General features: G+C 62.8%; 42 protein-coding genes (1 of these 42 cut by a window edge). 13 read left to right on the plus strand and 29 right to left on the minus strand.

Translation table 11 applies throughout. The features are described 5' to 3' along the window. The 3 genes in view from QQL85_RS09780 to QQL85_RS09790 are tightly spaced (at most 1 nt apart) and all read right to left on the minus strand, a layout consistent with a single transcriptional unit that may run on beyond the window. Window positions 1–1,265, minus strand: the 5' portion of a protein-coding gene (locus tag QQL85_RS09780) for an efflux transporter outer membrane subunit (protein WP_284355586.1). It extends 115 nt beyond the left edge of the window; the window shows 1,265 of its 1,380 coding nt (coding positions 1–1,265); its start codon is at window positions 1,263–1,265; the stop codon falls past the left edge of the window. After that, window positions 1,265–4,399, minus strand: a complete 3,135-nt coding sequence (locus tag QQL85_RS09785; RefSeq protein WP_284355585.1) for an efflux RND transporter permease subunit — start codon at window positions 4,397–4,399, stop codon at window positions 1,265–1,267. Before QQL85_RS09785 ends, QQL85_RS09780 begins: the two co-directional genes overlap by 1 nt. A 1-nt stretch (window position 4,400) precedes the next feature. Next, window positions 4,401–5,600: an efflux RND transporter periplasmic adaptor subunit gene (locus tag QQL85_RS09790; protein WP_284355584.1), complete on the minus strand. Its 1,200-nt coding sequence runs from the start codon at window positions 5,598–5,600 to the stop codon at window positions 4,401–4,403. A 151-nt stretch (window positions 5,601–5,751) separates the two neighbouring features. Between QQL85_RS09790 and QQL85_RS09795 the strand changes: the two genes are divergently transcribed. Then, window positions 5,752–7,146 carry an ATP-binding protein gene (locus tag QQL85_RS09795; RefSeq protein ID WP_284355583.1) on the plus strand — a complete coding sequence of 465 codons (1,395 nt, stop codon included), beginning with the start codon at window positions 5,752–5,754 and terminating at the stop codon, window positions 7,144–7,146. Then, window positions 7,143–7,805: a response regulator gene (locus QQL85_RS09800; RefSeq protein WP_284355582.1), complete on the plus strand. Its 663-nt coding sequence runs from the start codon at window positions 7,143–7,145 to the stop codon at window positions 7,803–7,805. The genes QQL85_RS09795 and QQL85_RS09800 overlap by 4 nt, the downstream gene beginning before the upstream one ends. 46 nt (window positions 7,806–7,851) lie before the next feature. On the opposite strand, the gene QQL85_RS09805 is transcribed toward QQL85_RS09800, so the two are convergent. Beyond that, a complete protein-coding gene (locus QQL85_RS09805; RefSeq protein ID WP_284355581.1) occupies window positions 7,852–9,597 on the minus strand; it encodes a BCCT family transporter in 1,746 nt (581 codons plus the stop codon). A gap of 316 nt (window positions 9,598–9,913) precedes the next feature. Between QQL85_RS09805 and QQL85_RS09810 the strand changes: the two genes are divergently transcribed. From QQL85_RS09810 to QQL85_RS09825, 4 genes are all read left to right on the plus strand, one after another. After that, on the plus strand, window positions 9,914–10,231 hold the full coding sequence (locus QQL85_RS09810) for a hypothetical protein (RefSeq protein WP_284355580.1): 318 nt from the start codon (window positions 9,914–9,916) through the stop codon (window positions 10,229–10,231). A gap of 8 nt (window positions 10,232–10,239) precedes the next feature. Next, a complete protein-coding gene (locus QQL85_RS09815) occupies window positions 10,240–10,440 on the plus strand; it encodes a DUF1289 domain-containing protein (protein ID WP_012271937.1) in 201 nt (66 codons plus the stop codon). Window positions 10,441–10,491: 51 nt separating this feature from the next. Next, window positions 10,492–11,133 (plus strand): LysE family translocator, encoded by a 642-nt coding sequence (locus tag QQL85_RS09820; protein ID WP_284355579.1) that lies wholly within the window; start codon window positions 10,492–10,494, stop codon window positions 11,131–11,133. A 180-nt stretch (window positions 11,134–11,313) separates the two neighbouring features. After that, complete coding sequence (locus QQL85_RS09825) at window positions 11,314–12,102, plus strand: substrate-binding periplasmic protein (protein WP_284355578.1); 789 nt, start codon at window positions 11,314–11,316, stop codon at window positions 12,100–12,102. A 2-nt stretch (window positions 12,103–12,104) separates the two neighbouring features. On the opposite strand, the gene QQL85_RS09830 is transcribed toward QQL85_RS09825, so the two are convergent. From QQL85_RS09830 to QQL85_RS09845, 4 genes are read right to left on the minus strand one after another with little or no spacing between them, the layout of a single operon-like run. Further along, window positions 12,105–13,133, minus strand: a complete 1,029-nt coding sequence (locus QQL85_RS09830) for an XdhC family protein (RefSeq protein ID WP_284355577.1) — start codon at window positions 13,131–13,133, stop codon at window positions 12,105–12,107. Between the two features lie 12 nt (window positions 13,134–13,145). Continuing rightward, complete coding sequence (locus tag QQL85_RS09835; protein ID WP_284355576.1) at window positions 13,146–14,489, minus strand: c-type cytochrome; 1,344 nt, start codon at window positions 14,487–14,489, stop codon at window positions 13,146–13,148. Between the two features lie 18 nt (window positions 14,490–14,507). After that, on the minus strand, window positions 14,508–16,757 hold the full coding sequence (locus QQL85_RS09840) for a xanthine dehydrogenase family protein molybdopterin-binding subunit (RefSeq protein WP_284355575.1): 2,250 nt from the start codon (window positions 16,755–16,757) through the stop codon (window positions 14,508–14,510). Further along, window positions 16,757–17,212 (minus strand): (2Fe-2S)-binding protein, encoded by a 456-nt coding sequence (locus QQL85_RS09845; RefSeq protein ID WP_284355574.1) that lies wholly within the window; start codon window positions 17,210–17,212, stop codon window positions 16,757–16,759. Before QQL85_RS09845 ends, QQL85_RS09840 begins: the two co-directional genes overlap by 1 nt. 245 nt (window positions 17,213–17,457) lie before the next feature. Here QQL85_RS09845 and QQL85_RS09850 point away from each other — a divergent pair, with 245 nt between their 5' ends. Then, complete coding sequence (locus QQL85_RS09850; protein WP_284355573.1) at window positions 17,458–19,644, plus strand: OsmC domain/YcaO domain-containing protein; 2,187 nt, start codon at window positions 17,458–17,460, stop codon at window positions 19,642–19,644. 291 nt (window positions 19,645–19,935) lie between these two features. Further along, a complete protein-coding gene (locus tag QQL85_RS09855; RefSeq protein WP_284355572.1) occupies window positions 19,936–20,751 on the plus strand; it encodes a class I SAM-dependent methyltransferase in 816 nt (271 codons plus the stop codon). On the opposite strand, the gene QQL85_RS09860 is transcribed toward QQL85_RS09855, so the two are convergent. The 4 genes from QQL85_RS09860 to QQL85_RS09875 all read right to left on the minus strand — a co-directional run bounded on the left by QQL85_RS09860 (window position 20,735) and on the right by QQL85_RS09875 (window position 27,541). Next, complete coding sequence (locus QQL85_RS09860; RefSeq protein ID WP_284355571.1) at window positions 20,735–21,616, minus strand: DUF6708 domain-containing protein; 882 nt, start codon at window positions 21,614–21,616, stop codon at window positions 20,735–20,737. The genes QQL85_RS09855 and QQL85_RS09860 overlap by 17 nt on opposite strands. Window positions 21,617–21,620: 4 nt before the next feature. Further along, window positions 21,621–24,611 carry a T6SS effector BTH_I2691 family protein gene (locus QQL85_RS09865; protein WP_284368766.1) on the minus strand — a complete coding sequence of 997 codons (2,991 nt, stop codon included), beginning with the start codon at window positions 24,609–24,611 and terminating at the stop codon, window positions 21,621–21,623. 295 nt (window positions 24,612–24,906) lie between these two features. Continuing rightward, window positions 24,907–25,206: a hypothetical protein gene (locus QQL85_RS09870; RefSeq protein WP_284355569.1), complete on the minus strand. Its 300-nt coding sequence runs from the start codon at window positions 25,204–25,206 to the stop codon at window positions 24,907–24,909. 202 nt (window positions 25,207–25,408) lie between these two features. Beyond that, the gene (locus QQL85_RS09875; protein ID WP_284355568.1) at window positions 25,409–27,541 is read right to left on the minus strand and encodes a TonB-dependent receptor; all 2,133 of its coding nucleotides are present in this window, start codon (window positions 27,539–27,541) and stop codon (window positions 25,409–25,411) included. Between the two features lie 225 nt (window positions 27,542–27,766). Between QQL85_RS09875 and QQL85_RS09880 the strand changes: the two genes are divergently transcribed. After that, complete coding sequence (locus QQL85_RS09880; RefSeq protein WP_284355567.1) at window positions 27,767–28,348, plus strand: hypothetical protein; 582 nt, start codon at window positions 27,767–27,769, stop codon at window positions 28,346–28,348. 2 nt (window positions 28,349–28,350) lie between these two features. Here QQL85_RS09880 and QQL85_RS09885 read toward each other — a convergent pair whose 3' ends face one another. From QQL85_RS09885 to QQL85_RS09925, 9 genes are read right to left on the minus strand one after another with little or no spacing between them, the layout of a single operon-like run. Next, window positions 28,351–29,700, minus strand: coding sequence for a cation:proton antiporter (locus QQL85_RS09885; protein WP_284355566.1), 1,350 nt, complete (start codon window positions 29,698–29,700; stop codon window positions 28,351–28,353). A gap of 23 nt (window positions 29,701–29,723) precedes the next feature. Continuing rightward, entirely contained in the window at window positions 29,724–31,211 is a 1,488-nt protein-coding gene (locus QQL85_RS09890) for an amidase (protein ID WP_284355565.1), read from the minus strand. Next, window positions 31,211–32,875 (minus strand): NAD(P)/FAD-dependent oxidoreductase, encoded by a 1,665-nt coding sequence (locus QQL85_RS09895; protein ID WP_284355564.1) that lies wholly within the window; start codon window positions 32,873–32,875, stop codon window positions 31,211–31,213. The genes QQL85_RS09890 and QQL85_RS09895 overlap by 1 nt, the downstream gene beginning before the upstream one ends. A gap of 56 nt (window positions 32,876–32,931) precedes the next feature. Continuing rightward, entirely contained in the window at window positions 32,932–33,570 is a 639-nt protein-coding gene (locus QQL85_RS09900; protein ID WP_284355563.1) for a peroxiredoxin-like family protein, read from the minus strand. A gap of 20 nt (window positions 33,571–33,590) precedes the next feature. Then, complete coding sequence (locus tag QQL85_RS09905) at window positions 33,591–34,355, minus strand: hypothetical protein (RefSeq protein WP_284355562.1); 765 nt, start codon at window positions 34,353–34,355, stop codon at window positions 33,591–33,593. Further along, window positions 34,352–35,989, minus strand: a complete 1,638-nt coding sequence (locus tag QQL85_RS09910; RefSeq protein ID WP_284355561.1) for an FAD-binding oxidoreductase — start codon at window positions 35,987–35,989, stop codon at window positions 34,352–34,354. The genes QQL85_RS09905 and QQL85_RS09910 overlap by 4 nt, the downstream gene beginning before the upstream one ends. Next, complete coding sequence (locus QQL85_RS09915) at window positions 35,979–36,845, minus strand: class I SAM-dependent methyltransferase (protein WP_284355560.1); 867 nt, start codon at window positions 36,843–36,845, stop codon at window positions 35,979–35,981. The genes QQL85_RS09910 and QQL85_RS09915 overlap by 11 nt, the downstream gene beginning before the upstream one ends. Before the next feature lie 50 nt (window positions 36,846–36,895). Then, window positions 36,896–37,825 carry a GNAT family N-acetyltransferase gene (locus QQL85_RS09920; protein ID WP_284355559.1) on the minus strand — a complete coding sequence of 310 codons (930 nt, stop codon included), beginning with the start codon at window positions 37,823–37,825 and terminating at the stop codon, window positions 36,896–36,898. A gap of 36 nt (window positions 37,826–37,861) precedes the next feature. Further along, window positions 37,862–38,371 carry a MarR family winged helix-turn-helix transcriptional regulator gene (locus QQL85_RS09925; protein WP_284355558.1) on the minus strand — a complete coding sequence of 170 codons (510 nt, stop codon included), beginning with the start codon at window positions 38,369–38,371 and terminating at the stop codon, window positions 37,862–37,864. 196 nt (window positions 38,372–38,567) lie between these two features. Between QQL85_RS09925 and QQL85_RS09930 the strand changes: the two genes are divergently transcribed. Continuing rightward, entirely contained in the window at window positions 38,568–39,086 is a 519-nt protein-coding gene (locus tag QQL85_RS09930) for a DMT family transporter (protein WP_284355557.1), read from the plus strand. Here the strand turns inward: QQL85_RS09930 and QQL85_RS09935 are convergent, their stop codons facing one another. After that, window positions 39,087–39,995, minus strand: coding sequence for a LysR family transcriptional regulator (locus tag QQL85_RS09935; RefSeq protein WP_284355816.1), 909 nt, complete (start codon window positions 39,993–39,995; stop codon window positions 39,087–39,089). A 198-nt stretch (window positions 39,996–40,193) separates the two neighbouring features. Here QQL85_RS09935 and QQL85_RS09940 point away from each other — a divergent pair, with 198 nt between their 5' ends. Both QQL85_RS09940 and QQL85_RS09945 read left to right on the plus strand, forming a co-directional pair. Continuing rightward, complete coding sequence (locus QQL85_RS09940) at window positions 40,194–41,168, plus strand: quinone oxidoreductase family protein (protein ID WP_284355556.1); 975 nt, start codon at window positions 40,194–40,196, stop codon at window positions 41,166–41,168. Between the two features lie 27 nt (window positions 41,169–41,195). Beyond that, window positions 41,196–42,116 (plus strand): LysR family transcriptional regulator, encoded by a 921-nt coding sequence (locus tag QQL85_RS09945; protein ID WP_284355555.1) that lies wholly within the window; start codon window positions 41,196–41,198, stop codon window positions 42,114–42,116. 65 nt (window positions 42,117–42,181) lie between these two features. On the opposite strand, the gene QQL85_RS09950 is transcribed toward QQL85_RS09945, so the two are convergent. Both QQL85_RS09950 and QQL85_RS09955 read right to left on the minus strand, forming a co-directional pair. Beyond that, complete coding sequence (locus QQL85_RS09950) at window positions 42,182–42,511, minus strand: hypothetical protein (RefSeq protein ID WP_016713830.1); 330 nt, start codon at window positions 42,509–42,511, stop codon at window positions 42,182–42,184. A 74-nt stretch (window positions 42,512–42,585) separates the two neighbouring features. Next, entirely contained in the window at window positions 42,586–43,236 is a 651-nt protein-coding gene (locus QQL85_RS09955; RefSeq protein ID WP_284355554.1) for a DUF998 domain-containing protein, read from the minus strand. Between the two features lie 185 nt (window positions 43,237–43,421). Between QQL85_RS09955 and QQL85_RS09960 the strand changes: the two genes are divergently transcribed. Continuing rightward, window positions 43,422–44,171, plus strand: a complete 750-nt coding sequence (locus QQL85_RS09960; protein WP_284355553.1) for a FadR/GntR family transcriptional regulator — start codon at window positions 43,422–43,424, stop codon at window positions 44,169–44,171. 75 nt (window positions 44,172–44,246) lie between these two features. On the opposite strand, the gene QQL85_RS09965 is transcribed toward QQL85_RS09960, so the two are convergent. The 5 genes from QQL85_RS09965 to QQL85_RS09985 all read right to left on the minus strand — a co-directional run bounded on the left by QQL85_RS09965 (window position 44,247) and on the right by QQL85_RS09985 (window position 51,152). Continuing rightward, window positions 44,247–45,827, minus strand: coding sequence for an aldehyde dehydrogenase (NADP(+)) (locus QQL85_RS09965; RefSeq protein ID WP_284355552.1), 1,581 nt, complete (start codon window positions 45,825–45,827; stop codon window positions 44,247–44,249). A gap of 51 nt (window positions 45,828–45,878) precedes the next feature. Continuing rightward, the gene (gene garD / locus QQL85_RS09970) at window positions 45,879–47,432 is read right to left on the minus strand and encodes a galactarate dehydratase (protein WP_284355551.1); all 1,554 of its coding nucleotides are present in this window, start codon (window positions 47,430–47,432) and stop codon (window positions 45,879–45,881) included. A gap of 77 nt (window positions 47,433–47,509) precedes the next feature. Beyond that, complete coding sequence (locus QQL85_RS09975) at window positions 47,510–48,874, minus strand: MFS transporter (protein WP_284355550.1); 1,365 nt, start codon at window positions 48,872–48,874, stop codon at window positions 47,510–47,512. 104 nt (window positions 48,875–48,978) lie between these two features. Beyond that, window positions 48,979–49,890, minus strand: a complete 912-nt coding sequence (kdgD, locus tag QQL85_RS09980; protein ID WP_264362989.1) for a 5-dehydro-4-deoxyglucarate dehydratase — start codon at window positions 49,888–49,890, stop codon at window positions 48,979–48,981. A gap of 452 nt (window positions 49,891–50,342) precedes the next feature. Then, entirely contained in the window at window positions 50,343–51,152 is an 810-nt protein-coding gene (locus tag QQL85_RS09985) for a gamma-glutamyl-gamma-aminobutyrate hydrolase family protein (protein WP_284355549.1), read from the minus strand. Window positions 51,153–51,604 lie beyond the last annotated feature (452 nt).

Here is a 51,604-nt window from a genome sequence, read left to right on the forward strand (position 1 = left end):
AGTACCTCCAAGAAGCTCTCCGACCCTTGCTTGTATAACGCCAACGACAGGTCGTAGCTTTTCTCGGTGGCGTTGGTAAGGCCACGCTGGGCATCCAGCCGCTCATTGATGTGCCCCCGCACCGCCAACGCATCGGCCACTTCACTGAAAGCGGTCTGCAAGGTCTTTTCGTATGTGGCAACCTCGATCTCGCGGTTGACCTTGGCCGCATCCAGTGCCGCCCGGTTGCTGCCGGCATTGAAGATCGGCAGGTTGATCGACGGCGCAAAGCTCCAGGCGCGGCTGCCGCCACCCAACAAACCGGACAGCTCGCTGCTGGCGCTGCCACCGCTGGCGGTCAGGGTGACGCTGGGGAAGAATGCCGCTCGCGCCGCGCCAATGTCGGCATTGGCGGCTTTGAGCGTGTGCTCGGCAGCCAGCACATCCGGGCGCCGCTGCAACAGGCTCGAAGGCAGGCCAGCCGGCACGCCGACCAACAGCGCCGCATCCAGGCGGGTATCGCCCGGCAACAGTGTGTCGCCCAGTCGGCGACCCACCAGCAATTCCAGGGCATTGCGGTCCTGCTCCACCTGGCTTTGGTAATTGGCCACATCGGCCCGTGCCGACTCCACGGTACTTAGCGCCTGCGCCAGGCTCAGGCCAGACTCGCCGCCCAGCGCGTGGCTCTGCTGCACCAGGTCGTGGGTTTTCTGTTGGCTGGCGTAGGTTTGCCGGGCCAGTGCCAGCAGTTGCTGGTCGGCTGCCAGGGTCATCCAGGCGCTGGCCACTTCGGCCACCAGGCTGATCTGGGTGCTGCGTCGGGTCTGCTCCAGTGCCAGGTAGTCTTCCAGCGCAGCGTCCTTGAGGTTGCCGAGGCGGCCAAACAGGTCTAGCTCGTAACTGCTCACGCCCAGGCCAACGCTGTACTGGCTGCTGACGGCGTTGCTGCCATCGCTCACGCTGCGTTGGCGGGTGCCGTCGGCAGTGGCGGAAACGGACGGGAACAACGCTGCCCGCTGGATGCGGTATTGAGCACGTTGGTACTCGACGTTCAATGCCGCCACCCGCAGGTCGCGGTTGTTGGCCAAGGCCAGGGCCACCGTTTCGCGCAGGCGGGTATCGACAAACAAGGCCTGCCAGGCAATGTCAGCGCTGTTGTTACTGTTGGCCCTGGTGCCCGGCCATTGCTCGGAAACGGGGGCGGTCGGGCGTTGGTAGTCCGGTGCCAGGTTGACGCAACCGGTCAGGGCCATGACCAGCACCAAGGGAAGGGGGGACAGGCGCATCAGGCTTCTCCTGCAACAACGTCAGTGCGTGGGGCGCTGCGGCGTGCGGCCAGGCGCTGCACCAGCACATAGAACAAGGGGATGAAGAACAGGCCGAGCACGGTGGCGGCGAGCATGCCGCCCAGCACACCGGTACCGATGGCCTGGCGCCCGCCGGCACCGGCGCCGCTGCTCAGAGCCAGCGGCAGCACGCCGAGGATGAACGCCAGCGAGGTCATCAGCACCGGGCGCAGGCGAATGCGCACGGCCTCTAGCGTCGCAGCCAGCAGGTCCTGGCTGCGTTCGTAGCCTTCCTTGGCAAACTCGATGATCAGGATCGCATTCTTCGCCGCCAGGCCAACGGTGGTCAGCAGGCCGACCTGGAAGTACACGTCGTTGTCCAGGCTGCGCAGCCCGGTCAGCACCAGCGCGCCGAGGATGGCCACCGGCACCACCAGCATCACCGCGAACGGCACCGACCAGCTTTCATAAAGCGCCGCCAGGCATAGGAACACGAACAGGATGGAAATGGCATACAGCAACGGCGCCTGGTTGCCGGCCAGGCGTTCCTGGTACGACTGGCCCGCCCAGGCATAGCCAATGCCTTCCGGCAATTGCGCCATGATTTGCTCGACCGCCGCCATGGCGTCGCCAGAGCTAACGCCACTGGCCGGTTCGCCAACCAGTTCGTACGAACCGAACCCGTTGAAGCGCTCCAGCAGCAGTGAGGCAGTGCTCCACGAGGTGCTGGTGAACGCCGACAGCGGCACCATCGCATCGCTGTCGTTACGCACATACCAGTCGCCGATGTCTTCGGCCAGCATGCGTTTGTCGGCTTCGCCCTGCAGATAGACCTTCTTCACCCGCCCGGCATCGACGAAGTCGTTAACGTAGCTGCCGCCCATCACCGTGCTGAGGGTGTCGTTGATGTCACTGGCGGCAACGCCCATGGCACCGGCCTTGCGGTCGTCGATGGCGATATTCAGCTGGGGCGTGTCTTCCAGGCCCTGGGCTCGCACATTGGCCAGGCGCGGATCCTTGGCGGCGAGGGTGATGAACTGGTCGCGCGCCTTGAGCAGCTCGGCGTGGCCCAGGCCTGCGAGGTCCTGCAGCTGCACATCGAAGCCCGAACTTTGGCCCAGGCCCTGAATGGCCGGCGGCGCGATGACGAACACGTTGGCGTCGAGAATCTTCGACAATGCCATGTTGGCCCGCCGTGCCACGGCAGCGGCGCTGTGTTCCTCGCCCTGGCGCTCGCTCCAGTCCTTCAGCTTGATAAAGCCGCGCCCCGAGTTCTGTGCGTTGCCGCCATTGCCCAGGCCTCGCACGGTCAGGATCGAGGCTACCTCGGGTTGCTGCAGCATGTAGTCCTGCACCTGGCTGCTCACCGCCTGCAGGCGTTCGTCGGTGCCACCCACCGGCACGGTCATCTGCATCATCAGCATCCCCTGGTCTTCTTCGGGCAGAAACGCTGACGGCAGTTTCTGGAACATCAGCGCCACGCCGCCCAGCACCAGGGCATACACCAGCAAGCCGCGCAGTGGCCGTGCCAGCACCTTGCCGACAGCCTGCTGGTAACGCCGGGACGTGCGCTCGAAATGGCGGTTGAACCAGCCGAAGAAGCCGCGACGGGGTTCGCCGTGGGCTGATACGGGCTTGAGCAGTGTCGCGCACAGGGCCGGGGTGAGGGTCATGGCCACCAGTACCGACAGCGTCATGGCCGCCACCAGAGTGACCGAGAACTGCTTGTAGATCACCCCGGTGGAGCCGCCAAAGAACGCCATGGGCACGAATACCGCCGACAGCACCACGGCAATGCCAACCAGCGCGCCACTGATTTCGCCCATCGACTGGCGCGTCGCCTCGCGAGGCGCCAGGCCCTTTTCCGCCATGATGCGCTCAACGTTCTCGACCACCACGATGGCGTCGTCCACCAGCAGGCCGATGGCCAGCACCATGCCGAACATCGTCAGGGTGTTGATCGAGTAGCCGAGCAGGGCCAGCACGCCAAACGTCCCCAGCAGCACCACGGGCACGGCGATGGCCGGGATCAGCGTGGCGCGCAGGTTCTGCATGAACAGGTACATGATCAGCACCACCAGGGCGATGGCCTCGAACAGCGTCTTGACCACTTCCTCGATGGAGATTTTCACGAACGGCGCGGTGTTGTAGGCCACTTCACTGCGCAACTGCAGTTTGCTGGGGAAGAACTGTTCCAGCTCGGCGAGCTTGGCCTGCACCGCTTCGGACACGTCCAGCGCGTTGGCGCCCGTGGCCAGGCTCACCGCCAGGCCGCCGGAGGGCCGGCCATTGTGTTCGGCGACCACGTCATAGCTTTCGCTGCCCAGTTCCACGCGGGCCACGTCCGCCAGGGTCACCACCGCACCGGCGCTGTTGTGCTTGAGCACCAGCTCGCGGAACTGCGCGGCGGTCTGCAGCTTGCTGCGGGCGTTGAGGGTGGCGTTGAGCTGTTGGCCGGCGCGGGCGGGCAGGGCGCCCAGCTGGCCGGCCGAGGTGTCAACGTTCTGCGCCTCCAGGGCGCTGCTGACGTCCGACGGCATCAGCGCGTACTGCTTGAGCTTGTCCGGGTCGAGCCAGATGCGCATGGCATAGCTAGACCCCAGGGTGGTGACTTGGCCGACACCGCTGACCCGGCTGATCTGGTCGTACAGGGTGCTGGAGATGAAGTCGCTGATGTCGGTGGCGCTGACGTCAGGGTTGTCCGACACCAGCGAGAGGATGATCAGGAAGTCGCTGGCCGAGTTGTGAATCTCGATGCCTTGTTGCTGCACGGCTTCGGGCAGCCGCGCCTTGGCCTGTTCCAGCTTGGTCTGCACCAGCATTTGCGCGGTGTTGATGTCGGTACCGGCCTCGAAGGTGAGGGTGATCGAGGCACTGCCCGCCGAGCTGCTGCTGGACGACATGTAGGTGAGCCCGTCCAGGCCGGTCATCTGCTGCTCGATCACTTGGGTGACCGAGTCCTCCATGGTCTTTGCCGAGGCGCCGGTGTAAGTGGCGCTGAGGCTAATCTGCGGCGGGGCGATGTTGGGGTATTGCGCCAGCGGCAGCTGGAAGATGGCCAGGCCGCCAGCGAGCATCACCAGGATGGCGATGACCCAGGCGAAGATTGGCCGGTCGATGAAGAAGCGTGCCATGTCATTCGCCTCGCTTGCTGTCGTTGCGGGTGGCCAGGGTGTTGTCCTGCGCCTGAACCTGGACGTTCTGCCCGACGCGGACCTTCTGCAGGCCCTGGACGATCAACTGGTCGCCCGCAGACAGGCCTTGGCTGACCCACCAGCGGTTGCCCACTGCGCGAGCCAGGGTCAGTTCGCGTTGCTGTACCTTGCCGTCGACCACCACCAGGGCGGTGGCGTCTCCACGTTCGTCGCGGCTCACGCCTTGTTGCGGTACCAGGATGGCGTTCTCTTGAACGCCTTCCTGCACGGTGGCCTTGAGGTACATGCCCGGCATCAGCAGGCCATCGGGGTTCGGTACCACGGCGCGGAAGGTCACGCTGCCGGTGCTTTCATCCACGCTGACGCCATTGAAGGTGAGCGTGCCGGCATGGGCGTAGGTGCTGCCGTCTTCCAGCTCCAGGCTGATACGGGTGGCGTCTTGCTGCGTGCTGGTCGCCAATTTACCTTCGGCCAGCTCACGTTTCAGGCGCAGCAGGGTGCTGCTGGGCTGGGTGAAGTCGACGTAGATCGGGTCCAGTTGCTGCACGGTGGTCAGCGCGGTGGTCTGCTCGGCGGTGACCAGTGCGCCGGGGGTGACTGACGAGGTGGCTGTGCGCCCATCGATCGGGGCATTGATGCGGGTGTAGTCCAGGTTGATACGCGCAGTGCGCTGCGCAGCCTGGGCCGATTGCAGGCTGGCGCGGGCTTCGAGCAGGGCGGCCTGGGCGCTTTCGTTGTCTTCGGCGCTGATGGCGTCGATCTTCACTAACTGTGCATCGCGCTTGGCCTTCAGCTCGGCGGCCTTGAGGGTGGCGCGGGCCGAGCTGACAGTGGCGTCGGCCTGGGCCAGCGTGGCCTGGTACGGCTGCGGATCGATCTGGTACAGCGCCTGGCCGGCCTTGACCGTGTCGCCCTCGCTGAACAGGCGCTTCTGGATAATGCCACCGACCTGTGGGCGGATCTCGGCGATCAGGTGGGCGCTGGCGCGACCGGGCAGGGTGGTGGTCAAGGTTTGGGCGTCGGTGGTCACCTCGTATACGGCAACCTCCTGTACGGGGGGCGCTGCAGCAGCCGTTTCGGCTTCGCGGCAACCGCCGATGACCAGCAGGCCGGCCCCCAGCAACAGGGCACGCGCCAGGGGCGAACGGGCGAACATCAGGGAGTGGAATAAAGTAGGCATCGCAGGCTCCGAGCCAAGGGATTTCGATGCCGCCAGCGTGCGCGGCAATTGTGCAGGCAATGTGCAGAAAGCGTGGAGATTGCCCGCCGAGCCTTGCGGCACATAGGCCTGCGCGCTTCAATACAGGCAATTCCAATGTGCCGGCGGTGTCATGAAAGTCAGCCTTTCGCGCAAGTTTTTCTTCGCCATGCTCGCGGTGTGTGCGTTTGCCGTGCTGGGCATGGTGTTTGCCGCCTACCTGAGCTTGAAGTACGGCTTTCTGGGTTACCTCAACCAGCAGGCCGAGGAACGCATGGAGCGCATCGTGCCGAGGGTCGAGCAAGCCTATGCGCGCAACGGCAACTGGGACTTCATCCGTCGCGACAAGGACCAGTGGTTCGAGTTGCTGCGCCCGGACGATGTACGGCCAGACAAAACCTTCGACCCTAGCCTGCTGACTGTCTCGGACCTGACCGGGGCATTCGTGCGCTTTGCCTTGCTCGATGCTCAGCGCCAGCCGATCATCGGCTACCAGGCCGCGCCGGCGGACATGCTGCTGCGCCCCATTCACCACCAAGGCCAGGTGGTTGGCTGGATGGCCTTGGCACCCTTGCAGGCGGTGACCAGCATCGGCGACCAGCGCTTCCAGCTGAACCAGCTGCGCTCCAGCCTGCTGATCGGCCTGGCCTGCCTGTTGGCCACGGCAGTCATCGCCTGGTGGTTGAGCCGCGCCTTGCTGCGGCCCATTCGCGAAGTGGCCAGTGCAACTCATCGCTTGGCTGCGGGTGATTACGCGATTCAGTTGCCGGTGCGCTCGACTGACGAGGCCGGGCAACTGGCCGGTGACTTCAACCGCATGGCTGCCACGTTGGCGAATAACGAACGCCTGCGGCGCGACTTCATGGCGGACATCTCCCACGAATTACGTACGCCGCTTGCGGTGATGCGGGCCGAGCTGGAAGCCATGGAGGACGGCATTCGACCGCTCGATGGCAATGCCCTGCGCTCACTGCAGGGTGAGGTGGGCGCATTGAGCAAGCTGGTCGACGACCTGTTCGACCTGTCGTTGGCGGAAGTCGGCGGCCCCACTTACCGTCGCGAACGCATCGACCTGTGCGTGTTGCTGCCCGTGGTGACAGACGCCTTCCAGGCCGGCTTTGCCGAGCGCGGCTTGCAACTGCGCCTGGAGCTGCCCGGGCAACCGTTGTGGGTGTTGGGCGACGAGGCGCGCCTGGGCCAGTTGCTGCACAACCTGCTGGAGAACAGCCGCCGCTACACCGATGCGGGTGGCCACACCGTTTTACGTGCATTCCAGGAGGGTGACCAGGTGCTGGTGCAATGTGAAGATACCGCCCCCGGCGTGGACAGTGCCTCGCTGGCACGCTTGTTCGAGCGTTTCTACCGCGTCGAACGTTCGCGCAACCGGGCCAGTGGCGGCACCGGGCTGGGTCTGGCGATCTGCCGCGGTATTGCCGAAGTACATGGCGGACGGCTGACCGCCAAGACCTCGACCAAGGGCGGGCTATTGCTGGCACTGGCCCTGCCCGTTGCAGGGGCACAAGCATGAGCCGGATCCTGCTGGTGGAAGACGAACCGAAGCTCGCCGCCCTGGTGGGCGATTACCTGCGTGCGGGGGGGTACAGCGTCGAGCATCTGGCCGATGGCCTCGCAGTGATCCCCGCCATTCGCCAGGGCCCGTACGACCTGGTGTTGCTGGACCTGATGCTGCCGGGCCGTGACGGCCTGGACATCTGCCGGGAGCTGCGTGGTTTCAGTCGCTTGCCGCTGATCATGATGACCGCCCGCGTGGACGAGATCGACCGCCTGCTGGGCCTGGAGCTGGGTGCGGACGACTATATCTGCAAGCCGTTTTCGCCGCGTGAACTGGTGGCACGGGTGAAGGCTGTGCTGCGCCGCAGTGGCGAGCAGCCAGGCAACCTGGGGCTGGAACTGGATGCCTGCGCTTTTCAGGCGCGCTACCTGGGTGTGGCGCTGGAGCTCACACCCGTGGAGTTTCGCATGCTGGCAGCGCTGGCGGTGCGCCCGGGGCAGGTGCTGTCACGCGACCAGTTGATGAACCACATCTACCAGGACCACCGGGTAGTGGCCGATCGTACTGTGGACAGCCATGTGAAGAACCTGCGGCGCAAGCTGACAGCGGTGACCCCCGGGCATGACCCGATCCGCTCGGTGTATGGGGTGGGGTACAGCCTGGAATTTGAATGAAGGTGAACGGGGCCGCGCAGCAGCCCCGCTTTACAGGCCGGCCCGGTCAGCTACCGGTCACTTCGGCTTCTGTCGCGGCCTTCACCGAAGCCTTCTTCTCCTGCACCACGATGTAGAACTCCTCGCCATGCTTTACCGCCCCATACAGCACGGCCTTCTCGATCAGTTCGTTACCGCGCAGGTGGCGCAGCATCATCGGGTCCTTGCGCAGGTCGCGGTACAAGGCCAGGCACAGCAGCACCATCACCACCACAAAGGGCAGGGCCACGACGATGGTCAGGTTCTGCAACCCCGTCAGCGCCTCGCCCGGGTCGCGTGGATCGCCAATCGCCAGCATGATTGCCGCCACTGTACCGGTCAGCGCGCCCCAGAAAATCACCGTACGCCGCGATGGCGCTGTGGTGCCGTGTTCCGACAGTGTGCCCATCACCAGCGAGGCGGCGTCGGCACCGGAAACGAAGAAGATGCCCACCAGGATCATCACCAGCACCGAGGTCGCTGAAGCCAGCGGATAGCTGTCCAGCAACTGGTACAGCGCGTGGTTGCTGTTGACTGCGCCATTAGTCAGCTGGAAGGCGCCTTCCCGCACGGCATCGATGGCCGCACCGCCGAAAATGGTGAACCACACCAGGCTGACCAGGCTGGGCACCAGCAGTACACCCGTCACGAACTGGCGGATCGTGCGACCACGGCTGATGCGGGCGATGAACATCCCCACGAACGGTGTCCAGGAAATCCACCAGGCCCAGTAGAACACGGTCCAGCCGGCCAGCCAGCTGTTCATCTGCTCGCCGCCGCTGGCGTTGGTGCGGGCCATCATTTCCGGCAGCATCTTGATGTAGATGCCGAGCGAGGTCGGCAGCAGGTTGAGCATCAGCAGGGTCGGTCCGACCATGAACACGAACACCGCCAGCACCAGTGCCAGTACCATGTTGGTGTTGGACAGCCATTGGATGCCTTTGCCGATGCCTGACACCGCCGAAGTGACGAAGGCAATGGTCAGCAGGGTGATGATCGAGATGTAGAACAGCTTGCCGGGGCTTTCGATCCAGCCGTTGTACTCCAGTCCTCCGGCAATTTGCAGCGCACCCAGGCCCAGCGAGGCCGCCGAGCCGAACAGTGTGGCGAAGATTGCCATCATGTCGATCAGGCGGCCGAGCGGGCCGTTGGCGTGCTTGCCGATCAACGGCCGGAAGGCGGCGGAAATCAACTGCGAACGGCCGCGTCGGAAGGTGCCATAGGCAATCACCAGGCCGACGATGGCGTACATGGCCCAGGGGTGCAGTGTCCAGTGGAACAGGGTGGTAGCCATGGCCACCTGCATCGCTTCACTTGTCTGTCCGGTGGCCGAGCCCGGTGGGGGCGATACATAGTGCGACAAGGGTTCTGCAACGCCGAAGAACATCAGGCCGATACCCATGCCGGCGCTGAACATCATGGCCACCCAGGACACCGTGCGAAATTCTGGCTGTTCGCCATCACGGCCCAGCGGCACGCGCCCGTAACGGCTGGCAGCCAGCCACAGCACAAACACCACGAACAGGGTGGAAGTGAGTACAAAGAACCAGCCAAAGTTGAGGATGACCCAGGATTGCGCGCTGGAGGCGCTGCTGGCGAGGCTGGCCTGGTTGAGGAAACCCCAGAGCACGAAGGCGATTGCCAGGAGGCTGGTGAAACCAAAGACGATCCAGTCGAGCTTGCCCTCGAAATGCCGGTCCTGGCGGGCTTCTGCGGTTTTCGAGGGGTCCGTCACGCCAAGGTCGAGCGTTTCGGTGATGTGTTCCTTTGCCATGAATGATGATGCCCCTTTGTGGCTTACCTGCACGCGCAGGCTTGTTGTTGTGTGGGCTACCGAGTGCGATGACTGCCCCGGTGGGGTGACTTGCTGGCGCGATTATCCTGCGCAGCAAATGCTGGCTCCTGTCCCGATTACGCCCTGGGGCATCCATTGCGCGACTTGGCAAATACTTTTAGTTCTGGGAGCAATGGCCCTTTCTGGCTCGGCTTCTGGTAACCTGACGGGCATTACCCGGGCCCGCTCATCCGAGCACCGTAGAAGCGCTGCTGCTTGCGGTCCTGGCCGTACCAGGAAACGGAGATTCGTCAAAATGGCCACTGACCGTGTGAGCCTGATTCATTTCGATAAATTGAGCATGAGCCCTGCCGCTGCCGATCGGTTCCAGAAAGCCCTCGACGCGCTGGCAGCGCTCAAGCTGCAGGACCGTTACGTGTACCTCATCGCTCCTTATCTGGGTGATATCGCTGACGCCTCCGATCCTGAGCAGCTGGACACTGCCTTGGGCCAGTGCATCCGAGTGGTGGAAGAGCTGCTGGCTGCCAGGTCAATCAGCAAGGTCAAGGCCGAGGAAGTGCGCCAGGTGTTCAACAGTGCCGCCGAACGTGCGCGGGCAGAACTGCCTGGCTGAGTGCTGGCATGGCCAAAGACATCGACAACCCCTGCGTTTCGCTATGCCAGCTCAACAGCGAGCTGTGCGTGAGCTGTGGCCGCACCCGTGACGAAATCCGCAAATGGCGGGGCATGAAGCGCCCTGAAAAAATGGCCACTGTGCAACGGGCGGCGACGCGGATGAAGGCTATCGCCAAGAAGGCAGCCAAGCGGCAGAATGCTGACTGAACCTGCGTGCCCTGGACAGGGCCTTTCCTGATTTGCCTGAAGAGCCTGAAAATGGATGCTCACTCGCTGCTTGCGTTTACCCTGGTTGCCGCCATCGCGATCGCCAGCCCCGGTCCTGCCACCTTGATGGCCATCAATAACAGCCTGGCCCACGGCCAGCGCAGTACGATCTGGTCGTCGCTGGGCAATGGCTCGGGCCTGTTCTGCCTGTCGGCCGCCGCCATGCTGGGCTTGGGCGCGCTGCTGGCCAGTTCTGAAATGCTGTTCAATGCGGTGAAGATCCTGGGGGCGGGTTACCTGTTCTACCTGGGGGTTCGGCAGTTGCTGAAGAAAAGCCCGATGCTGGAGCACGCGACGGCAGAGGGGGCGGCCAAGGTACGCCCATCGCCGCTGAAACTCTACAAGTCGGCCTTTCTTACTGCGGTGACCAACCCCAAGGCGACCATGTTCTTCACTGCACTGTTTCCGCAGTTCATCGACCAAGGGGCAGCGTTGCTGCCGCAGTTCCTGGCCCTGACCGGAATTTTCGTGGCGCTGTCGCTGGTTTCGCTGAGCGTGTATGCGGCGCTGGCAGCGCGGGCCAAAGGCGTACTGACCCGGCCGTCGCTTTCGCGTTGGGTGAGCCGGGTGGTGGGTACCACCTTCATTGGCTTCGGCGCGGCGATCCTGGCGATGCGTCGGCAGGGCGCTTGAGGCCGAGCAGGTATTTGGCGACTTGTTTCATCGCTGGCCGATGAAAGGCCAGCCTACTGGCTGCACATGGTCCAGACTGTCTACAGCTCGCACAGATGAATGCTGCAGTTGATCACAGGATGTGGCAGCCTTTGGCCGCCACGCCGGGTCACCGAATGTTACATGTGTCGAGGGTTGTAGATGATCCAGCGTTGCTTTCGCCACGCCGTGCTCCTGTTGTCGTGCTTGCTGCTGCCGTTGGCTGCGGTAGCGCAAGAGCCTTGCCGACGGTTGACCGCCACCGGCAACCCGGAATACCCCCCGTACCTGTGGCGCGACCCGCAAAACCCCCAGCAACTGATCGGTGCCAACGCTGACCTGCTCAAGTACCTGGGCAAGCAGTTGGGGCTGGAGATCGAGGTGGTCTACGGCGGGCCATGGTCGCGTGCCCAGGAAGAGGTACGCACCGGCCGGATCGACTTGATGGCCGGGTACTTCATGACCCAGGCCCGCCAGCAACAGATGGACTTCGTCGCCCCGCCATTCCTGCATACCCCCAGCGTGGTCTGGGTGCGCCAGGACAGTGCCTTTACCTACAACCGATGGGCCGACCTGAAGGGGCGCAAGGGCGGGACTTTGGTCAACAACAGCCACGGCCAGCAGTTCGACGACTATGCCAGGGCCAACCTCACCCTCGAAGCCGTGCCCAGCGCCCGGCAGGCATTCGAAAAACTGATGCACAAGCGCAGCGACTATGTGGTGTACGAGCAATACCCGGGCATGGCACTGGCACGCACCTTGGGTATTGCCAGCACGGTACAGGTGTTGGAGCCGCCGGTCTCCAGCGAAGGGCTGTACCTGGCACTCTCGCATGATTCGCCCTGCAATCGGCCACATTTGCGTGAGGCGCTAGCGCGGGAAATGGAAAAGATCGTGGCTGGGGCGCTGCCACAGCAGTTGTTGCAACAGAACCTGGAGCGTTGGCAGTAAACCTACACAGACCGTGATAGCTGCATGGCCTCCCGGGCGCGCTTGGCCCGAGTCACGTTGACCGTGCCGGGCAGGGTGACGTCGTTCTTCGCTGCGAGGATCTCGGCCATGACGCTGACGGCGATCTCGGCTGGTGTCTTGCTGCCGATGTAGATGCCAATCGGGCCGTGCAAGCGTTGCAGCGAAGCTTCGCTTTCGCCAAAGTGCTCGATCAGGCGCTCGCGGCGTAGCTGGCTGTTGCGCCGCGAGCCGATGGCGCCAATGTAGAACGCTGGGCTGCGCAAGGCCTCGAGCAGGGCCAGGTCGTCGAGTTTAGGGTCGTGGCTGACCGCGACGATGGCGCTGCGCAGGTCCGGGATGAAGGCGCGAACGACATCGTCGGGCATGCCGCCCAGCATGTTGACGCCGGGTACGCTCCAGCCTGCCGTGTATTCCGGACGCGGGTCGCATAACGAAACGCTGAACCCATTGAACAGGGCCATGGTGGCCAGGTACTCGGCCAGTGCGCCACCACCGATCAGCAGCAAGCGGTAGCCGGGGCCGAGGGTGCTGAGCATGCGCTGACCATCGAAGCTGAACAGGTCAGGCGTGCTGGTGGGGGTGAGGTTGACTTCACCGCTGCGCAGTTCCAGCTCGCGGCGGACCAGGCTGCCACTGTCAAGGCACGGCAGCAGTTGTTCGAGGTGCCGCAGCGGTGGGGCGAATTCCAGGACCAGTTCCAGGGTGCCGCCACAGGGCAGGCCGAAACGGTGTGCTTCATCGGCGCTGACACCATAACGCGCTACCTGAGGCAGGCTGTCGGGCATGCCGGGGCCGCCGTATGCGGTGGTATAACGGTGAATGAGGTCGTCCTCGATGCAGCCACCAGAGACACTGCCGACCACCCGACCATCATTGCGCAAGGCCATCATCGAGCCGACCGGGCGAGGAGAGGAGCCCCAGGTGCGGGCGACCGTGGCCAGCAGGACGCGGTGGCCGGCGGCGAGCCAGTCTCGGGTGGTGCGCAGCACCAGCAGGTCGATGCTTTCCATAGAGGCTCCAGTTCAGCGCATATGCAAAATGATCGGGCTACTGCTGGCCGGGTCGGTGTGCCCACGCAACTTGCCCACCGCCTGCGCATTCACGGCCCCGCCCCGGTTACCCCAGGCCGTGCGCACGAAGCTCAGCACATCGGCCATTTCCTGGTCACTCAACTGCTCGCGAAAGGCCGGCATGCGGTAGGCATCCGGCAGCCCCGCTGTCACTACCCGCTGCGACCCGTTCAAGGTGATGTTTATTGCCGAAGCGTCTTCTTTCGCCAACGCTGAGGTTGCCCCCGCCAAAGGCGGCATCCATTGGTCCTGGCCCTTGCCCTCCAGCCCGTGGCACGAGGCGCAGCGGGTCACATAGATATGTGCGCCCGGGCTGTCGAGCTGTGTTGCTGCCGACTCGGCCTGGTACTGCCACGGTGCCCCGTCGCGCTGGGGGTCGCCGGGAAGCGACTTCAGGTAGCGGGCGATGGCCGCCAGGTCATCGTCGCTCATGAACTGCGTGGAGTTGTTGAACGCCTCGGTCATCGATCCGAACACCACGGCATGCCGGTTGCGCCCGGTCTTGAGAAACTGCGCGATCTCGGCCTCGCTCCAGCGCCCCAGCCCGGTATTGTGGTCGGCTCGCAGGCTGGGCGCGTACCAGCCATCGAGCAAGGCGCCGGCCAGGAATGACTTGCCGTTGTCATCCAGCGCCTTCTCGTTGAAGGCCAGCCCACGCGGCGTGTGGCAACTGCCACAGTGACCGGGGCCCTGAACGATATAGGCGCCCCGGTTCCACAGCGCATCCTGCCCGGTCCTGTCGGCGTAAGGCGTGGTGGCGGCGAACAGGCCATTCCACACGGCAATGGGCCAGCGCAGGTTCAGCGGCCACGGAATGTCGCTGGCCAGGTTGGCCTGCCGAGCCGGTTGCACGCCGTGCATGAAGAATGCGTACAGCGCCTTTACATCGTCGTCGCTGAGCTTGGCGTAGGACGGGTAGGGCATGGCCGGGTACAGCCGTCGGCCACCCGGCGCGACGCCCTGGCGTACGGCACGGTCTAAGTCGGCCAGGCTGTAACTGCCGATGCCGTTGTCGCGATCAGGGGTGATGTTGGTCGCGTGGATGGCCCCCAGCGGGGTGGCCATTTCCAGCCCGCCGGCGAATGGTTTGCCGTCCGACAGGCTGTGGCATGCCACGCAGTCGCTGAGCCGGGCCACATACTCGCCACGGCTGACCAGCGCCGGGTCGGCGGCACTGGCCTGTGCATCGATGAACGGCGAGGCAGGCTCGCGGGTGACATACCAGGCCAGCAGGCCTGCCGCGACCAGGCACGGCAGCGCCAGCCAGCCAGCGGTTCTCGCGAAACGATGGGTCATGGGGCGTTCCTTGTGCGGTCAGCTGAAGGTATGGCGGCTCAACGGCAGGCTGCGCACGCGCTGGCCGGTCAGTTGCGCGACGGCGTTGGCCACCGCCGGGGCTACGGCCGGTAACGGAGGCTCGCCAATGCCGCCCATCTTCGCCCCGCTTTCGACAATGCGCACATGCACCCGGGCCATGCGTGAAGGTGGCAGGATCGGGTACAGGTCGTAGTTGCGCGCACGCGGTTTGCCATCCACATATACCGCCTCCTCCACCAGCGTCTGCGACAGGCCCAGTGCGACGGCGCCGTTCACCTGATGCTCGATGATCGCCGGGTTGACGATGCTGCCTGGGTCGATGGCCTGCCAGATGTCGTGCACTTTGACCTGCCCGTTCTCGATCGACACCTCGGCGATGACCGCTGCCTCCGAGCCGAACGGTGAGGCCATGGCCACGCCGCGTGCCCGTTTGCTGCCATCCTCGGCGGTGAACGGGCCGCGCTTCCAGCCACCCGACAGGTCGGCGACTGCGTTCAGCAGGTTGGTCAGGCGCGGGTTGTCGCGCAGCAGGTGCAGGCGCAACTCGAACGGGTCCTTGCCGCCTTTGTCGGCCAGTTCGTCGAGGAACGACTCGTAGAAGAAGTCGTTCAGCGAGTTGCCCACCGAACGCCAGTAGCCGAGCATGGCCGGGCCTTTTACATAGATCTGCGCAATGCGCTTGTTGGCGATGGCGTAGGCCTTGCCCGACAACCCTTCAAGCGCGGTCGGGTCGATCTTTTCACCTTGCTTGCCGGCCAGGGCCTCGGTTGGGCCTTCGGTGGCACTTACCGCTTCGAGGGCGACTGGCATGCCGTCGGCATCCAGCCCGGCGCGGAACTTGACCACGGCGACCGGCCGTAGCACATCGCGCAGGAATTCTTCTTCGCGGCTCCAGATAAGCTTCACCGGCCGGCCAACCGCTTTGGCCAGTGCAATGGCCTGCGGGTAGGGATTGGCCGAGTCATACAGGAAGTGGCGGCCAAAGAAGCCGCCCAGCAACGGCGAGTGCAGGTGTATTTGCGCAGTTTCCAGGCCTGTACGCTTGGCAATGTCGTCCCGGAACATGTCCGGTGCCTGGTTGGGGAGCCACACATCCAGGGTGCCGTCCGGGTTGAAGCGGGCGAGGGCGGACGGCGGCTCAAGCTGGGCATGGTTCAGGTATTGGTTGTGGTAGCTGGCTTCGACCTTGGTCTTGGCATTGCTCAAGGCGCCAGCGGTATCACCTTCATGCTCCTCATCATGTGCCGGGCCTTCGACCGTGGCCAGGTGTTCGCGCCAGCCGTCGCTGGAGAAGTCTGCTGGCATCGCTCGCACCTTGGAGTCGGCAGTCGCCTCTTGCCAGTCCACCTGAATCGCCTCCACCGCACGCTTGGCATGCCACCAGCGCTCGGCCACCACGGCCACGGCGCCCGGCAACTGATGCACCGAATGCACACCCTTCATGGCCTTGACCTGCTCTTCGTTGCGCAGGCTGCTCACGGTCATGCCCAGGCGTGGCGCGTGCTGTACCGCAGCGTGGAGCATGCCGTCGATCTTGATGTCGATGCAGTACTGGGCCTTGCCAGTGGACTTGTCGTAAGCATCCAGCCGGCGCACGGGTTTGCCGATCCAGCGAAACTGGCTGGGGTCGCGCAGCTTGACGCTGGCCGGGTCGGGCACCGGCAGGTCCATGGCGCGCCTCGCCAGTTCACCATAGGGGATGGAACGGTCGGTCGTGGTATGTACTACGTTACCCGGGGTTGTGGAGAGCTCATCGACCGGCACACCCAGCTGCTGGGCGCCGGCCTGCAGCAGCATGGCCCGGGCGAGGGCGCCCAGGCGGCGCATGGTCGGGTAGCTCATGCGCACCGACATGCTGCCGCCAGTGATGCGCATGCCGTTTTCCATCACCACATAGGCTTCACCCGGCGGTGCACTGTCGACTATGAAATGTACGGGGTCGACATCCAGCTCTTCACCTACGATCTGCGCCATCGCGGTGAAAGGGCCTTGCCCGCCCTCCATGAAGGGGCTGAGCAGGCGCACCGTGCCATCCGGGCGAATCTCCAGAAACGCGGGCACCTGGGTGCCGCGTTCCGAGGTTGCCGCAGATGCGGCCTGCACCCGGGCCGAGCCCATGGGCAGGCCGAAACCCAACACCAGGGCACCGACGGCCGTGCCGGCAAGAAAGCGCCGACGCGACAAGTTGACTGTCTCGCCCATTTGCAACTTGAGCAGTTCGGCAGGGGTATCGACTGGCGTGTTCATCAGGCTTTCTCCCCTTGGGCCAGCTCATGCACGGCAGCATGGATGGCGTTGTAGGTGCCGCAGCGGCACAGGTTGACCATGGCCGCGTCGATCTGCGCGTCACTGGGATTGGGGGTGTGCTTGAGCAGCGCCGTGGCCGCCATCACCTGGCCGGACTGGCAGTAGCCGCACTGGGCCACCTGGTGCTCGACCCAAGCCGTGACCACCCGTTTGCCGACAGCATCGGCCTCGATCGCTTCGATGGTCGTCACTTCGCGCCCGACCACACCGGCCACCGGGGTGACACAGGCGCGCACCACGTTGCCGTCCACCAGCACCGAACAGGCGCCGCACTGGGCCAGGCCGCAGCCATACTTGGTGCCGGTCAGTCCCAGGTCATCGCGGATCACCCACAGCAGGGGCGTATCGGCGTCCACCTCGACCTGGTAGGTCTTCTGGTTGATGCGTAGTTCCATGGTTCACCTGCCAATCATCGGTTGCTGTCGCTGTGTTTTTTCTGCGCGGGGAATACGTTGTTCCCCAGAGAAGAAACGCTAGCACAGGGGGATGACCGCCGGTCCGGTGGCGGGGGCAGGTCCAGAGGATCAGGCAAGCAATCCGGTGGAATGCGCAAGCGACGAGGTAAACAGGACTTCCAGGCTGAAAACCCGGATAATGCCGGCCAATTTCGTTTTGCACGCTTAAATCACGGTAAACCCGCATGGAAATCAAGGTCAATTTTCTCGACAATCTCCGTCTTGAAGCCAAGTTCGACGACTTCACGGTGATCGCCGACCAACCGATCCGCTACAAGGGTGATGGTTCGGCCCCAGGCCCGTTCGATTACTTCCTGGCGTCTTCGGCCTTGTGCGCGGCTTACTTCGTCAAGCTGTACTGCCAGACCCGCGACATCCCGACCGAAAACATTCGCTTGTCGCAAAACAACATCGTCGACCCGGAAAACCGCTACAACCAGATCTTCAAGATCCAGGTCGAGCTGCCCGAAGACATTTCCGAGAAGGACCGCCAGGGTATCCTGCGTTCCATCGACCGCTGCACCGTCAAGAAGGTGGTACAGACCGGCCCCGAGTTCGTGATCGAAGTGGTCGACAACCTCGACGCCGACGCCCAGGGCCTGTTGATGCCGGTGTCGGACAGCACCACCTACATCCCCGGCAAGGACCTGCCGCTGGAACAGACCATCGCCAACATGTCGGGCATCCTCGCCGGCTTGGGGATGAAGATCGAGATCGCTTCGTGGCGCAACATCGTGCCCAACGTGTGGTCGCTGCATGTGCGCGATGCGCAATCGCCGATGTGCTTCACCAACGGCAAGGGCTCGACCAAGGAAGCGGCGCTAGCCTCGGCACTGGGCGAGTTCATCGAGCGGCTGAACTGCAACTTCTTCTACAACGACCAGTTCTGGGGCGAAGACCTGGCCAACGCGCCGTTCGTGCACTACCCGAACGAGCAGTGGTTCAAGCCAGGCCCGCGCGACGCACTGCCGGCCGAGATCCTCGACGAGCACTGCCTGGACATCTACAACCCTGACGGTGAGTTGCGTGGTTCGCACCTGTACGACACCAACTCGGGCAACACGGCGCGCGGTATCTGCTCGCTGCCGTTCGTGCGCCAATCGGACGAGCAGGTGGTGTATTTTCCGTCCAACCTGATCGAAAACCTTTTCCTCAGCAACGGCATGAGCGCCGGCAACACCCTGGCCGAGGCGCAGGTGCAGTGCCTGTCGGAGATCTTCGAGCGTGCGGTCAAGCGCGAAATTCTCGAGGGCGAATTGTGCTTGCCGGATGTGCCTCAGGAAGTGCTGGCCAAGTACCCGGCCATCGTTGCCGGCATTCAGGGCCTGGAAGAACAGGGCTTCCCGGTGCTGGTCAAGGATGCTTCGCTGGGTGGCGAATTCCCGGTCATGTGCGTGACCCTGATGAACCCGCGTACCGGCGGCGTGTTCGCCTCGTTCGGCGCCCACCCCAGTCTGGAAGTGGCGTTGGAGCGCAGCCTCACCGAACTGCTGCAGGGCCGCAGCTTCGAAGGCCTGAACGACCTGCCGCAACCGACCTTCGAAAGCCACGCGCTGACCGAGCCGAACAACTTCGTTGAGCACTTCATCGACTCCAGCGGCGTGGTGTCGTGGCGCTTCTTCAGCGCCAAGGCCGACTTCGAGTTCGTCGAGTGGGACTTCTCCGGCCACGGCGAGGACTCCAATAGTCAAGAGGCCGCAACCCTGTTCGGCATCCTTGAAGACCTGGGCAAGGAAGTGTACATGGCGGTGTACGACAACCTGGGCGCCACCGCCTGCCGAATCCTGGTACCGGGCTACTCGGAAATCTACCCGGTCGAGGACCTGATCTGGGACAACACCAACCGCGCCTTGTCGTTCCGCGCCGACATCCTCAACCTGCACAATCTGGAAAGCCGCCCCTTGAAGCTGCTGCTCAAGCGCCTGGACAACTGTGACGTGGATGACTACACCACCATCACTACCCTGATTGGGGTGGAGTTCGACGAGAACACGGTGTGGGGCCAGTTGACCATTCTTGAACTGAAGCTATTGATCTACCTGGCGGTGCAGCGCTTCGAGGAAGCCAAGGAGCTGGTGGAAGCGTTCCTGCAGTTCAACGACAACACCGTCGAGCGGGGCCTGTTCTACCAGGCGCTGAACGTGGTGCTGGAGGTGCAACTGGATGACGAGCTGGAGATGGACGACTACGAAGCCAACTTCCGCCGCATGTTCGGCAGCGCGCGCATGGACGCGGTGTTGGGATCGGTGGACGGCAGCGTGCGCTTCTATGGCCTGACCCCGACCAGCATGAAGCTCGAAGGCCTCGATCGTCACCTGCGCTTGATCGAAAGCTACAAGAAACTGCACGCAGCCCGGGCCAAGTTCGCCTGAGGATGCGTTTGCGGGCTATCAGAAAACTGACTCAATGATTTACTGAGTCTCTGTGGGAGCGGGCTTGCCCCGCGAACACCGGCGAAGCCGGTGCCATGCGCCGCGTGGCGCCATTTGCGGGACAAGCCGGCTCCCACGGTGGCTCGCTTCATATAGCAGTTTGATCCTGGCCCTATCCCCTATTCGCCTTTCCGCTTGGCCTGAGAGGCGCGTAACATTTTTGCTCCCCAAATCCATGGCGCGTTAACCGCCAGAAGGACCTCGGCCGCGCACAACAAGAAGGCGCAGACCATGAGCACCCCTTTGGATACCAATGCCCTCAAAGCCCGTCAGCAGGCTGCATGGGCCAGTGGTGACTACGCGGTAATCGGCACCACCCTGCAGTTGGTTGGCGAGCGCCTCGCCGAAGCCTGTGACCTGCGGTGGGACGAGCAGGTGCTGGATGTTGCCGCCGGCAACGGCAATGCCACATTGGCCGCCGCCCGGCGCGGTTGCCGCGTCACTTCCACCGACTATGTACCCGAACTGCTCAAGCGTGGCGAAGAGCGGGCGCGGGCGGAGCACCTGAATGTGCTGTTCCAGGCTGCCGATGCCGAAGCGTTGCCGTTTGCCGATGGCACCTTCGATGCGGTGCTCTCCACGTTCGGTGTGATGTTTGCCCCTGATCAGGTCCAGGCCGCGCGTGAACTGGGGCGGGTATGCCGACCAGGTGGCCGTATAGGCTTGGCCAACTGGACCCCGCAAGGTTTCGTCGGGCAGATGTTCAAGGCCCTCGGACGGCATGTGCCCCCACCCGCCGGGGCCTTGCCGCCATCGCGGTGGGGTGACGAGGAGCAGTTGCGCGTGATGTTCGATGGGGTGCTGGGCGAACTGAATGTCAGCCGCCAGCAATTCAATTTCCGCTACCGCTCGGCGGCGCATTTCATCGAGGTGTTTCGTACCTGGTACGGGCCGGTGCACAAGGCGTTTGCTTCGTTGGAGGCCGAGGGGGCCAGTGCTTTGGAGCGAGACCTTACCCAGTTGCTGGACGAGAACAACGTAGGTGGTCCTTCATCGTTGGTGGTGCCCAGCGAATACCTTGAGGTGGTGATCATTCGCGGGCGTTAGCGGGCACACCTTCAAACGCCTCGACAGGTGGTGGTGCCGCGCGGACATTGAAGAGCTTGCAGACGAAGTACCAACAGATGGCGACCGTCAGGTTGTAGGGAAACAGTACGGCCCAGAAGGGCAGTTGCCAGTTCTTCTTGCCCTGCATTTCTCCGGGTTCGCCGGTTCGCCAAGGGGCATAGTGGCGCCAGGCTTCAGCCGGGGTCAGGCAGATGGCATGCAGGGGCTTGTGCCACCAGTTGGGTTCGCCGGGTGGGGGGAGTTTGTCGGGGCCGTGGGCCATGAAGTGGCGCAGGTATTCCCAGACTTCGGCGACGTGCCTGACGCCGGGTTCGGTGGGTTCGTTGCTGTCGACCCAGAGGCAGTCTTTTTGGTGGAGGCTGCCGTCTGCTCGGCGCGGGGCGAAGGCGAGGGCGTAGCTGGTGCTGAAGGATGAGCCGCCAAATTCGGTGCGTTTGAATACACCGCCTCCTGTATTGTTCCAATCAAAGACTATGAGTTTATTTATTCTTTTATAATAGATTTTTTGGGTGGTTCTATTGAAGTAGATGTTGGAAAGTTTTCTTATAAAGAAAATCCGATAAGCCAGGAATGGTGTAAAAAGAAGTGGCCCAAATAGTTGTATTGCAATAAATGCATGTGCACCTTCCTGTTCGTAATTGATTGAGTGGCTCGAAAAGCCTGCATAGGATACAATTGCAATAAATAAAATCGTTCCGGTATACATTTTGGCCATGAATACTGAATCCGAAACCCATGGATTCCTCAGCTGTGCCAGTGTGTTAGTTAAGCCAGAGATTTGTCCTTGGATTTTTGGTTTGGTATCGGTTTTTGTGTGTGGGCTAAATAGCCATGTTGTTGTCATGGCATTACCTTTCAATGTAAAAAATTGAGGATGAGTGAGTGTTGCTGGATAAGCCTTGGTTGGGTTGGTAGTCGATTGATAGTGTGGCGCTTTTTGCCCTGGTTCTATCGATTTTGTAATGCAGGATAAGCCCTGCGGAGTTAAAGTGGCAAGTCGGCTCTGTTCGCAATGGTATTGAAGTGTTGCCGAAGTCCTTGGTTTTCAAGGTGCCGTGCCATTGGCTTTGCCCTATAATAAAGTCTTTTAGCAGTACGGTGAATTCTATAGTGGCCATGGCCTCATCTACATGGCTATGGATGATGGTTGCCCAATCCGGTGTTGGCCAGTGAGTACCTGAACTCAATCTTGTAGTCAACCCTTCAAGATTCAGGAATGCTGCTTGTTCAGCCGTTAGTGCAATGGGGGCGTAAACTTGAGCATGCCAAGATTCAAGCTCTTCGTTGACATTGGCAAAGCTTGGGAGAAGCCCTTGGTGATCTAATTTCATCTCGGTGCGGACTTCTCCATCGTTTTCTTTTTTGCCAAAAATACTTCTGCTTGCCCATAGTTCTATCGGGCTATGGAGGCGTTCATGCGCTTTAGAGTGTAGGTAAAGCCCCCCGCCAATCACGATGGCACCGACAAGCACTAGGCTCGCTGCGGCCCAACCCGCAAAGGGAATTAAAAACGTTGGGCCAGCGATGGCGAGGCTAGCCTCAAGCATAAGTGTGGCCCCTGCGGCAGATGTGAATCCAGCAGCAGCAGTGTAAGCACCTGATATGGCGCTGCCGTTTTGTGACTGCCGATACCCTTTTAACAGGTCTGAGGTTAATCCCAGTATAATCGCCGGGTAGCCAGAAGCGCGCGCGAATAAATTGCTGCCTAAGTGCTTTATAATTCCATTGCCAAACGCCAATCCTGGAACCGTGGAGCTTAACTTCATTGTTACGGCTTTCTGCGTTGCCCGTACGCTGACCAATGTCGCCGCTGCTGCACCGATCACCCCAAAAATCGACGAAGCAAAACCCAAGGTGTATTCCGGTGCATTGCTTTGCTGCAGGCTGTTGTAGGCCGTCTTGAGCGATAAGATATTGAACCACAGCATCCCCGCGTTCAGGCCACCGCCAACGCTTGAGGTGAGCAAGCCGAGGAAGTTGGGCTTCACCCGTGTGGTGGTGGTCAGCTCAACCAACACGGTTCGGCTCCCCGAGATACGCAGCTGCTTCATCTCTTCAACCTGCGCCATGCCACTCTTCAGGTACTTTTCCACCTCCTGGCTGAACGGATTGTCCTTGATGGCCTGCTCGGTGATCCGGTAGCGCGCCGCCAACAACCCCAGCGCTTTCTCGGCATTCGCTTCCCGCGCCGCCAACAACACCTGCTGGCGCAGGCCATGGCTGGCGTCCCAGCGGGTCTGTCCGCGCAGGCGTTTGAGCACCACGGTGTTGAGCGACTGGGCGGTGAGGTCGGTGATGTCGGCCATGGCCGGGAAGCGACCGGCCAGCCCTTCGATCACGTTGTCGCTGGCGCCGAACAAGCTGCCGATCGAGTCGGCCTTGTCCTTGAACGGGTTGAACGGCGCCAGGGCGGTGTACAGTGGGCTGTCGTCTCGGTCCAGCCACTGCTCCAGGCGTTTGAAGCGCCGATCCTGATCTTCAGCGCCCGGTGTCGGTTGGCCCATCGGGTGAATCAACAGCGCCAGGGAAATTTCCAGGCCACGGGCCGACACAAGCTCGTCGCGGTCATAGCAAGCCAGGGCGGCGGCCAGGCTGTAGGGGTTGTCGATATGCTGGGGTTCGGCTGTCGCCAGCCAGGCGTCATGGTCGTTGCTGGCGTGCAAGGCCTGGTTGCGCAGGGCGGCCATGCGGCGTCCCAGCTCGTCGCGCTCGGTGAGGAAGCGCCGGTATTTGTCTAGATCGAGGCGCTGCGCCAGGCGCGCGCCGTGGGGGGAGTAGTCCTTGTGGGTGAGGGCCTGGAAATGCGATTCGGCCGGCGACAGGGCGGGGCCCCTGCGTTCTGTGCCAAGCCGGAACTCGGCCAGTTCGGGCGAGGCAGCGTCGGCTGGGTACATACTCTCCAGCGTCTTGTTCAGCAGCATGGCCACCAGGTTGCGATAGTGGAAATCGCGGCTTTGCACGCTCAACTGTTCGGCATCCAGCTGGAAGCACGCCGGCACGCGTTCCTGCTCGGGCGGTTGATCGGGTTTGGTATGTTCCAGCTGCTCGGCGGGCATCAGGTCGCGCAACTGGTGCTGGTAGGCCGACACCGACAGGCTCAGGTCCAGGGCCATCCCTTCAGCGTCGGCGAGCGCGACCACCACCGGCACTTTGGGTTGGGTCCAGGGATAGTGCCGCGCCACGGCGACAAGGTTGCCGATGGGCAAGGTGTCGGTGATCGGGTCGCTGCTCCAGCTCAGCGGCATGCGCCGCTCGGTGGGCTTGAAGTCTTCGACCCAGGTTTGCAGGGCGCTGACCGGCAAGACATGGGGCTGGGTCGAGGGCGCCCGGTTGCCGGCTATCAGTTCGGCCATGTCCAGCTGGCGCATGTGCCGTTTGCGCAGGGCGGGCGAGCCGGTGATGCGGGCGGTCATGGCGTTGGTCCACAGGTGCGGGCTGTAGCCGATCCACACTTCCTGGGCGGTATCGGGGCAGGTGTCGGCCCATACCCAGCCCATGGGGCGGCTGGACAGGTAACGGTCACGCCGGTGGTAGCCATCCAGCCCCTTGTAGAGCAGTTCCTTGTAGAGGCCCGCGCCGACGTACTCATGGATGACCAGCTTCTGGCCCAGAGCACCTTTCATGAACACATAGACATAACCCGGGCGCAGCGCGCGGAGGGTATAGGAGGAGTGCTGCAGCGGGGCGAAGCCTTGCTCCAGGTTGAATCCTGATTCGGCGTAACGGCAGGCGAGGGCGCCAGCGGTGCGCGGCACGATGGCATAGCGAATGGGCAGAATGGGGACGCGTGCGCTGCAGGCCGGGCCGGAGGTGGCGCTGCTGACGGAGGCATCAGTCATGTTAACTCCTTGCTAAGGACTTGCTGTTACAGGTCGTGCAAACGCCCAGTACGCACTACGTTGGCGTCGAGAGGATTGAAGGAAGGAACTTTTTTGATCAATGAAGTGTGGTGAATGAATCTTCAGTTGATCTTGAAGTGCAGGACATTGCCTTGATTAAGGCAGCAGCGTCGAGGCGGGAAGTGTAAGAATATGTTGTCGAATTTTGAGTCTGATAGTTGCTGCGTTTACTGCAGTAAGGCAGCTTGTTTATCTTTGTAGGAAGTTTCCGTTTTTATTTATAGTGCATGAACATTTAGTTCTTGCACTTGGCCATCACCACTTGACATGTTCTTGGCGTGCCTCCTGAACGGGTGGCATAGCGCACGCAGTTGTTCAGCGATTTTTGCCGGGCAATGCTCAGGGTATTCCCCCACGCCAAGCCCCCTTCTCCGGTTGAGGGGACTGCTTTGGCAAAGCAGTTTGAGCCTACGTTGGAAGCTGCGTGGCGCGCCTTGCTGTTTTTGCTGGAGCAGCCAGCAGAGAGTGCCAGGCTGAGGGCGAGCAGGGTGGTCAGTGCCAAGGAGCGATGGGGGCCCTTCGTGATGATGCTCATGTTTACTCCGACTTCATGTGCTGAATACCTTGCAGGATATTTCATTAAAGCGAAGCGGTGAACTGTTGCGTCGGAGTTGCACGCTCATTCGTATGTGCAAACGTCGCGGCGAAGCGGCAAATAAGCGGGGCGCTGCGCGCCCCTTTCGTGACAGAGGGCCCCTCTCATACGGGGCGCGCAAGGCTTGAGAGTGTTCCGATGATCAGAAGCGGTAGTTGAAGCTGGCTTCCAGCGTACGCGGTGCCCCTGGGGTGACCAAGTCTACCGAGCCATGCGCCGAGGCATAGTAATCCCGGTCGAACACGTTCTTCAGGCGCAGCGCCGCATCCCACTGCGGCACGCTGTACAGCAGCGCTGCGTCGAAGGTGGTGTAACCCGGCATCACCACCACGTTGTCGAGCGCGGTGTAGCGTTCGTCAACGTAGTTGGCTCCGGCTGCCACGCGCCACGCTGGGGTCAGGGTGCGCACCAGCCAGACGTTGGCGCTGTTGCGCGGCGTCAGGGTAGGCGTCTGGCCTTCGTTGGCCACGCCGTTGGTCTTGCTGTTGGACTTGGTGATCTCTGCATCCAGGTAGGCATAACCGGCATAGATCTGCCATTTGTCCGTAAGCTGCCCGCTGACGGTGGCCTCGAAGCCATCGGTGCGTTGCTCGCCGGCCAGCACGGTCAGGTTGGGGTTGGCCGGGTCGGCGGTCTTCATGTTGGTGCGTTCCAGGCGGAACACCGCCGCCGTCAGCGACAGGCGGCTGTCGAGCAGGTCCCACTTGGCACCGATTTCGTAGTTGGTGGTTTCTTCCGGCTCCAGGTGCTGGTTGGTCGGGCTGACCGCGAACACCTCGCCCGAAGGTTGGTAGCTGCGGCTGACCGACACATAGTAGGACTGGATGGCGTCTGGCTGGTAGACCAGGCCGGCACGCGGGCTCCAGGTCTTGTCGGTACGGTCGAGGTCGACGTTCTGCACGCGGCCGTCGTCGTACTCCTGGCCAAAAATGTCATAGCGCACGCCGACCAAGGCCTTCCAGTGCTCGTTCAGCTCGATCATGTCCTGCAGGTACAGGCCGGTGGTCTGCTGGAAGTTGGTGCCTTTGGAGGAGAGGTTCGCAGCGTGCTCAGGTACCGGCACCAGCGCGTCGCGGTACACCGGCACCAGGGCCACGTTGTTTTGGCTCAACACGCGCTGGTACTTGTCCTGGAAGCCCACTTCCACGCCGTACAGCAGGTTGTGCTGCATGCCGGCCAGTTGCGCCTGTTGTTTGAGCTCGGTCTGGTTGAATACGCCGTACTCGTCACGGGCTACGTTGCCGCGGTTGAGCTTGACCAGCAGTTCGCCGTTGGGCGCAGTGACGAAGCGTGTCGGGCTGCTGTCAGCCAGGGTGTTGTTGCGGTCCAGATCGTAGCGGTAGTAGCGGCTGGTGTTGGTCAGGGTGAAGTTGTCGTTGATGCGGTAGTCCAGGCTCGCGGTCAACGAGAACACTTCGCTGCGGGCATAGTCCTGATCGGCATCGCCAGAGCCGAAGCGCTTGTCACGGTCCACATCCACAGGGCGATTGCCCAACGCCGGGATGCCGAAGTCGATCAGGCGCTTGTCGTACAGGTAGGTGGCGCCCAGGTTCAGTTCCAGGTCGTCGGACAGGCGGAAGTAGGCCGACGGCGCAATGGCCTTGCGGTCGATGTAGCCATCGTCGCGGAAGGTGTCGCTGTCTTCGAAGGCGCCGGTCACACGGTAAGCCTGGTTGCTCTGCGGGTCGGCCCAGCCGGTGTCGAACTGCGTGCGGCGCTTGCCTTCGCTGTCGAAACTCATGCCGACTTCGCGCTTGGGCGTGAAGCTTGGTTTCTTGCTGATGCTGTTGATCAGTCCGCCGGAAGAGCCGCGTCCATACAGTACGGCGGCGGGGCCCTTGATGACTTCGACACGCTCGATGTTGGACAGGTCGCGGAAGTACAGAGCGTCGTCGCGAACCCCGTCGATGTACATGTCACCAATGGCACTGAAGCCACGAATGGTCACTTGGTCGCGCTGGCCGTCGCCGTTGGAAAGACCGATGCCGGGCACGTTCTTCAGCACGTCTTGCATCGACTGCGCGCCCTGGTCCTTGATCACGCTTTCGGGCACTACGTTGACGGTTTGCGGGATATCGCGCAGCGGTGCGTCGATCTTCATGGCGCTGCGGCTTTCACTGGCCTTGTAACTTTGCTGCTCGTAGGCGCTGGTGACGGCGGTGGCGGGCAGGGCAAGGGAGCCCGGCGCCTCGGTTTGAGCGGCAGCGTGAACAGCAGGCACAACTAGAAGGCCCAGCACGGAAATGGAGGCTGGGACAACAGACATATTTGCCATTACAGGTGACTCATTGTTGTTTGAAGGTCACGAATAGTAATGATTTGTAAATGTAAAGCAAGTGTAAAGAGTTCGCATTTACTTTTGCAAGGCTGGAGGCGGCGAGAATGGGACGAAATACGTCGCAATGGCGCAAGCCCGGCAGGGTCGTGTGCACGGTCTATGCTTGTTGGCGCGTGAACACTTCGCGCCCCTATCCGGTCTTGATCACATGGAAGCAGGCCTATGAACCCGATTTGCTCTCTTGCGCGTGCTGTTGCCCTGGCCACGCTGGTGTCCGCCACCAGCCTCACCGTGCACGCTGCCGATATCCCGATTGCCAGCGAGGCGCTGGAAAGTCACGTCACCACGCAGGTCACCGCCATCGACCTGGCCAACCGCCAGGTCACGGTGAAGGGCCCAGATAACAAGAAGGATGTGACGTTCCAGCTGACGGAAAATGCCAAGGCCCTGCCCAACCTCAAGGAGGGTGACCAGGTTGACATTTTCGTGACCCGTGCTGTCGCCTATGTGCTCAACACGGATGTGGGTGGGGCGCCGAAGGCCAGTGAGGAGTCCGGCACCATTCGCGCCACGGCGCAAAACCCCAACCCGGGCGGTGAGGCCTTCCGCCAGGTCAGGGTCACCTCGCAGATCAAGAAGATCGACCTCGACAAACATGAAGTAAGCCTGCTGCCGCCGGAGGGCAAGCTGCAGGTGGTCAAGGTCGAGAACCCGGACTTGCAGGCGCGCATGAAGAACCTCAAGGTCGGCCAGACCGTCGACGCGATCTACACCGAAGTGCTGCGCGTCGAAACATCACGCTGATTTCAGCCGCTGCCGACCTCGGTTGCCTCCGGGGTCGAACGTGGGCTGCGGGCGTGTGCTGTCAGCAGCCGGATCAAGGGCGAAGCGATGAAGGTACTGATGATGGCCATGATCACCAGCAGGGTGAAGTATTCCTTGGGCAGTACGCCCAGGTCATAACCGACATTCAGTACTACCAGCTCCATCAGCGCCCGGGTATTCATGCACACGCCTATCAGCGCCGCATCACGGCGGCTCTCGCCAAGCAGGCGGCTGGCCGCGTAGGCGCCGAAAAACTTGCTGGCGAACGCCACCAGGCAGATCAGCAGGCAATTCCACAATGCGGTCGTGCCTTCCAGAGCACCCACATCCGTGCGCAGGCCGGTGTAGGCGAAGAATATCGGCAAGAAGAATGCATTGACCACGCCACTGACCTTGGCATTCCACTGCTCAACGAAGCGGCGTTCAGTGTGCAGTGCAACGCCGAGAATGAAACCGCCGATGATCGAGAACACGCCGATCAGGTTGGTCACTGTCGCGCTGGCCAGCAAGATGATCAGCATCAGCGATATGCCTTGGGCCGTTAGCGGTCGGCGCTCCAGGTCGCCAAGGATCCAGCGCATGATCAGTGGTCGCACCAGGCCGATCACCAGCAGAATGAACATGCCCAGCGCCAGTATCCGGGCCAACGAAGCCCAAGGGTTGAACTGTGAGGCGATCAGCGATGTAACGCCGCCGAGGATGAGCCAGCCGCAGACATCGTCTATTGCCGCCGCACCGATGGTGAGGGTGGCAACCCGCGAGCGCGAAAGGCCCAGCTCCATGAAAATGCGCCCCAGGATGGGCAGGGCGGTAATTGACAGTGCTGTGGCGAAGAACAGCTGGAACGCCAGCAGGGGCGGTCTGTCCCCACTGATTTGCTGCCAGAAGTACTCGGCCGTGAGCATGCCGCTGGCAAAGGGTACCAGCAGCCCACCCATGCTGATGATGATGACCGAACGCTTGCGGCCCTTGAGGTGCGCACCAAACTCGAACTCCAGGCCGACCTGGAACATCAGCAGGATAAGGCCAATCTGTGCTGTTACCACGAAGGCAGTGGCCGTTTGCGGCACGAACAGCGCGGCCAGTTGCTCAGGAAAAAAGTAGCCGAGCAGGCTTGGGCCTAGCACCAGTCCGGCGAGGATTTCGCCAGCGACTGGCGTTTGGCCCAGGCGGCGGGTACTGAACCAGGCGATCAGCCGCGAAACGCTGAAGATCACGATGAGTTGCAGCAGAAACATCAGGGTCAGGTGTTCGGCCTGGGAGCCAACGGCTGACTGTACCGGGGCCGTTGGCGCGAGCTGCACGGTACTGGCGTGGAGGGTATTGGGCATGATGGGGTCCCGAGTGTGTGGGGTCAGTAGGGCGGTGCGATCCAGCCACCGAATGCGTGCTCCAGTGAGCGGGCAGCGTTGAGCAGCACATGATCCTGGCCAGGGCCGGCCACCAGCTGCAGGGCAACCGGGCAGCCTTGGTCGAGGCGCCCCATGGGTACCGTCAGGGCCGGCAGGCCCAGTACGTTGAACAACGCGGTGTAGCCGATATCCCCTGGGTAGCGCAGGGCATGGCCATGCTCGGGCGAGGCGCCGGGCAAAGCAGGCAGGGCCAGCACACTGTTGCCATCCAGCCGTTCCGTCAGCGCGTGTAACAGGGCATCGCGCTTGGGTAGCTGCCTTGCAAGGCCGGGGTTGCCCAGGCATTCGCCCAGGCTGTCGAGCACGGTTGCCAGCCAAGGCCCGATGGCATGTCGCGGTTTGCCGAGCAGTGTTTGCCAGGCATGAGCAAAATGCGCCACAGGCTGGCCGTCACCGAGAATGTCGGCCAGGCGTACGCCGGTTTCCTGCTTGAGCACGGCCAACCAGATGGCGAACGCATCGTTCAGTGCGTGGGGTAACCAGCGCTCGATATGGGTGCCTTGGCCCTGATAGTGGTGGGCCACATCCTCCAGCGCCTGAGCCACGGCCGGCGAAATCCGGCTTCCCCAGCCCAGGCGCTCGGGCTGGCACAGGTACAGGCGTTGCAATGCTGAGGACGGCGGGCGGTGTACATAGCTGTCGAGGATATTGCGGTCCAGTTGGTCAGGCCCGGCAATGATCTCCAGCAGCACGGGCAAGTCTTCGGCATGCCGACACAATGGACCGGCGGCAAAGTGCCTGGCGATGGCCATGGCATTCCCTTGCCCCAGGCCGCGCTCGTCCAAGGGGAGATGCCCGGTCAGTGGCACCAACCCGCGTGATGGCTTGAGGCCGAAAATACCGTTGCAGGCAGCCGGGATTCGGACCGAACCACCGCCGTCGGTACCCAGCGCGAATGGCACGCAAGCGCTGGCTACCAGTACGGCATCGCCGCCACTGCTGCCTCCGGCACTCCGGTCGTACCGGTAGGGACTGCGGGTGCGGCCGTAGACCGGGTTATCGGTTTCTGGCCATAGCGCCATCTCGGCCTGGTTACCCAGTGCGACCGGAATGGCGCCCGCATCGATCAGGCGTTGCGCGGCGGTTGCGGTAAACCCGGCAACCTTGTGCTGGCGGCGGTGCGAGCCGCAGGTTTTCGGTGCATCGGCCAGCCCCAGGCCCTCCTTGAAGCTGAAGGGCACGCCATGCAGGCGACCCAGCGAGGCGCCTTGGTCGCGTTGGCGTTCGGCAACTTCGGCGGCCCGCCGCGCCTGGTCGTACAGTGCCACTGCCACAGCGTTGCAGCGCCGTTGCACGGTTTGGCAGCGGCGGATGCTATGTTCGACCAGTGCCACCGGCGATAGCGTGCCATCACGGACCCCAGCTGCCAGGCGCACACCGCTATGAGCCAGCAGCTCGTCGCTGCTGGCTTCGGTCATGGGCAGGGTCATCAGTGACGCGCCAGGTCGAGGAAACCGCCGTCGCTGCCGAACGGCGATTTGAGCAGCTCGGGCGCCTCGCCGTACTTGTAGAACAGTGACGGCATCAGCCGCAGGCTGGTAGCGCGCCCCAGGTCCTGAAGTGTGCCCAGGCTATGCCGCGCCAGCAGTTTCAAATGGCGAGGCGCCAAACTCCAGCGCACCATGCGCATCAGGCGTAAGCGCAGCAGTGCCGAGCGCAGGAAGTAGCTGGCGGCATATCGCGGGCGGGCCTGGTTGTCGGCCTTGTACAGGGCGAAGTTGATGGTGCGCGAATACAGGTTGGGGATCATCTGCGGGCTGATGCCTGGATTGGAGCGGCGTACTTCGCGCAAAAGGCAGGCAAAGGGTAGCGGTGATGGCTGCAGGTCGCGCGTGTAGCGCGGCAACAAATCGGCGAATTGCTGGGCCTGATGGCCGTCGAGGAAGTCGCCGCTGACATACATCGGCAGTACCACATGGAAGTACGCCATGTTGGCGAACAGCAGCGTCCAGCCCATCAGGAACGGGTCGTCCATTACCTCGTACCACTTGCTCCAGGTGTCCTGAAGCGCCAGCTGCGCCTGGATGTGCGATTCCAGGCAATTGACATAGGCAGGCGTCAACGTGCCCTGGATGTCTTTCTCGATCATGGCGGCCACTTGCGGTATCTGCTGGGCCACATAGGCCAGTCCGGCACTGTTGGCCGGGTCGAAGGTGAACGCTGCATCGCCGATCAGGAACCAGCCATCGGTGGAGTAGTACTGGTTGGCCTCGTACATGTAGTTGTACATGGCGTGCTGGTCGATGACTTTGCCCGAGGCCATCAGCTCGGTGATCACCGGGTGGTCAGCCATGACCCTTTCCTTGAAGGCTTCCAGCGTGCCAATCCGTTCGTTGATCATGTCCGGGCGGTAAGTGATGCCGATGCTGATCATGTCGGTGCCGTCTTCGCTGCGCATGGGTATGAGCCAGATCCAGTAGCCCTTGCCGTAGAAGTGATGGGTGACGTAATACGGGTCGAAGCAGTGATGCTTGTCCTTGTGGGTGTTGATGCTGTGCAGGATGTTGCGGTCAAACTGGCGAAGGCGGAACCAGAACGTGCTGCGCTGGTAGGTCGGCTCCTTGTGCAGTTTCAGTTTCTTGGCCATGAAACGGTTGCGGCCTGTGGCGTCCACCACCCAGTCGGCGTCCATTTGCCAGGTTTGCGCTTCGCTGCGCAGGGTCAGGCGGTGACGGGTATGCTCGCCTTCGTGCAGGTCGACCGCCGCCACATCGGCCTCGATCAGTTGCACCTGTTGGTCGGCCACGATGGCACGCAGGTCTTTGTCGAAGCTGAAGCGGTTGAGGTTGTAAGCGGGCATGCGGATCACCCCAGGTGCTTCATGGACCACATAATTACGGCACTCTGGGTTGTTGCGCAGCTTCAGGTAATAGGTCAGGCCGTATTTGTGGTAATGCTTTTCCTCAAGCAGGCTGCCCAGGCCTATGCCTTTGAAAAAATGGGTGGTCAGCTCGACGGTCGACTCACCGACGATCGGCCGCTTGCGGTCCGGGCGGCCAATCAGCGTCACTTCTACGCCTGGCAGGCGCTTGCGCAGGTACAGGGCAGCCAGGTGGCCGGCCACGCCGGCACCCATGATAGCGATACGTTTCATGTCATCAGTCCGTGATGAGGTGGGGCACCGGGAGACCCGGTGCCGGGGAGTAGCACTCAGTGGCTGGCGGCTTCGATCAGTGCCTGGGGTTCGGCGCGCTCGGAATAGTCGACATTGATAAACGCCCGGCGTATGCGGCCGTCCTGGCCGATGACGAACGCACTGGCCATCGGCAAACTGAGGTCATCGCTGGCGTTGAGGGCCTTGAGGTCTGCACCGAGTGAGCGGTACACCGCCTCGAGCTCTGGCTCCAGTTCGAAGACGATGCCGTACTGGCGCGCCAACTGGTTGCCGGGGTCGCTTAACAGTTGATAGCGCACCCCCAAGGCTTCGCGGGTTTTCCAGGTGGCGGCAGGGGTCTGAGCGGAGACAGCCACCAAGGTGGCACCTCTGGCGGCCAGGTCGCCCACCATCTGCTGGTATTCGCCAAGCGCGGCATTGCAGAACGGGCACCACAGGCCGCGATAGAAAACCAGTACCAAGGGGCCGTGCGCCAGGAAGGCATGCAGGTCAACCGCCTTGCCATCGGCATCTTCCAGCACGGCCAGTGGTGCGCGATCGCCGGCTTTCAGCGCATGGGCTTCGGGGTGGCGTGCGATCAGGGCCTGTAGCGACGTGCTGAATTTTTCCAGCACGTCGGCGGGCAGTTGGCCCATCTGCTGTTTGATGGCGTCGAGTTTTTCCTTGAGTGACATGCTTCTCTCCTTGTGGTGAATCACTGGGGCAGGCTTCGGGTTGCTCGGGTGTGGATTCGTTGCGAGGCCTTGCAGCCGGGGGGATAGCGCTGGAACAGCTGAAGTACCCAATCGGGTCGGGTCTTGCTGGCATCGTTAAGCCAGTTGGCGACCGAGTCCTGGGCGTACTTCTCGGCCTCGGCCAACAGCGGCACCAGCAACGGCTCGGCCACTTCCGGTTGTTGTTTGAGTGCGGCTATGTGCTCACACCAGACACCACGCGGGCGCAGGATTTCGATACAGAAGCGCCGCACCAGCGGGTCTGCGTCGCTTGCGTAGCGGCCGAGCAAGGGCAGGGCGGTGTCCAGGTGCTGTGCGAGGCGGGGGCGTAGGGCAATCCAGGCCCATTCGCGCACACCGAAGTGCGCATCGCGGGCGAAGCGAAGCTGCGCCAGCAGGGCGTCTTGTGCAGGCAAGGTGCGTGACAGGTGCGCCTGAGCGAAGGCCGCCCAGCTGCGCACGGTGTCGGACGGGTGTTCGCAGCATTGCTCGAACACCTCCTGGCGCAGGGGGGCGGGCGCTTGTTCCAGCCATTGGCCCAGCGTCAGGCCGATGGCTGCGACCTTTTTTGACAGGCCCAGCGTCTGAACCTGGTCCGCACTGGCAGCCAGTTGTTCGACCAGTGCCGCAGGTAACCGGGTGGCCAGGGCATTGGCCAGTGTCACTTGATCCACGGCCAGGCATTCGGCCAAGTTGCGGGTCGGCAGTTGGCCAAGGTCGATCAGGGACTTGCAATCATCCGTCATTGCTGAGGCTCCATGACAGCAGGTTGGCATTCGGGGGTATGTGCCGGCGGGCAATAACGCCCTGGCGCGAGCAGGTGCTGTGGGTCCAGGGTATCCTTGATACGCTGCCCGAGTTGCCAGGCAGGCGCTTGCGTTTCGTTCAGCAAGCCCATGAAGGCCAGCGGCAGCCGATAGGGCAGCACACCTTGCTGCTTACCCGTGCGGAACAACTGCCGGTAGCAGTCTTCGGCGCGGTTGCTGGCGGACGCATCGTTGCGGTCGAACAGCAGCGGCACCGTGCAGTCGATTGCTCGGCCCGACAAGGTGGTGAGGGTAACCGGGCAGGGCAATTGGTGGGTTTCGCAGGTCTGTTCCATGTGCGTGACGAAGGTAGCGACCTGCTGGCTGCGCAGGGGCAGGATGGGCGCATACCAGATCAATCCGCAGTTGTCCCGGGCCGGGTCGAGCAAGGCGCCTTGCTGCGGTTGCGCACCTGCGGCGTAAGCCAGCGGCAGTGCCACCTGGTTCGGTCGGCCTTCCATCAGTTCAACGCCCATGCGCAGTTTGCTCAGGGTCACCTGCCAGCGCCTGGACCAGGGCCCCGGCAGCAGGCGCAAGGCGCGCTCAGCCAGTGCCAGCTGGCGTTGGCTGCGGAACAGGTAGCGGCTGCTGAAACAGCGCAATTCGCTGCGGATGATGCGCTTGAGCGAGGCCAGTTGCGCCTGTTCGCAGTAGATCGAACCTACTCCCATCCAGGCGGGCAGTGCGAGCGATTGGGCGGCGGCGTCGCGTTCGGCCGGGTTCAGTTGAGTAAGGGGCCGGGTGTCGTAGGCCATGCTCAGCAGGCGAGTGCTGTTCATCAGGTTGATGCCGCCCACCTGGCTGTTGCAACGTTCCAGTATGCGCTTGACGCCATCGAGGGCGGCTGGGAGCTGTGCCGCCGAATCCACCCAGAAGTAGAACGGTTGCACGACCTGTGGGCGCTTGACCAAGGCGATCGACATGTGTGTCACCACCCCCAGCCCGCTCTGGCTGAACAGGCCGTCCAGGTAGGGGCCGATGCCCCATTTGAAGCAGGCGGTTGTGCCCGTTGCCCACATCGGCGAGCGATAGCGTTGGCCATCGGGCAGAATGGCTTCAAGGCCCATGACGGCTTGCCAGTGGTCCGTTAACGGTGTGATGCCAAAGCCGCGCTCCAGCGCGTTGGCCAGCACACTGCAGGAGGGCCCTGCGCCGGTGACGGGGGTAAGGAAAGGCAGGTTGCGACTGGCCAGGTAGTCGGCCAGTGCGGCCTGGGTAACGCCTGGTTCAAGGGTGACCACGCCCAGTGCCTCGTCGAAGGCGAGGATCTTGTCCATGCGCGACAGGTCGAGTTGCACGCAGCGGTCGTGAAGCGTTGCCACGCTGCCATAGCCCCAGTTGTGGCCTGTGCTTGCCGGCTGCACAGCGACACCGTGCAGGCGCGCAATCGCCAGGCAGGCGGCTACCTGTTCGCTGTTGGCTGGCCTGAGCCTGGCACAGGCATGGGCGGGCGAGCGCATGGTGTCCTGGCTTAGCTGGCACAGCGTGTTGGCGTCGTTCTGTACATGGGCGTCACCCAGCACCGCGCGCCATGCTGCCAGGGCGGCTTGCAGCCCCTGCGGCTCAGAACGCACTTGCCAGACCTCCCATGCCTAGGAACAGGCGCAGTTGGTCGACATCGGCTCGGCGGCTGCGTGGCAAATCGCGGTAGCGTCGACGAAATTCGCCCTTCATCGCTGCCACGCAGCGCCGCTTGGGGGTGCGGATCACCATCATCAGCGGGCTGACAGCTGTGCTGTATACCTTGGCGCATGGGCCGAGGTAACTGGCGGCAAGGGTTTGGAACTCTTCCAGAGAGAAAGCAGCCAGCAGCGAGTTGCGGTAGTCGAGCAGGGTGGCCTGGTCGGCTCCATCGCTGGCGCGGCTGACGAAATAGTCTACCGACTCTATCGATTTGAGCCTGCCAAAGTCGTTCAGGTAGATGGCCCGGTCATTGCGAAGCACGCGTGCGATGTTGCGAAACGTAGCTTCCAGCTGAGAGAGATCGGCCAGGTGATGCAGTGCCATCGAAGAGATGACCACATCAACGCTACGGTCGGCGATACCGGCCAGGCGAGTCATGTCTTCCTCGCGCAGTTCGACGTTGTCGATGCCTTGCTGGCGAATCGAGGCCTGCCCCACCTCTAGCATGGTGGCCGACAGGTCGGTGCCGATGAATTCGGCCCTCGGGTTCAGGCGGGCCAGTTGCAGCAACAGGCTGGCCGGGCCACAGCCGATGTCCAGCACGACATCGCCCGGTTTGATCAACGCGCACATCTGTGCGCAGTGGTACAGGTATGTACCGGATAGCGCCTGGCCCTGGCCTGCGCTGTCGGCGTAAGCCGAGACACAGGCGTCGTCAGCCATTACCAGATCAGGCTCAGGCGTGCGTACCAGCGGGTGGCTGAGGGTAATCTCCCTGTAGATCGCGCGCAGCAATCCCATGTCCATGAACGTATCCTCCATGAAAGTCGTGTGGTGTGGAGCGCGGGGCGGGCTGCTCAATCCAGTTGCAGAACCCGTCGTACCCGCGGCGTCAGATGGCGCGGCGAGGTGCCGCAGCGTGCCATGTGGGTAAGCACTTCGTCAGTGCTCCAGTGGGTTTGAGGCGGCGCGACGGGCAGTTGGATGTGCGGGAAATGCCGTGCGCAGAAGAAATCGAACAGGTCGGTGTGCTGATGCTCGACGGTAAAGCCCAGGCCTGGGTGTTGGTAGACCTTGGCGAACACCTGGCGCGCCTGGTTCAGGTTCAACGCCAGGGGGAGCGACAAGGCATTGTTGAGCTTGGTGTAGGTCTGCACGGGGCCAATGGGTGAGAAGAACAGCACGTTGCGGTAGAAGCCGGCGGCGCGAGGGTGCACGGCGATCAGCAGGGTATTTACCCGGCGATGGTCCATGGCCCAACGAAACATGGCGTTGTACAGCATGAGGGGCACGCCTTTGCCTTTGTAGTGGCTGCAGACCGCCAGGGTGCCGACTTCGGCCAGGCGGCCACCGCCCATGCGTTGCAACACGGCTTCGTTGACATGTACGTCTTCCAGCGGCAGGCCGAGCGGCGAGTCTTCGATCAGTGACACGGTTCCCACCACCTGGTCGCCTTTCAGTGCCACGAACGTGGTGGTGCCGGGTAGCAGATGATAGGGCGAGAAGCGCATGCCGGCGCGGCACACAGTCGCAATGCCGCGACGGGCATAGCTGTCGTTGACCAGGCGCAGGGCCTGTTCGAGCTCGTACAGACTCTGCACCGGGCGAAAACTGAAGCCCTCAATCGCCAGCGGCTGGCTGGAGAGCCGACGAATGAACAGGCGCCGGTAGAGTGCTGCTGGCAGGCAGGCTTCTAGCCAGGCCTGGCGCCGCCTTACCCGGTCGCGCTCGCTGTGCACCCGCGGCTTCCTGCCGATTCGGGCCAATACGCTCTGGTTCTGCAACATCATCCACCTCCATGTGGTTTGACGGGTGTATTGGCTTCAGTCCTTGTCGGGTGGCAATGCCAGGGCAGGGCTCGCCGAAAGTGCCTGTAGCGTGGCGGAAAGGCCTTCCCGCTGTGTGTTGTCCAGCGTGTGCATGATCGTGCCGATCCAGTCGGTGTGTTCGGCGAATACCGCGTCCAGGACAGAAACACCTGCCGGGGTAAGGCTGATGCTCAGTTTGCGACGGTCATGGGCATCCTTGCGGCGCTTGATGAAACCGTCGCCTTGCAGGCCGTCGAGCAGGCCGGTGACGGTGCCCGAAGTGATCGCCAGACGCGTCGCCAGTTCCAGCGGCGACAGGCGTCCGCCAGCCGCTTGCAACGTCAGCAAGATGGCGAAACGCCCTTCCGACAAGTTGTGACGAGCCAGGCGCACCGCGCACACGCGGTTGATTGCCGCCGCCGCGGACAGCAGTTCGAAACACAGGCGCACGCATTGCCTGGCGTCGGCAGGGGCCTCTGCCAGTGCGTCGAGCATGATGTGATGCTTGTTCTCAAGAATATTCATAAGGCGCAGTTTATCTTGGTGCCTTAGTAAGTCAACAGTGCCTGTGTTACAGGGCTGCGACAGCTATTGAATTATTGCGTTGCGTGCCTGCTTTTTACATGCATGTTACGAATAGTTCATGTGCATGACTTTGATTTCCATCAGCCAGGTGTATTGCACGATGATGCGGTCATCAAGACATTGAAAGGGCACAGCCATGTTCAGTAAATCCATGCTTCTGTTGGTTCTGCCGCTCGCCCTGGCGTTGTTTGCCGGTGCGGTACTGCCCTTTCAGGCCACCGCTAACGCTGCCGTGGGCCGGGCATTAGGGCACTGGTTATGGGGGGCGTTCACCTCGTTGGCGGTGAGTTCGCTGGTGGTGATTCTTGCCCTGCTGGTCCTCAGGGTGCCAGCGCCGGACATGGGCAAGGCTATGCAGGGGCCTTGGTGGCTATGGGTCGGGGGTGTACTGGGGGCTCTGTATGTGGCCGGTGCTGCTGCACTTACCCCAAGGCTGGGGGCGGCGGGCTTCCTGGTGCTGGTTGTGGCAGGGCAGATCATCACCGCAGTGCTGGTCGACCATTTTGCGGTAATGGGGTTGGCAGCCAAGCCACTCAACCTGGCCAGGCTGGCGGGTGTGGTGCTGATTTTGTGTGGCGTGCTGCTGGTACAGGGCTCTTGGACGACGGCGTCACCGGGCAGTGCCGCAGCGGCTGTGAAGCAGCCCGAAAGTTGATCAGCATCCCGGTTGGCTGCAGGCCCACACGGTTTCGCGCAGCCAGCGATGCCCGGGGTCGCTGTCCTTGCGGCTGTGCCAGGCTTGCTGGTAGTCGAACGAGGGGATCGCCAATGGCGGTTCGAACTGGCGTAACGCCCTGTGCGGGGGCAATGAGCCTACGGCGCGGCTGGCCACGGTAAGGATCAGGTCGGTACCGGCCAGTACCTCCACCGCTGCGCTCCAGTGCGGCAAGGCCAGGGCAATTCGACGGCGCAAGCCTTGGGCCGCCAGCGCACGTTCAATTTCATCGAAGGCATCCGGCCGCATCGCCATCAGTACATGCGGGCGCGCCAGCCAGTCTTCCAGCGCCAAGCCGCCGCTGGCTGGCAGCACCTGGCGGTCGGCGATGCTGATGAAGCTGTCGGCAAAAAGCGGTTGGGTGGTAATGCCCTGGGGCCGGTCCGGGAAGATGCCCAAGGCCAGGTCCAGCTCGCCGTCGAGCAGTTGGGCCAGCATGGTTTCGCGGCTGGCCTGGCTGATGGCCAGGTCTACCCCGGGCGCGACCTGGCGCAGATGGCGCATCAGGGGTGGCAGGACAATACGCGAGGAGTAATCGGACAGCGACAGCCTGAAACGGCGCTGGGCCTTTGCCGGCTCGAACTGGGGGGTGGCCAGCAGTCCATTGAGGCTGCCCAGGGCGTCCTGCAATGGGCTGGCCAGCGACTGGGCGAGTGTGGTGAGCGTCATGCGACCGTTCTGGCGAACCAGCAAGGGGTCGTCGAAGTGTTTGCGCAACTGCGCCAGGGCGTGGCTTACGGCCGGTTGGCTACGATGCAGTCGCAGGGCGGCGCGGGTCACGTGTTTTTCGCTGAGCAGGGCGTGCAGGGCCAGCAGCAGGTTAAGGTCGATTTTGCGCAGTTCATCCATGGGGCGAATGGTTTCATCAATATTCAAATGTCTCTATCAGCTTAACAAATGCAAGCGTCGACATGTCGTTGCTGGCGGGCTTGGAGGCATTGAGTCCTTTGCTGCAAGAGGTGCAGATATAATCTGCATCAAGCCCGATTGTTCAACTTTGCCTGCCTCATTAGCCTCACTCGAACACTCATCCAGCAGGATCCGATCATGGCTACCCGCATCATTCTCACTCACACCGGCACCGCCGATGTCATGCAGCTTGAACACGTTGACGCGCAACCTCCAGGGCGCGGCCAGGTCTGGCTGGAGCAGACGATCATGGGCGTAAACCCGCTGGACGTTTTACAGCGCAAGGGCGGGGCGCCGTTGCCATTGCCATCGGGCCTGGGCCTGGAAGGCGCAGGCCGGGTTACGGCCGTCGGCGAGGGGGTAACCAACGTGCAGGTGGGCGATCGGGTCGCCTATGCGATGGGGCCGATTGGCGCCTATGCCAGCGCTCGGCTGTTCCCGGCCGACCGGCTGGTCAAGCTGCCACCGCAGTTGGATGACGAGGCCGCCGCAGCGGTGTTGTTCAAGGGCATCACGGCGCAATATTTGCTGAAAACCACCTTTGCCGTGGGGCCGGGGACCCAGGTGTTGTTGTACGGTGCCGCCGGTGCCTTGGGTCAGCTGATGGCGCCTTGGGCGCGGCATCTCGGGGCGACAGTGATTGGCGTGGTCTCGCGCCCGCAGAGCGTGGCCAGGGCGCAGGCGGCTGGCTGCCACCATGTGCTGGTGTTCGATGCGGCAACACTGGCTGGTGACGTGCGCGAGCTGACCCAGGGGCAGGGCGTGGACGTGGTCTATGACTGTGTCGGCAAGGTGTCGCTGGAAGCTTCGCTGGACAGCCTGCGGATGCGCGGCCTGCTGGTGTCGTTTGGCGGTTCCTCCGGTGCCCCGGCGGCGATCGAGGTCGCCACGCTCAATGCCAAAGGCTCGCTGTACCTGACCCGGCCGTCGCTGGCGGCACATACGCGCACGGTTGACGAATATCAGCAGCGCGCTGCCGATGTGCTGGCAGCTGTCGCCGAAGGTATCATCCAGCCTCGGGTCTGGCGTCGCTACCCACTGGCCGACGTGGCCAGGGCCCACCGGGACCTGGAACAAGGGCTGTCGGAGGGCGCGCTGGTCCTTACCGCTTGATACCCGATCACACCGCCGAGTCTTGCCATGGATGCCTTCGACAGCCGCCGCGCCGATGAACGTGCCACCTTGCTGGCCCTGCACGAGCAGGGGTCGTTTGCCGCTGCCGGGCGGCTGCTGGAGCGCCACCCCACGGTGCTGTCGAAGCGCCTGAGCGCACTGGAGGCACGCCTGGGGATTCGCCTGGTGGAGCGCAGCACGCGGCAGTTGCGCTTTACCGATGAAGGCGAGCGGTTGGTGGCCAAGGTGCGCGAGGCCAACCGGCTGATCGCCGAGGCGGAACAGGAAGCTGCCGAGGGCGCGGCAACAATACGCGGGCGCTTGCGCCTGGCGTTGCCGGCGGCCATGGGCCGGCGCTGGTTGAGCGGGATGCTGGCCGACTTCGTGCTGGCCTACCCGCAGGTGACGGTGGAGGCTGAGTACGCTGATCGATTCGTCGACCTGATCGGCGAAGGTTTCGACGCCGCCATCCGTATTGGTGAGCTGGCGGACAATCGCCTGGTCGCCAGGAAGCTGTGCGATCACCTGCGCATCCTGTGCGCATCACCCGAGTACCTCGCTCGCCAGGGCGTGCCTGCCCGGCCGGAGGATCTGGTTGGTCATAACTGTTTGGGGTTCAGTGGCTTACGTTCATTTCCTGAGTGGCGCTTGATGAGCGCTGGGCAGCAGGTAAGCGTTAAAGTCGCTGGCAACTTACGCAGCAATGACAATGAGGCGCTGCTGGAGGCGGCGCGGCGTGGTGTGGGTGTTCTTGCCGGGGGGGACTGGCTGATGGGTGAAGACCTTGCCAGTGGGCGCCTGGTGCGGGTGTTGCCGCAGTGGCAGCTGGATGTGGCAGCGGGCATTTACCTGGTGCGGCCGACCGCGCGCCTGAATACAGCGGCACTGGGGGCATTCAAGGCCTGGCTGGAAGACCGCTTCAAGGCCGGAGCCCCTTGGCGGCCTTGATACGGCCTGTCGTGATCCAAGGTCGATTCTAAAGTTTATTGTATAACTACTTGATAAATAACAGATTATCTTCTTGCTACAGCGTGCTGAACGCACTGCTCATAGTAAGTCTGCCTGATTGCCGACGGCTTTAGCCGCGAGCGGCTGTTGTAGGTCTGCTCCGTGATACCGAAGGCGGTCATGCGCATCCACGGTTTGGGGAATTTGCGTACCTGCAGCTTCTTTCGCGTGGCATACAGCGTTACCCCGGAAAGCTTGGCCTGTTGGGCTTCGGCGGCTATCTGCGCCCCCCAGGTGCAGGTGTGGCGATCGTTCTGGCTTGGCGCCCGGGCTTGGGCGCCGAAAGCGAGCGTGGCCAGCAGGCAACCGGCCAACGTTGCTAGAAGTACTCGCATGTTGCTGTCCTAAGCATCTGAAGAGGAAGGAAGTTTGCCTTCGCTTTTCAAGGCTGGGGGCCAGCAGTTTGCCGTCAGATCACCGCCATGCGCAGCGGGTTGGTGGCAGGCTTGCGCAGGCTGGCCCAGGCCAGGCCGGCGACCCAGATCACCGACACGCCATAGTTCAGCCGTTGGTACAGGCCGAACAACTGGCCGCTTTCTAGCGCCTGGCCCATCAGGGCGACGGTAACGATCGCCAGGACCACACAGGCCAGGGAGAACAATGACAGAGCGGGTGAACCCGCAATGCGATTGCCCAGCCAGGCCCACAAGGCGCTGGCCAAGGTCAGTGAGAGAAACATCAGCAGGCCGGACAGGTTATGCAGTTGCTGAGAGGTAGACGGCTGCGCCGGAGCGCACCCCTGGTCGCAGGGGAACCAGCCGGTGCCCAGGCTGCCGACACTATGTAGCAGCACCAGGCCCGCACTCAGCAGTGCGAGTTTCGAGTGACGCCAGCGCCGCGCCAGGCCCCAGGCAAACAGTGCGAACAGTACGGCCAGGGGGAAGTTGTTGACCCGTGGCGACCAACTGTAGGTTGGCGAGCCGACGGCACCGAGTTGGCTCATGGCCTGTTGCAGGTGGTCGTAGCCGGGATAGGCCTGGGCAGTGATCCATACACCTGCCAGCAGCCAGAGGGGGATCAGCAGGCCGCTGGCGAGCAACAGGCGGTCGTGGGGTTTCATGCCGGGTCTTCCTTCCATGGATGAGTGAGCGCAAAGGCGCACAGTACAGGCTTGCGCTGGCTTTGGGCCAGCTTTTCCCTAGGTGGCGCTACAGGGATGTGCAATAAATACCGCACCGGGTGTATGTGATCGTACAACTGCATGCGCTATGATGAGCGCTGTCTTTCAAGGTGAAACACAGGGCAATGACAGAGCAGCAGGTACAGGCAAGGACCCGGCGCAAGCCGCGTAGTCTGGCCCAGGAACTGGTCACGGTGCTGACCGAGCGCATTCGCAGTGGCCAGCTCAAGCGTGGCGACAAGCTTCCGACCGAATCGCAGATCATGGCTGAGGAGGGCGTCAGCCGCACCGTGGTGCGTGAGGCGATCTCGCGGCTGCAGGCCGCCGGGCAGGTCGAGACCCGTCACGGCATCGGCACCTTCGTGCTGGACGCGCCGGCCACCGGGGGCTTTCGCATTGACCCAGCCACCGTGGTTACGTTGCGCGAGGTCCTGGCTGTTCTGGAATTGCGCATCGCCCTGGAGATCGAGTCGGCAGGCCTGGCGGCGCAGCGGCGCAGCGATGAAGAGCTGGCAGGCATGCGTGCGGCGCTGGATGAGCTCAACGAAGGGGCGGCCCATGCCAACGATGCGGTGTCGGCGGACTTCCAGTTTCACCTGCGCATTGCACAGGCCAGTGGAAACCATTACTTCGCCGATATCATCAACCACCTGGGCACCAGCATCATCCCTCGCACCCGGGTGAATTCGGCGCGGCTGGCCCAAGATGACCAGGCGCATTACATGAGCCGGTTGATGCATGAGCACGAGGCGATTTATGAAGCAATCGCCCGGCGTGACAGCGAGGGGGCGAAGATGGCCATGCGCATGCACCTGAGCAATAGCCGGGAGCGCTTGCGTCAGGTACATGAAGAGGCTGAGGCGCAAGGGGCCTGACGTTTCTCTTGCCAGCGGACACTGCCAAAAGAAAAGCCCCGCCATGCGCGGGGCTTTCTTGTTTCAGGCAATCACTCAGATCGCCGCGTCACTCCACTGACCATTGACCAAGCGGCGCAGACCCAATGGGTTGCCGTCGCGCAGGGCTTCAGGCAGCAGTGCCTGCGGGTAGTTCTGGTAGCACACCGGTCGCAGGAAGCGGTCGATGGCCAGGGTGCCTACCGACGTGCCGCGCGCATCCGAAGTGGCCGGGTAGGGCCCGCCGTGGACCATCGCATCACACACTTCGACACCGGTCGGGTAACCGTTGACCAGGATGCGCCCGACTTTCTCCTCCAGCAGCGGTACCAGCCAGGCAAAGGCCTCGAAGTCCTCCTGCTCACCGATCAGCGTCGCGGTCAGCTGGCCACGCAGGCCCAGCAGGGCGGCGCGCAACTGGTCGTTGTCCTGCACTTCGACCGCTACGGTGGTTGGGCCGAACACTTCTTCCTGCAGCAGCGGGTCGGCGTTCACCAGCAGGCTGGCGTCGGCCTTGAACAGCTGGGCGCGGGCCTGGCTGCCTTCCTGTGGCTGGCCAGCCAGGTGCTGGATACCCGCGTGGGCGTGCAGGTGTTCCAGGCCACCGACGTAGCTGCGCAGGCCACCCGCGTTGAGCATGGTCTGGCCGGCCTGGGCGTTCAGGTGCTGGCCAAGGTCGGCCAGCAGTTGGCTGAACTGAGGCGATTGCAAGCCGATGACCATGCCAGGGTTGGTGCAGAACTGGCCGGCGCCCATGCACACGGAGCCGGCCAGCTCGCGGGCGATGGCCTCGCCACGTTTGGCCAGGGCGCCCGGAAGGACGATCACCGGGTTGATGCTGGACATCTCGGCGAACACAGGGATGGGTTGCGGGCGCTCGGCAGCCATGCGGCACAGGGCGTCGCCACCTTTGAGCGAACCGGTGAAGCCGACAGCCTGGATGGCCGGGTGCTTGACCAGCCACTCGCCCACGCCGCCACCGAATACCATGTTGAACACACCCTTGGGCATGCCGGTACGTTCGGCGGCGCGCACGATGGCGCAGCCGACCAGGTCGGCGGTGGCCATGTGGCCGCTGTGCGCCTTGAACACCACCGGGCAACCGGCAGCCAGGGCGGCGGCGGTGTCGCCACCGGCGGTGGAGAAGGCCAGCGGGAAGTTGCTGGCGCCGAACACGGCGACCGGGCCAACGCCGATGCGCATCTGGCGCAGGTCTACACGCGGCAGCGGCTGGCGCTCGGGCAGGGCCAGGTCGATACGGGCACCGAGGAAGTCACCCCGGCGCAGCACCTGGGCGAACAGGCGCATCTGGCCGCTGGTGCGGCCACGCTCGCCTTGAATACGGGCGGCGGGCAGGGCGGTTTCGCGGCAGACGATGGCGACGAAGGCGTCGTCCAGTTCGTCCAGCTCGGCGGCGATCGCATCGAGGAAGTCGGCGCGGCGGGCTGGGCTCAATTGGCGGAATTCGGCGAAAGCGGCCTTGGCAGCGGTGGCGGCCTGGTCCACTTCGGCTTCGGTAGCTTGGGCGAAGCTGTAGGGCAGGGCCTCGCCAGTGCTGGCGTCCAGGCTCTGCAGGCGCTGTTGGCCGGCGGCGCTGCGCTGGCCGGCGATGAAGTTGTGGCCGAGGATTTCAGGCATGGGGTGCTCCTGTAGGTTAAGAGAATGTCTGATAGGTTGCCGCCTTGGGCATCAAGTAATCGGTGCCGGGTTGAACAGGGTGATGTCGTTGTGCAAGCGGTGCTGTTCGGCCCAGGTCTGCTTGCGGCCGCTGGCCACGTCCAGGTAGTAGTGGAACAGTTCCCAACCCAGCTCTTCGATGGTCGAGCGGCCTGTGGCGATGCGCCCGGCGTCGATGTCGATCAGGTCGGGCCAACGCTGGGCCAGTTCGCTGCGGGTGCACACCTTGACCACTGGCGCCATGGCGAGGCCGTATGGGGTGCCACGGCCGGTAGTGAATACATGCAGGTTCATGCCGGCAGCCAGTTGCAGGGTGCCGCAGACGAAGTCGCTGGCCGGGGTGGCGCAGAAAATCAGGCCCTTGCGCGTAACTCGCTCGCCTGGGCCAAGCACGCCCTGAATGGCGCCGCTGCCGGACTTGACGATCGAACCCAGCGACTTCTCGACGATATTGGACAGGCCGCCTTTCTTGTTGCCCGGCGTGGTGTTGGCGCTGCGGTCGGCGGCACCTTGCTCCAGATAGCGGTCGTACCAGTCCATTTCGCGTATCAGGGCACCGGCGACTTCCTGGTTTTCAGCGCGTGAGGTCAGCATGTAGATGGCATCGCGCACCTCGGTCACTTCCGAGAACAGCACGGTGGCGCCAGCGCGTACCAGCAGGTCGGAGGCATAGCCCAGCGCTGGGTTGGCAGTAATGCCCGAGAAGGCGTCGCTGCCACCGCACTGCATGCCGAGTATCAATTCACTGGCTGGCACTGTTTCGCGGCGGCGCTGGTCGAGCTTCTTCAAGCGGGTTTCGGCCAGTTCCATGATCTGCTCGATCATTTCCACAAAGCCCAGGCTGGCGTCCTGCAGGCGGTACAGCCAAGGGTCGCTGAGGTCCACCGAGGGATCGTTGTCGTGCATCACCTGGCCTGCCTGCAGCTTTTCGCAGCCCAGGCTGATGACCAGCGCCTCGCCGCCCAGGTTGGGGTTGCGTGCCAGGTTGCGCACGGTGCGGATCGGGATGTAGGCATCGCGTGCGTTGATCGCCACGCCGCAGCCGTAGCTGTGGGTGATGGCCACCACGTCGTCGACGTTGGGGTATTTGGGCAGCAGTTCGGTGCGAATGCGCTTCACCGCATGCTCCAGCACGCCGGTCACGCATTGCACGGTCGTGGTGATGCCAAGGATGTTGCGTGTGCCGACGGTGCCGTCTGCGTTGCGGTAGCCTTCGAATGTGAAGCCTTCCAGCGGCGGCAAGGGCTGCGGGACAGCATCGCAGCGCGGCAGGCTGTCCAGCTCCGGGGCGGACGGCATGGCCAGTTGGCTTTCCTGCACCCAGCTGCCTTGGCGCAGGTCTTCCAGCGCATAGCCGATGATTTGCCCGTAGCGGCGCACGGGTTCGCCCTTGGCGATGGTCACGGTGGCCACCTTGTGGCTTTGTGGCACGCCTTCGACCAAGGTCAGGCCATCGGCGAAACGGGCGCCTTCGCCCAGGCCGCCGTCGTTTACAACCACGACGACGTTATCGTCGTCATGCAGGCGGACGTAGCGGGGCGAGTCGGAATGTTCGATCAACTGCATGTTTGGGCCCTACTTGTCAGGTTCTCAGGCTTTTTGTACATCCGCCCGCACCGGTTAATCGGCGCGGGCGTGTTCACTCAGTGGCGCGAGCTGGCCAGTTCGCTGTTGGCGGCAGGCTCAGCTTGTGGCTTTGGGGCATCGTCGCGCAGCTCGATGCGTTTGATCGGGCCAACGATCACCAGGTAGCTGAACACCGCCACCAAGGCGTTTGCACCTACATACACCAGCGCCCACTTGAACGAGCCGGTGGCGCTGATGATGTAGCCGATCACGATCGGGGTGGTGATCGAGGCGATGTTGCCGAAGGTGTTGAACAGGCCACCTGACAGTCCGGCGATCTGCTTGGGCGAGGTGTCCGCCACCACCGCCCAGCCCAGCGCGCCAATGCCTTTGCCGAAGAACGCCAGGGTCATGAAGCCGACCACCATCCATTCGGCGTCTACATAGTTGCAGAACACCATGGTGGTCGACAGCATCAGGCCGCACACGATCGGCAGTTTGCGCGAGAAGGTCAGCGTGTTGCCACGGCGCAGCAGCCAGTCCGAGATCACGCCACCCAGCACGCCACCAATGAAGCCGCAGACTGCCGGCAGCGAGGCGATGAAGCCGGCCTTGAGGATGGTCATTCCACGTTCCTGCACCAGGTACACGGGGAACCAGGTGAGGAAGAAGTAGGTGATGGCGTTGATGCAGTATTGGCCCAGGTACACGCCCAGCAGCATGCGGCTGGTCAGTAGCTGCTTGATGTAGCCCCATTTCGGGCCGTCGTTGCCGCGCTTCTGGTCCATGTCCACCAGGCCGCCGTTCTGCTCGATGTGCTCAAGCTCACTTTGGCTGATGCGGGGGTGTTGGCGTGGGTTATGGATAGTCTTCAGCCACACCATGGAGAACACGATGCCCAGTGCGCCCATGACCACGAACACATGCTCCCAGCCGAAGCTGAAGACGATCCAGCCCATGATCGGGGCGAACAGTGCGGTGGCGAAGTACTGCGCCGAGTTGAAGATGGCTGAAGCAGTGCCACGTTCCTGGGTCGGGAACCAGGCGGCGACGATGCGCGCGTTACCCGGGAACGACGGGGCTTCGGCGAAGCCAACCAGAAAGCGCAGGGTGAACAGGGTTACTACGGCCCAGGCAACTGGCAGGCCACCGACAAAACCCTGCAGCAGGGTGAACAGCGACCAGGTGAAGATGCTGAAGGCGTAGACGTTCTTGGAACCGAAGCGATCGAGCAGCCAGCCCCCCGGAATCTGGCCAGCCATGTAAGCCCATCCGAAGGCGGAGAAGATATAACCGAGGGTAACGGCGTCAATGCCGAGGTCTTTCTGCAGGCTGGAGCCTGCGATTGCAATGGTAGCGCGGTCGGCATAGTTGATCGTGGTCACCAGGAACAGCATGAACAGGATCAGGTAGCGCACATGCGTCTTCTTAGTCGCTTGCATGCTGGTAATACTCCCACTAGTTATTTTTGTGCGGGCTCACGAATTGTAACCGGAGTGGGGGCTTCCCACTCCGGGTGCGGCAAGGGCAGGCCGCAGGGGTTCGCTTATTGCGGACCCATCTTGTCCATCAGAGCAGCGAGCATTTCGTATTCTTCGGCCGTCAGGTCGGTCAGCGGCGTGCGCACCGGGCCTGCGTCGTAACCGGCAATTTTGGCGCCGGCCTTGACGATGCTGACGGCGTAGCCGGCTTTGCGGTTGCGGATGTCCAGGTACGGCAGGAAGAAGTCGTCGATCAGCTTGGCCACGGCGGCGTGGTCGTCACGGGCGATGGCGTTGTAGAAGTCCATGGCGGTCTTCGGCACGAAGTTGAACACGGCCGAGGAGTACACCGGCACACCCAGGGCCTTGTAGGCGGCAGCATACACTTCGGCGGTCGGCAGGCCTCCCAGGTAGCTGAAGCGGTCGCCCAGGCGGCGACGGATCGACACCATCAGTTCGATATCACCCAGGCCGTCCTTGTAACCGATCAGGTTCGGGCAGCGCTCGGCCAGTTTTTCCAGCAGGTCGGCGTTCAGGCGGCAGACGTTGCGGTTGTACACCACTACGCCGATTTTTACCGATTTGCACACCGCTTCAACGTGGGCGGCAACGCCATCCTGGCTGGCTTCGGTCAGGTAGTGCGGCAGCAGCAGCAGGCCCTTGGCGCCCAGGCGCTCAGCTTCTTGGGCGTATTCGATGGCCTGGCGGGTGGAGCCGCCCACGCCGGCGAGGATCGGTACCGAAGTGGCACAGGTGTCGACGGCGGTCTTGATCACCTGGCTGTATTCGCTGGCGGCCAGGGAGAAGAACTCACCGGTGCCGCCAGCAGCGAACAGGGCGCTGGCGCCATACGGGGCCAGCCATTCCAGGCGTTTGATGTAGCCAGCCTGGTTGAAATCGCCCTGGGCGTTGAAGTCGGTGACCGGGAAAGACAGCAGGCCGTGGGAGAGGATGGATTTCAGTTCTTGTGGATTCATTGTTGTTGGCATCCTGTGGCGCTTGGGTGAAGGGTGTTGTTCTGCGTTAGAGGTAAGTTATCGTACAACTTGTACGATGACTAGTCCCTTTGCGAGATTTTTTTGCAGAGGGGCAGGGAAGAAGAGTTATTGCCTGTTCTGGCCGCTTCGCGGGCAAGCCCGCTCCCACAGGTACGGCGCCACCATTGAGGCCTGCGCAGACCCCTGTAGGAGCGGGCTTGCCCGCGAAGAGGCCGCTAAAGGCAACAACAAAGGAAGGCAGAGACACCGATGGCAGACTCTCTGCAATCAGTCATCGTATCTCTTGGCAGGAAAGGGGAAAAACGATCGCGGAGACAGGCACAAGGCCGCCGCCCGCATCCACGCGAAGTGTTCTGGGACCAGCAGAGGGTGACCGGGGATGCGGGGGCGGCCTTGCGCCGCCCCGCGATCAAAGCAGAGGAAACTGAAGGTCAGGCAGCGTGCTGGCGCTTGATCTGCGCCTTGCGTACCTGGGCGCGGCAAGCATCGCCGAACGCCTGGAAAATCTTGATCGAATCAGGGTTCTTCGCCGCTTGCCATTCTGGGTGCCACTGCACGGCGAACAGGAACGGCGAAATGCTCGGGGCGTGGATTGCCTCGACCAGGCCGTCTTCGGCTTGGGCGATGGCTTCGATACCGGCGCCGAGCTTGCGCAGGCCTTGGCCATGCAGCGAGTTGACGCGAATCTCGTCGGTACCCAGGGTATCGCGCAGCCAGCTGCCCGGCTTGATCTTCACCCCATGCACCTGGGCGTACTGCACTTCAACCGGGTCTTCCGGGTTTTCCCGGTGGTCGTTGAAGCCCGGCTCGGCGTACACCTTCTGGTAGATGTCGCCACCCAGGGCCACGTTGATTTCCTGCATGCCACGGCAGATGCCGAAGATCGGCAGGCCACGCTTGATCGCCGCCTTGACCAGCGGGATGTCGAACAGGTCGCGGTTCTGGTCCTGGCCCTTGCCTGGGGTTTCGTTCTCCTGGCCGTACAGGGCCGGGTCGATGTTGCTGCCGGCGCCCGTCAAATACACGCCGTCGGCCATGTCCAGATAGGTTTCGAGGTCTTCAGTGCCGCAGCAGGTGGGCACCAGCACTGGGACGCAATCGGAAAACTCGACCAGCGGGGTGATGTATTTGTGGGTCATGACCTGATAGTCATGGCCTTTGCGCTCTTGGCTGCCCATGGTCATCAGGACGATGGGTTTGCGCAGGGAAGGTTGCTTGTTGCCAATGTTGCTGTTGGACATATGTCACCTTGGGACAGGTTCGGCCTGTCGTTGTTGTGCAGGTGCACGGCGCGGGGCCCTGGGTGCAGCCTGTAGCTCCGAGCACTGCCGGCTCGTCAGAGGCGACGATTCCGGTCGGGGCATGTAGATAGCTTGCCAGAGCCGTTCGATATGTCAAACGACGGAAGAGCGCTTTAACGCGGGGAATGCGCCGGTTTTTGGGGGCTGAAACCGATGCGGGCCTGTGGCGGCGTGGGTTTGGCGGGGGTGTTGGTCAATAATATTTAACGATGCAGTCGGGTCTTTGCAGCGGTGCAATAAAGTGTTGCTTGTGCCGGCCTCTTCGCGGGCAAGCCCGCTCCCACAGGATTACCATGGCCTTTGAAGCCTGTGATCAACCTGTGGGAGATTCTATGGTTTTCAGCAAGCTGTTTTGACACCTTTGGTGATGTATTCGTCCTGATTTTTCATCA

The sequence above is a fragment of the Pseudomonas putida genome (assembly GCF_030159595.1).
Lineage (GTDB): Bacteria > Pseudomonadota > Gammaproteobacteria > Pseudomonadales > Pseudomonadaceae > Aquipseudomonas > Aquipseudomonas putida_AC.

What these genes read in the sequence shown, in the direction of transcription:
- QQL85_RS09935 (WP_284355816.1), bottom strand. Translation starts at nt 39,995, where the DNA reads ATGGATGAACTGCGCAAAATCGACCTTAACCTGCTGCTGGCCCTGCAC.
- QQL85_RS09810 (WP_284355580.1), top strand. Translation starts at nt 9,914, where the DNA reads ATGGCCACTGACCGTGTGAGCCTGATTCATTTCGATAAATTGAGCATG.
- QQL85_RS09795 (WP_284355583.1), top strand. Translation starts at nt 5,752, where the DNA reads ATGAAAGTCAGCCTTTCGCGCAAGTTTTTCTTCGCCATGCTCGCGGTG.
- QQL85_RS09875 (WP_284355568.1), bottom strand. Translation starts at nt 27,541, where the DNA reads ATGGCAAATATGTCTGTTGTCCCAGCCTCCATTTCCGTGCTGGGCCTT.
- QQL85_RS09955 (WP_284355554.1), bottom strand. Translation starts at nt 43,236, where the DNA reads ATGAAACCCCACGACCGCCTGTTGCTCGCCAGCGGCCTGCTGATCCCC.
- QQL85_RS09950 (WP_016713830.1), bottom strand. Translation starts at nt 42,511, where the DNA reads ATGCGAGTACTTCTAGCAACGTTGGCCGGTTGCCTGCTGGCCACGCTC.
- QQL85_RS09860 (WP_284355571.1), bottom strand. Translation starts at nt 21,616, where the DNA reads ATGACAACAACATGGCTATTTAGCCCACACACAAAAACCGATACCAAA.
- QQL85_RS09945 (WP_284355555.1), top strand. Translation starts at nt 41,196, where the DNA reads ATGGATGCCTTCGACAGCCGCCGCGCCGATGAACGTGCCACCTTGCTG.
- QQL85_RS09840 (WP_284355575.1), bottom strand. Translation starts at nt 16,757, where the DNA reads ATGAACACGCCAGTCGATACCCCTGCCGAACTGCTCAAGTTGCAAATG.
- QQL85_RS09835 (WP_284355576.1), bottom strand. Translation starts at nt 14,489, where the DNA reads ATGACCCATCGTTTCGCGAGAACCGCTGGCTGGCTGGCGCTGCCGTGC.
- QQL85_RS09830 (WP_284355577.1), bottom strand. Translation starts at nt 13,133, where the DNA reads ATGGAAAGCATCGACCTGCTGGTGCTGCGCACCACCCGAGACTGGCTC.
- QQL85_RS09905 (WP_284355562.1), bottom strand. Translation starts at nt 34,355, where the DNA reads ATGACGGATGATTGCAAGTCCCTGATCGACCTTGGCCAACTGCCGACC.
- QQL85_RS09785 (WP_284355585.1), bottom strand. Translation starts at nt 4,399, where the DNA reads ATGGCACGCTTCTTCATCGACCGGCCAATCTTCGCCTGGGTCATCGCC.
- QQL85_RS09940 (WP_284355556.1), top strand. Translation starts at nt 40,194, where the DNA reads ATGGCTACCCGCATCATTCTCACTCACACCGGCACCGCCGATGTCATG.
- QQL85_RS09850 (WP_284355573.1), top strand. Translation starts at nt 17,458, where the DNA reads ATGGAAATCAAGGTCAATTTTCTCGACAATCTCCGTCTTGAAGCCAAG.
- QQL85_RS09885 (WP_284355566.1), bottom strand. Translation starts at nt 29,700, where the DNA reads ATGCCCAATACCCTCCACGCCAGTACCGTGCAGCTCGCGCCAACGGCC.
- QQL85_RS09790 (WP_284355584.1), bottom strand. Translation starts at nt 5,600, where the DNA reads ATGCCTACTTTATTCCACTCCCTGATGTTCGCCCGTTCGCCCCTGGCG.
- QQL85_RS09815 (WP_012271937.1), top strand. Translation starts at nt 10,240, where the DNA reads ATGGCCAAAGACATCGACAACCCCTGCGTTTCGCTATGCCAGCTCAAC.
- QQL85_RS09820 (WP_284355579.1), top strand. Translation starts at nt 10,492, where the DNA reads ATGGATGCTCACTCGCTGCTTGCGTTTACCCTGGTTGCCGCCATCGCG.
- QQL85_RS09895 (WP_284355564.1), bottom strand. Translation starts at nt 32,875, where the DNA reads ATGAAACGTATCGCTATCATGGGTGCCGGCGTGGCCGGCCACCTGGCT.
- QQL85_RS09870 (WP_284355569.1), bottom strand. Translation starts at nt 25,206, where the DNA reads ATGAGCATCATCACGAAGGGCCCCCATCGCTCCTTGGCACTGACCACC.
- QQL85_RS09805 (WP_284355581.1), bottom strand. Translation starts at nt 9,597, where the DNA reads ATGGCAAAGGAACACATCACCGAAACGCTCGACCTTGGCGTGACGGAC.
- QQL85_RS09825 (WP_284355578.1), top strand. Translation starts at nt 11,314, where the DNA reads ATGATCCAGCGTTGCTTTCGCCACGCCGTGCTCCTGTTGTCGTGCTTG.
- QQL85_RS09965 (WP_284355552.1), bottom strand. Translation starts at nt 45,827, where the DNA reads ATGCCTGAAATCCTCGGCCACAACTTCATCGCCGGCCAGCGCAGCGCC.
- QQL85_RS09920 (WP_284355559.1), bottom strand. Translation starts at nt 37,825, where the DNA reads ATGTTGCAGAACCAGAGCGTATTGGCCCGAATCGGCAGGAAGCCGCGG.
- QQL85_RS09890 (WP_284355565.1), bottom strand. Translation starts at nt 31,211, where the DNA reads ATGACCCTGCCCATGACCGAAGCCAGCAGCGACGAGCTGCTGGCTCAT.
- QQL85_RS09845 (WP_284355574.1), bottom strand. Translation starts at nt 17,212, where the DNA reads ATGGAACTACGCATCAACCAGAAGACCTACCAGGTCGAGGTGGACGCC.
- QQL85_RS09925 (WP_284355558.1), bottom strand. Translation starts at nt 38,371, where the DNA reads ATGAATATTCTTGAGAACAAGCATCACATCATGCTCGACGCACTGGCA.
- QQL85_RS09930 (WP_284355557.1), top strand. Translation starts at nt 38,568, where the DNA reads ATGTTCAGTAAATCCATGCTTCTGTTGGTTCTGCCGCTCGCCCTGGCG.
- QQL85_RS09985 (WP_284355549.1), bottom strand. Translation starts at nt 51,152, where the DNA reads ATGTCCAACAGCAACATTGGCAACAAGCAACCTTCCCTGCGCAAACCC.
- QQL85_RS09975 (WP_284355550.1), bottom strand. Translation starts at nt 48,874, where the DNA reads ATGCAAGCGACTAAGAAGACGCATGTGCGCTACCTGATCCTGTTCATG.
- QQL85_RS09900 (WP_284355563.1), bottom strand. Translation starts at nt 33,570, where the DNA reads ATGTCACTCAAGGAAAAACTCGACGCCATCAAACAGCAGATGGGCCAA.
- QQL85_RS09855 (WP_284355572.1), top strand. Translation starts at nt 19,936, where the DNA reads ATGAGCACCCCTTTGGATACCAATGCCCTCAAAGCCCGTCAGCAGGCT.
- QQL85_RS09880 (WP_284355567.1), top strand. Translation starts at nt 27,767, where the DNA reads ATGAACCCGATTTGCTCTCTTGCGCGTGCTGTTGCCCTGGCCACGCTG.
- QQL85_RS09915 (WP_284355560.1), bottom strand. Translation starts at nt 36,845, where the DNA reads ATGGACATGGGATTGCTGCGCGCGATCTACAGGGAGATTACCCTCAGC.
- garD (WP_284355551.1), bottom strand. Translation starts at nt 47,432, where the DNA reads ATGCAGTTGATCGAACATTCCGACTCGCCCCGCTACGTCCGCCTGCAT.
- kdgD (WP_264362989.1), bottom strand. Translation starts at nt 49,890, where the DNA reads ATGAATCCACAAGAACTGAAATCCATCCTCTCCCACGGCCTGCTGTCT.
- QQL85_RS09800 (WP_284355582.1), top strand. Translation starts at nt 7,143, where the DNA reads ATGAGCCGGATCCTGCTGGTGGAAGACGAACCGAAGCTCGCCGCCCTG.
- QQL85_RS09865 (WP_284368766.1), bottom strand. Translation starts at nt 24,611, where the DNA reads ATGACTGATGCCTCCGTCAGCAGCGCCACCTCCGGCCCGGCCTGCAGC.
- QQL85_RS09960 (WP_284355553.1), top strand. Translation starts at nt 43,422, where the DNA reads ATGACAGAGCAGCAGGTACAGGCAAGGACCCGGCGCAAGCCGCGTAGT.